56 protein-coding genes and 2 tRNA genes (1 of these 58 only partly in view) are annotated in these 56,484 nt (G+C 61.5%); 23 read left to right on the forward strand and 35 right to left on the reverse strand.

Going from position 1 to position 56,484, the window contains the following annotated elements; genetic code table 11:
* A partial coding sequence (locus BHQ40_RS04770; protein WP_216094851.1) for a GcrA family cell cycle regulator occupies nt 1-287 on the reverse strand: 287 nt, incomplete at its 3' end.
* 149 nt (nt 288-436) lie between these two features.
* On the opposite strand from BHQ40_RS04770, the gene BHQ40_RS04775 reads away from it, so the two are divergent.
* On the forward strand, nt 437-1,297 hold the full coding sequence (locus BHQ40_RS04775; protein WP_070153191.1) for an ABC transporter permease: 861 nt from the start codon (nt 437-439) through the stop codon (nt 1,295-1,297).
* A gap of 57 nt (nt 1,298-1,354) precedes the next feature.
* Here the strand turns inward: BHQ40_RS04775 and hspQ are convergent, their stop codons facing one another.
* Entirely contained in the window at nt 1,355-1,735 is a 381-nt protein-coding gene (gene hspQ, locus BHQ40_RS04780; RefSeq protein WP_070153573.1) for a heat shock protein HspQ, read from the reverse strand.
* Nucleotides 1,736-1,880: 145 nt separating this feature from the next.
* Here hspQ and BHQ40_RS04785 point away from each other — a divergent pair.
* A tRNA-Ser gene (locus BHQ40_RS04785) sits at nt 1,881-1,970 on the forward strand.
* A 134-nt stretch (nt 1,971-2,104) separates the two neighbouring features.
* Here BHQ40_RS04785 and BHQ40_RS04790 read toward each other — a convergent pair.
* Nucleotides 2,105-2,860, reverse strand: coding sequence for an SDR family oxidoreductase (locus BHQ40_RS04790; RefSeq protein WP_070153195.1), 756 nt, complete (start codon nt 2,858-2,860; stop codon nt 2,105-2,107).
* Between the two features lie 71 nt (nt 2,861-2,931).
* Here BHQ40_RS04790 and BHQ40_RS04795 point away from each other — a divergent pair, with 71 nt between their 5' ends.
* The gene (locus tag BHQ40_RS04795; protein ID WP_070153197.1) at nt 2,932-3,573 is read left to right on the forward strand and encodes a TetR/AcrR family transcriptional regulator; all 642 of its coding nucleotides are present in this window, start codon (nt 2,932-2,934) and stop codon (nt 3,571-3,573) included.
* 63 nt (nt 3,574-3,636) lie between these two features.
* On the opposite strand, the gene BHQ40_RS26080 is transcribed toward BHQ40_RS04795, so the two are convergent.
* Nucleotides 3,637-3,951, reverse strand: coding sequence for a hypothetical protein (locus BHQ40_RS26080; protein WP_171905765.1), 315 nt, complete (start codon nt 3,949-3,951; stop codon nt 3,637-3,639).
* On the opposite strand from BHQ40_RS26080, the gene BHQ40_RS04800 reads away from it, so the two are divergent.
* From BHQ40_RS04800 to BHQ40_RS04815, 4 genes are read left to right on the forward strand one after another with little or no spacing between them, the layout of a single operon-like run.
* Nucleotides 3,907-4,422 (forward strand): RNA polymerase sigma factor, encoded by a 516-nt coding sequence (locus BHQ40_RS04800; RefSeq protein WP_290438417.1) that lies wholly within the window; start codon nt 3,907-3,909, stop codon nt 4,420-4,422. The two genes, BHQ40_RS26080 and BHQ40_RS04800, sit on opposite strands and share 45 nt — an antisense overlap.
* The gene (locus BHQ40_RS04805) at nt 4,419-5,447 is read left to right on the forward strand and encodes a FecR family protein (protein ID WP_070153203.1); all 1,029 of its coding nucleotides are present in this window, start codon (nt 4,419-4,421) and stop codon (nt 5,445-5,447) included. Before BHQ40_RS04800 ends, BHQ40_RS04805 begins: the two co-directional genes overlap by 4 nt.
* Before the next feature lie 53 nt (nt 5,448-5,500).
* Complete coding sequence (locus tag BHQ40_RS04810; RefSeq protein WP_139139187.1) at nt 5,501-8,167, forward strand: TonB-dependent receptor; 2,667 nt, start codon at nt 5,501-5,503, stop codon at nt 8,165-8,167.
* 60 nt (nt 8,168-8,227) lie between these two features.
* Nucleotides 8,228-9,226 (forward strand): MBL fold metallo-hydrolase, encoded by a 999-nt coding sequence (locus tag BHQ40_RS04815; protein ID WP_070153206.1) that lies wholly within the window; start codon nt 8,228-8,230, stop codon nt 9,224-9,226.
* Nucleotides 9,227-9,327: 101 nt separating this feature from the next.
* Here BHQ40_RS04815 and BHQ40_RS04820 read toward each other — a convergent pair whose 3' ends face one another.
* A complete protein-coding gene (locus BHQ40_RS04820; RefSeq protein WP_253183266.1) occupies nt 9,328-10,221 on the reverse strand; it encodes an AraC family transcriptional regulator in 894 nt (297 codons plus the stop codon).
* A gap of 136 nt (nt 10,222-10,357) precedes the next feature.
* Between BHQ40_RS04820 and BHQ40_RS04825 the strand changes: the two genes are divergently transcribed.
* A complete protein-coding gene (locus tag BHQ40_RS04825) occupies nt 10,358-11,314 on the forward strand; it encodes an SDR family NAD(P)-dependent oxidoreductase (RefSeq protein WP_070153582.1) in 957 nt (318 codons plus the stop codon).
* 94 nt (nt 11,315-11,408) lie between these two features.
* Here the strand turns inward: BHQ40_RS04825 and BHQ40_RS04830 are convergent, their stop codons facing one another.
* Nucleotides 11,409-11,870 (reverse strand): Lrp/AsnC family transcriptional regulator, encoded by a 462-nt coding sequence (locus tag BHQ40_RS04830; RefSeq protein ID WP_070153209.1) that lies wholly within the window; start codon nt 11,868-11,870, stop codon nt 11,409-11,411.
* A 331-nt stretch (nt 11,871-12,201) separates the two neighbouring features.
* On the opposite strand from BHQ40_RS04830, the gene BHQ40_RS04835 reads away from it, so the two are divergent.
* A complete protein-coding gene (locus BHQ40_RS04835) occupies nt 12,202-14,859 on the forward strand; it encodes a TonB-dependent receptor plug domain-containing protein (RefSeq protein ID WP_070153212.1) in 2,658 nt (885 codons plus the stop codon).
* 88 nt (nt 14,860-14,947) lie between these two features.
* Here the strand turns inward: BHQ40_RS04835 and BHQ40_RS04840 are convergent, their stop codons facing one another.
* From BHQ40_RS04840 to BHQ40_RS04855, 4 genes are all read right to left on the reverse strand, one after another.
* Complete coding sequence (locus tag BHQ40_RS04840) at nt 14,948-15,202, reverse strand: hypothetical protein (RefSeq protein ID WP_070153215.1); 255 nt, start codon at nt 15,200-15,202, stop codon at nt 14,948-14,950.
* Between the two features lie 95 nt (nt 15,203-15,297).
* Nucleotides 15,298-16,212, reverse strand: a complete 915-nt coding sequence (locus BHQ40_RS04845; protein ID WP_070153218.1) for a 5'-methylthioadenosine/S-adenosylhomocysteine nucleosidase — start codon at nt 16,210-16,212, stop codon at nt 15,298-15,300.
* A 150-nt stretch (nt 16,213-16,362) separates the two neighbouring features.
* Nucleotides 16,363-16,566, reverse strand: coding sequence for a hypothetical protein (locus BHQ40_RS04850; protein ID WP_070153221.1), 204 nt, complete (start codon nt 16,564-16,566; stop codon nt 16,363-16,365).
* Nucleotides 16,567-16,714: 148 nt separating this feature from the next.
* On the reverse strand, nt 16,715-18,118 hold the full coding sequence (locus BHQ40_RS04855) for a M20/M25/M40 family metallo-hydrolase (protein WP_070153585.1): 1,404 nt from the start codon (nt 18,116-18,118) through the stop codon (nt 16,715-16,717).
* Nucleotides 18,119-18,220: 102 nt separating this feature from the next.
* Here BHQ40_RS04855 and ettA point away from each other — a divergent pair, with 102 nt between their 5' ends.
* A complete protein-coding gene (ettA, locus tag BHQ40_RS04860; protein WP_070153224.1) occupies nt 18,221-19,906 on the forward strand; it encodes an energy-dependent translational throttle protein EttA in 1,686 nt (561 codons plus the stop codon).
* Between the two features lie 546 nt (nt 19,907-20,452).
* Here the strand turns inward: ettA and BHQ40_RS04865 are convergent.
* Genes BHQ40_RS04865 through BHQ40_RS04875 form a run of 3 tightly spaced genes read right to left on the reverse strand, consistent with a single transcriptional unit; the run spans nt 20,453 to nt 22,147 of the window.
* The gene (locus BHQ40_RS04865) at nt 20,453-20,734 is read right to left on the reverse strand and encodes an acylphosphatase (protein ID WP_070153227.1); all 282 of its coding nucleotides are present in this window, start codon (nt 20,732-20,734) and stop codon (nt 20,453-20,455) included.
* On the reverse strand, nt 20,735-21,481 hold the full coding sequence (locus tag BHQ40_RS04870; protein WP_070153230.1) for an NYN domain-containing protein: 747 nt from the start codon (nt 21,479-21,481) through the stop codon (nt 20,735-20,737).
* Nucleotides 21,482-21,508: 27 nt separating this feature from the next.
* Nucleotides 21,509-22,147: a carbonic anhydrase gene (locus BHQ40_RS04875; protein ID WP_070153233.1), complete on the reverse strand. Its 639-nt coding sequence runs from the start codon at nt 22,145-22,147 to the stop codon at nt 21,509-21,511.
* Nucleotides 22,148-22,229: 82 nt separating this feature from the next.
* Here BHQ40_RS04875 and lipA point away from each other — a divergent pair, with 82 nt between their 5' ends.
* Both lipA and BHQ40_RS04885 read left to right on the forward strand, forming a co-directional pair.
* Nucleotides 22,230-23,168 (forward strand): lipoyl synthase, encoded by a 939-nt coding sequence (lipA, locus tag BHQ40_RS04880; RefSeq protein WP_070153236.1) that lies wholly within the window; start codon nt 22,230-22,232, stop codon nt 23,166-23,168.
* On the forward strand, nt 23,155-23,631 hold the full coding sequence (locus BHQ40_RS04885) for a type II toxin-antitoxin system RatA family toxin (RefSeq protein WP_070153239.1): 477 nt from the start codon (nt 23,155-23,157) through the stop codon (nt 23,629-23,631). Before lipA ends, BHQ40_RS04885 begins: the two co-directional genes overlap by 14 nt.
* Here the strand turns inward: BHQ40_RS04885 and BHQ40_RS04890 are convergent.
* On the reverse strand, nt 23,577-24,095 hold the full coding sequence (locus BHQ40_RS04890; RefSeq protein ID WP_070153242.1) for a CinA family protein: 519 nt from the start codon (nt 24,093-24,095) through the stop codon (nt 23,577-23,579). The two genes, BHQ40_RS04885 and BHQ40_RS04890, sit on opposite strands and share 55 nt — an antisense overlap.
* A 4-nt stretch (nt 24,096-24,099) precedes the next feature.
* A complete protein-coding gene (locus BHQ40_RS04895) occupies nt 24,100-25,290 on the reverse strand; it encodes a bifunctional 2-C-methyl-D-erythritol 4-phosphate cytidylyltransferase/2-C-methyl-D-erythritol 2,4-cyclodiphosphate synthase (protein ID WP_070153245.1) in 1,191 nt (396 codons plus the stop codon).
* 82 nt (nt 25,291-25,372) lie between these two features.
* Between BHQ40_RS04895 and dusB the strand changes: the two genes are divergently transcribed.
* The 7 genes from dusB (at nt 25,373) to hflX (ending at nt 34,665) form a co-directional block, all read left to right on the forward strand.
* Complete coding sequence (gene dusB, locus BHQ40_RS04900) at nt 25,373-26,371, forward strand: tRNA dihydrouridine synthase DusB (RefSeq protein WP_070153248.1); 999 nt, start codon at nt 25,373-25,375, stop codon at nt 26,369-26,371.
* The gene (locus tag BHQ40_RS04905) at nt 26,368-27,477 is read left to right on the forward strand and encodes a two-component system sensor histidine kinase NtrB (protein ID WP_070153251.1); all 1,110 of its coding nucleotides are present in this window, start codon (nt 26,368-26,370) and stop codon (nt 27,475-27,477) included. The genes dusB and BHQ40_RS04905 overlap by 4 nt, the downstream gene beginning before the upstream one ends.
* A complete protein-coding gene (gene ntrC, locus BHQ40_RS04910; RefSeq protein WP_070153254.1) occupies nt 27,477-28,931 on the forward strand; it encodes a nitrogen regulation protein NR(I) in 1,455 nt (484 codons plus the stop codon). Before BHQ40_RS04905 ends, ntrC begins: the two co-directional genes overlap by 1 nt.
* 181 nt (nt 28,932-29,112) lie before the next feature.
* Complete coding sequence (locus BHQ40_RS04915; RefSeq protein ID WP_253183269.1) at nt 29,113-31,308, forward strand: sensor histidine kinase; 2,196 nt, start codon at nt 29,113-29,115, stop codon at nt 31,306-31,308.
* Nucleotides 31,298-32,674, forward strand: coding sequence for a nitrogen assimilation response regulator NtrX (ntrX, locus tag BHQ40_RS04920; protein WP_070153260.1), 1,377 nt, complete (start codon nt 31,298-31,300; stop codon nt 32,672-32,674). The genes BHQ40_RS04915 and ntrX overlap by 11 nt, the downstream gene beginning before the upstream one ends.
* Nucleotides 32,675-32,790: 116 nt before the next feature.
* Entirely contained in the window at nt 32,791-33,333 is a 543-nt protein-coding gene (gene hfq, locus BHQ40_RS04925) for an RNA chaperone Hfq (protein WP_083276713.1), read from the forward strand.
* Between the two features lie 21 nt (nt 33,334-33,354).
* Nucleotides 33,355-34,665: a GTPase HflX gene (gene hflX / locus BHQ40_RS04930; protein WP_070153267.1), complete on the forward strand. Its 1,311-nt coding sequence runs from the start codon at nt 33,355-33,357 to the stop codon at nt 34,663-34,665.
* Between the two features lie 2 nt (nt 34,666-34,667).
* Here hflX and BHQ40_RS04935 read toward each other — a convergent pair whose 3' ends face one another.
* The 12 genes from BHQ40_RS04935 to BHQ40_RS04990 form a co-directional block, all read right to left on the reverse strand.
* The gene (locus BHQ40_RS04935; protein ID WP_070153270.1) at nt 34,668-35,159 is read right to left on the reverse strand and encodes a GNAT family N-acetyltransferase; all 492 of its coding nucleotides are present in this window, start codon (nt 35,157-35,159) and stop codon (nt 34,668-34,670) included.
* Nucleotides 35,156-35,902 carry a nucleoside triphosphate pyrophosphohydrolase gene (gene mazG, locus BHQ40_RS04940; protein WP_070153273.1) on the reverse strand — a complete coding sequence of 249 codons (747 nt, stop codon included), beginning with the start codon at nt 35,900-35,902 and terminating at the stop codon, nt 35,156-35,158. The genes BHQ40_RS04935 and mazG overlap by 4 nt, the downstream gene beginning before the upstream one ends.
* A 242-nt stretch (nt 35,903-36,144) precedes the next feature.
* Nucleotides 36,145-37,560 (reverse strand): ISNCY family transposase, encoded by a 1,416-nt coding sequence (locus BHQ40_RS04945; protein ID WP_070153275.1) that lies wholly within the window; start codon nt 37,558-37,560, stop codon nt 36,145-36,147.
* Between the two features lie 175 nt (nt 37,561-37,735).
* The gene (locus BHQ40_RS04950) at nt 37,736-38,335 is read right to left on the reverse strand and encodes a retropepsin-like aspartic protease family protein (RefSeq protein ID WP_070153279.1); all 600 of its coding nucleotides are present in this window, start codon (nt 38,333-38,335) and stop codon (nt 37,736-37,738) included.
* Nucleotides 38,332-39,105, reverse strand: coding sequence for an MBL fold metallo-hydrolase (locus BHQ40_RS04955; protein WP_070153282.1), 774 nt, complete (start codon nt 39,103-39,105; stop codon nt 38,332-38,334). Before BHQ40_RS04955 ends, BHQ40_RS04950 begins: the two co-directional genes overlap by 4 nt.
* Nucleotides 39,102-39,878, reverse strand: a complete 777-nt coding sequence (locus BHQ40_RS04960) for a TatD family hydrolase (protein WP_070153285.1) — start codon at nt 39,876-39,878, stop codon at nt 39,102-39,104. The genes BHQ40_RS04955 and BHQ40_RS04960 overlap by 4 nt, the downstream gene beginning before the upstream one ends.
* A 3-nt stretch (nt 39,879-39,881) precedes the next feature.
* Nucleotides 39,882-41,459 (reverse strand): methionine--tRNA ligase, encoded by a 1,578-nt coding sequence (metG, locus tag BHQ40_RS04965; RefSeq protein WP_070153288.1) that lies wholly within the window; start codon nt 41,457-41,459, stop codon nt 39,882-39,884.
* Between the two features lie 85 nt (nt 41,460-41,544).
* A complete protein-coding gene (locus tag BHQ40_RS04970; protein WP_070153291.1) occupies nt 41,545-42,528 on the reverse strand; it encodes a DNA polymerase III delta subunit-related protein in 984 nt (327 codons plus the stop codon).
* Nucleotides 42,525-43,151, reverse strand: coding sequence for a dTMP kinase (gene tmk / locus BHQ40_RS04975; RefSeq protein ID WP_070153294.1), 627 nt, complete (start codon nt 43,149-43,151; stop codon nt 42,525-42,527). The genes BHQ40_RS04970 and tmk overlap by 4 nt, the downstream gene beginning before the upstream one ends.
* A complete protein-coding gene (locus BHQ40_RS04980) occupies nt 43,148-44,311 on the reverse strand; it encodes a D-alanyl-D-alanine carboxypeptidase family protein (protein ID WP_070153296.1) in 1,164 nt (387 codons plus the stop codon). Before BHQ40_RS04980 ends, tmk begins: the two co-directional genes overlap by 4 nt.
* Nucleotides 44,312-44,344: 33 nt before the next feature.
* Nucleotides 44,345-44,980 (reverse strand): septal ring lytic transglycosylase RlpA family protein, encoded by a 636-nt coding sequence (locus BHQ40_RS04985; RefSeq protein ID WP_070153301.1) that lies wholly within the window; start codon nt 44,978-44,980, stop codon nt 44,345-44,347.
* Nucleotides 44,964-45,956 (reverse strand): lytic murein transglycosylase, encoded by a 993-nt coding sequence (locus BHQ40_RS04990; protein WP_070153588.1) that lies wholly within the window; start codon nt 45,954-45,956, stop codon nt 44,964-44,966. The genes BHQ40_RS04985 and BHQ40_RS04990 overlap by 17 nt, the downstream gene beginning before the upstream one ends.
* Before the next feature lie 372 nt (nt 45,957-46,328).
* On the opposite strand from BHQ40_RS04990, the gene BHQ40_RS04995 reads away from it, so the two are divergent.
* Nucleotides 46,329-46,418: transfer RNA gene (locus BHQ40_RS04995), tRNA-Ser, on the forward strand.
* A gap of 6 nt (nt 46,419-46,424) precedes the next feature.
* Here BHQ40_RS04995 and BHQ40_RS25580 read toward each other — a convergent pair.
* The gene (locus BHQ40_RS25580; protein ID WP_139139188.1) at nt 46,425-46,769 is read right to left on the reverse strand and encodes a hypothetical protein; all 345 of its coding nucleotides are present in this window, start codon (nt 46,767-46,769) and stop codon (nt 46,425-46,427) included.
* Between the two features lie 717 nt (nt 46,770-47,486).
* Between BHQ40_RS25580 and BHQ40_RS05000 the strand changes: the two genes are divergently transcribed.
* Nucleotides 47,487-47,996, forward strand: a complete 510-nt coding sequence (locus tag BHQ40_RS05000) for a nuclear transport factor 2 family protein (RefSeq protein ID WP_171905767.1) — start codon at nt 47,487-47,489, stop codon at nt 47,994-47,996.
* A gap of 147 nt (nt 47,997-48,143) precedes the next feature.
* Complete coding sequence (locus BHQ40_RS05005) at nt 48,144-48,449, forward strand: PilZ domain-containing protein (RefSeq protein WP_070153307.1); 306 nt, start codon at nt 48,144-48,146, stop codon at nt 48,447-48,449.
* A gap of 372 nt (nt 48,450-48,821) precedes the next feature.
* Here BHQ40_RS05005 and BHQ40_RS05010 read toward each other — a convergent pair whose 3' ends face one another.
* From BHQ40_RS05010 to BHQ40_RS05040, 7 genes are all read right to left on the reverse strand, one after another.
* On the reverse strand, nt 48,822-49,664 hold the full coding sequence (locus BHQ40_RS05010; RefSeq protein WP_070153310.1) for a TorF family putative porin: 843 nt from the start codon (nt 49,662-49,664) through the stop codon (nt 48,822-48,824).
* A 357-nt stretch (nt 49,665-50,021) separates the two neighbouring features.
* Nucleotides 50,022-51,524: a SulP family inorganic anion transporter gene (locus BHQ40_RS05015; RefSeq protein ID WP_070153313.1), complete on the reverse strand. Its 1,503-nt coding sequence runs from the start codon at nt 51,522-51,524 to the stop codon at nt 50,022-50,024.
* A 4-nt stretch (nt 51,525-51,528) separates the two neighbouring features.
* Nucleotides 51,529-52,230 carry a carbonic anhydrase gene (locus tag BHQ40_RS05020; protein WP_070153316.1) on the reverse strand — a complete coding sequence of 234 codons (702 nt, stop codon included), beginning with the start codon at nt 52,228-52,230 and terminating at the stop codon, nt 51,529-51,531.
* A gap of 101 nt (nt 52,231-52,331) precedes the next feature.
* The gene (locus BHQ40_RS05025; RefSeq protein WP_253183267.1) at nt 52,332-53,651 is read right to left on the reverse strand and encodes an ATP-binding protein; all 1,320 of its coding nucleotides are present in this window, start codon (nt 53,649-53,651) and stop codon (nt 52,332-52,334) included.
* A gap of 5 nt (nt 53,652-53,656) precedes the next feature.
* Nucleotides 53,657-54,367, reverse strand: a complete 711-nt coding sequence (locus tag BHQ40_RS05030; protein ID WP_070153321.1) for a response regulator transcription factor — start codon at nt 54,365-54,367, stop codon at nt 53,657-53,659.
* Nucleotides 54,368-54,517: 150 nt separating this feature from the next.
* Nucleotides 54,518-54,985, reverse strand: coding sequence for a hypothetical protein (locus BHQ40_RS05035; protein ID WP_070153324.1), 468 nt, complete (start codon nt 54,983-54,985; stop codon nt 54,518-54,520).
* A 293-nt stretch (nt 54,986-55,278) separates the two neighbouring features.
* Nucleotides 55,279-56,214 carry an ATP-grasp fold amidoligase family protein gene (locus BHQ40_RS05040; RefSeq protein WP_070153327.1) on the reverse strand — a complete coding sequence of 312 codons (936 nt, stop codon included), beginning with the start codon at nt 56,212-56,214 and terminating at the stop codon, nt 55,279-55,281.
* An 84-nt stretch (nt 56,215-56,298) separates the two neighbouring features.
* On the opposite strand from BHQ40_RS05040, the gene BHQ40_RS05045 reads away from it, so the two are divergent.
* A protein-coding gene (locus BHQ40_RS05045; protein WP_070153330.1) for a lipopolysaccharide biosynthesis protein crosses the window boundary here: on the forward strand, nt 56,299-56,484 show its 5' end (the start). 1,296 nt of this gene lie beyond the right edge of the window; the window shows 186 of its 1,482 coding nt (coding positions 1-186); its start codon is at nt 56,299-56,301; its stop codon lies off the right edge, out of view.

Genomic DNA, 56,484 nt, shown 5'->3' on the forward strand with positions numbered 1-56,484 from the left:
GCCGCAGCCGGGCGTTGCGGCGCGGGCGCGGCCGACTGGACGGCGGGGCGCGCTTCCGGTTCCTGCCTTGGCGGCGGCGCGGGCTTTTTCACCGGGGCGGCCGCCTTCTTGCGCGGCGTCTCGGTCGCCTTCACCGGCGAGGGGCGCGACTGCAGGCCCAGGCGATGCGCCTTTCCGATCACGGCGTTGCGGCTGACGCCACCCAGCTCGTCCGCGATCTGGCTGGCGGTCATGCCCTTTTCCCACATCGTTCTAAGCTGGTCGATCCGTTCGTCGGTCCAGGACAAGGCAGGCTCCTAAAATTCGGTGATTAACAGGGTGAAGGTCATATGGTGTGCCAACCACCATCCTTCAATTCGTCAAAAGATGCAGGATGCGGCGTGAACGGCCAATTCGCACTTGCCGCATCTGGCCGCACCCGATAGTCGATCCAGCAATGAACGACCATAGCAAAAATGCGGCCGGCGCGGCGGAAACGATGATCCGGCACGAACCGGGCGTTCCCGTCATCAAGAATATCAACTGGCCGGGCATGCGCGCGCTGTACCGCAAGGAAGTGCGCCGCTTCATGAAGGTGCAGTTGCAGACCGTCTGGGCGCCTGCGCTAACCACATTGCTGTTCCTCATCATCTTCCTGCTCGCGCTGGGCGGGGAAGGGCGGATGCTCAGCCTGAATGGGCAGCAGGTCCACTTTGCCGACTTCATCGCCCCTGGTCTGATCATCATGGGCATGATCAACGCCTGCTTCGCCAATTCCAGCTTTTCGCTGCTGGTGGGCAAGATCCAGGGGACATTGGTGGATTATCTGATGCCGCCGATTTCGGTGGGGGAAATGCTGTTCGCGCTTGTCGCCTCGTCGGTCACCCGCGCGGTCATGGTCGGCTTCGCCCTCTGGCTCGCTATGGCGCTCTGGCCAAGCGTGCATGTCACGCCAGTGCATTTCTGGGCGATTTTGTGGTTCGGCCTGCTCGGCTGCGCCTTTATCGCCTTCCTCGGCGTGCTGACCTCGATCTGGGCGGAGAAGTTCGACCATGCCGCCGCCGTGACCAATTTCGTCATCGGCCCCTTCGCCCTCCTGTCGGGCACCTTCTATTCGATCGACCGCCTGCCGCCGCTGTTTCAGGCGATCAGCCACGCCAACCCGTTCTTCTACATCATTTCGGGTTTCCGCTATGGCTTCGTGTCGGCGGCCGACACCAACGTCGCAGTGGGCAGCGCCGTCATCCTGACGCTGAACATCGTGGTGGGATGCATGACCTACGGCCTGCTGCGCCGGGGCTGGAAGCTCAAGGCCTGATCCTGCGGCCCAGTGAATCTGCAGTGAACCTGCGGCGGGACGGGCCGCCGCCAGCCATCAATGCCGGTGGAGCGGCCTCAGCCGATATTTGCCATCCGCATAGGCGCCGAAGATGCCGCCGATCGCCGGATGGTCCACAGGCTCATCGCTGTCGTCGCTGACCAGATTCTGCTGGCTGACATAGGCGACATAGCTCGCCTCGCCATTTTCGGCGAGCAGGTGGTAGAAGGGCTGGTCCCTGTCCGGCCGCATCTCCTCCGGGATCGCCTCATACCATTCCTCGGTATTGGCGAATACGGGATCGATATCGAAGATGACACCGCGAAAACCGAACATCCGGTGCTTCACCACATCGCCGATGCTGAAGCGCGCATGGGAGATGAAGGGAGCATTGCGCGCGATATTGGCGCCGAAGGCGGGAGGATTCGTGCTGGACATGACGTTAATGTAGGGATGCATTACGCAGGCGCAAGAAAAATGCCGAAAGCCCCGCTTGGCAAAGCCAATTTCATTCGCTAATGCCCGCCCCTCGACTTGGGTAGCCCCCAATCGGAAGGCATCTTCCGACGGACAGACCCCTCGCGGAGAGGTGGCAGAGTGGTCGAATGCACCGCACTCGAAATGCGGCGTGCCCGCGAGGGTACCCAGGGTTCGAATCCCTGCCTCTCCGCCACTTACCTGAACCAGGACGCAGCGGTTATCGGCCATGCATTGCGATGCATGCGCGGGCGAGAGGCGCGCGGGGATCCTGCTTTTCCGCCAGGAGCGGCATACTTGGCTGCCGATACCGCTCCCGATCGCTGTGTCCTATTCGCCCTTTGACCAGGCGATGGCGTCGGCCCCTGCCGGCAATACCGCCGGACAGTCCGGATCGGTTGCCGCCCGGAAAATCGCCTCTGCAACGTCCCGTGATGTGGTGACGACGCCATTGCCAGCGCTCTGCATCATGGCCAGCGTCCTCTGCGCAAAATCGGCATAAGGCTCCGGGAAACCTCCCGCCTCCATAATATGCCCCTGCGCCGTGGCGGCGAACGCGGTCGAAGGGGCCATGCCGGGCAGGACGACCCGCGCCTTGATGCCGAATTCCGCAAGTTCCAGCGCGGCGGATTCGGTCAGCGCCGTCATCGCCGCCTTGCTCGCGCGATATACGGAAAGCAGCGGCAAGGGCTTGTAGGTCGAGCTGGAACTGACATTAATGATCGTGCCGGAACGCCGCGCGCGCATGCCTGGCAGGACCGCCTGCATCATGGCCATTGCGCCGAACAGATTGGCTTCGAATATCTCGCGCGCCGTTTCCATCGGCGTGCCCTCGACAGCGTTGAGCCAGCCTATGCCGGCATTGTTGACAAGTATGTCGATTGCGCCAGCCTCCGCGACGGCGGCGGCTATGCTGTCGGGATCGGTGACGTCCAGCGGCAATAGCCTTAATCTGTCCGAGGCGGGGAGGGTGCTGGCGGCGGGGTTGCGCATCGTTGCTATGACGCTCCAGCCTTGTTCGAGGAAATAAAGGGCCGTTTTCCGGCCGAAACCGGTCGAACAGCCGGTGATGAGGACGCTATTCATCGCATGACTCCTTGCGGGGGAATGAGTGAACCGCCAAGATATGAACGATCCTTCAGTTTCGGAATTCGCATATGAATCGCCCCGCGCCTTCGCTCCTCAAGCCCCGGAAAGCGCCGCAACAGGCGCGCTCCGCCGCGACAATCGAGGCGATACATATCGCTACCATTCAGGTTTTGCTGGCGGATGGGGTGGGACGTCTCACAACGACGCGGGTGGCCGAGCGGGCGGGCGTGTCGGTTGGCACCATGTACCAATATTATCCGCACAAGCAGGCTCTGTTGTTCGCCCTGGTGGAACGTCAGTTCGACCTGATCGAGAGCGCGATGCAGGCCGCGGCAGAGCGCCTCATGGGATGCGACCTGCAGACGATCGCGGAAGGGCTGGCTACGGCATGGCTCGACGCCAAAATGGCGGACAGGGTCGCCTCACGCGCAATCTATGGCATCGCCGCCGAATTTGACCTGTCGGAACTGATGAGCAGGGCGTTGTCGTGCATGGCGGAAATGATCGAAGCCCTGCTCGCCAATGCGCCCGGCGCCCGCTTTGCCGACCGGGCCTCCGTGGCGTTCATGCTTGCGGCATTGCTCGGAGGCTCGGTGCGCGTGGTCATGGAGGCCGAAGCGTCCGAGGACAATTTCACGCGCCTGCGCCGCGAGTTGCCGCAAGCATGCCATGCCTATTTGGCCGCAGCCAATCAAAGGGCTGCGGCCTGACCTCAATAGGCGGCCGACAGGGTCAGGAACCACTGGCGCGGCGCAAGGGCAGGCGGCTGAGAACTACAGAATATCGGCGTTCGGCGAATGCTTCCCGCGACCCTGAACGCCGTCTGGAGGACCAAAAGGGTCCCAAAAGTGTTGCATAGGTACAACGACTTCGGGGTTTACAAGATATCCTGTGAGCATATGCTCAATTGCGATTTCGCGCCGCAGAGCTGAATAAATCGGCCGGCGCAAAGGGGAAGCGCATTGGCGCATGGAGAGAACAAGATATTGACCGGGCGCCGTCCATTGGAGATTGATGCCCGTGATGGAACGTCCGTTCTTGGCGTGGACCTGTTCCAGCCAAGCTGCTTTGATGACATCGATCACCATTTCCGGCGCCCTTTACGGGGTTATTTCTTGCGGCGATCCGTGTCTCCTACCGATGCGGACGATTTAACGCAGGATGTGTTTCTTCGCCTGCTCAGCAGGCGGAAGGACAATGCGATCGATAATTTCGAAGGCTATGTCTATCGGATCGCTACCAACGTCCTGAATGATTTCCGGCGCCGGTCAGCGATTTTCGATGACAAGCCGTTCGAGGATCATTGCCACGAAAATCACGAGTCGCTGATCGACAGGATCGATGCCGAGCGTATAGTCCTGGCGAGGGAGGCTTTGATGACCCTTCGCGCGGCGCTGGATGGACTGGACGAACGGACCCGCACAGTGATCCTCCTGTACCGGCTCGACCGCATGCGGCAGCGCGAGATTGCGAAAAAGATCGGCCTCTCGGTGAGCAGCGTGGAAAAGATCATCGTTAAGGCGATGGTGCATCTTGCGCGGGCGATGCGATCTTCATGAGCGACGCAGAAACCCGTCAGTTGGAAGCCGCTGCGCGCTGGTATTTCGAACTCGATCAGGCGGGACACGATCCGCAGCTTGAGCGCCGCTTTCATGCATGGCTGCAGCGCGATCCAGACCATGCCTCAGCTTTCAATGACATTGTTCGGTCGCTGGCGGCCATTGATGGCCAGGAGGACAGATCGGAGCTGTCGGCGGCGGCCCATGAGGCAACGATTGGCCTTCGCCGCAGGAACAGGCTTGTTACTGGATACAAGCTCGCGGGTCTCGGCGCCCTGTTATTGGCCGTAACGGGCAGTCTGGCTTTTCGTAGCGCGCCCGCGCCGGTTGAATATGCGAACTTCCAGGATGGCGTCAGAACCGTTCGACTGGCGGACAATTCGGAAATCGTCCTCGACCGGCGAACCGTTGTCCAGGTGAACTATGCCAGCGGGGTGCGCCATATCGATCTTCTGGCCGGGCAGGCGCGGTTCAAGGTGGCTCATGATCCGGAACGTCCGTTCGAAGTGTTAGCGAACCGCCGGGTGGTGGTCGCAAAGGGCACCGATTTCGTGGTCAGCAGACCGGATGAGACTCTTTCCGTCACATTGCTATCCGGCCGGGTCGATGTCGCCATAGACCCGCCATGCATCAATTCGCTGGTATCGCTTTGCCGTTTTCTGCGGCGGGATAATCTGGTCATGCGGCCCGGCGAACGTCTTTCCGGCCCACTTGACGACGGCGCGATGGTGCGCGACCGGGTGAACGCCACGAATGCGACAGCCTGGCAGGTGGGGCTGTTGATCGCCGATAATGAGCGGCTTGGCGCATTGGTTCAGCAACTCAACCGCTATGCCGGGAAAAATATAATCGAGCTGGCCGACCCCTCCCTGAAAGACCTGCGTGTCGACGGCGCGTTCCGTATAGGAAAGCCCGTTGCGGTAGCCGAAGCGCTCCAGCAGATCTTCGACATCGACGCACAGTTCCGCCCCTACGGACGAGTCATCCTGACGAAAAAAATGCATCCCCCCAAAAATAATCTTTGAGGGTTTTCACCGCGCTCCGGTCTTTCTCATGAAACCAAAGCGGGAGACGGATAATGCTAAGAGAGGGAAGCAGCGCGTTGGCGCTGGTCATCGGCCTTTGCGCCAGCGCGCCATCAGCATATGCGCAACAAGGCCGGATCACCATACCGGCGATGGAAATGGGGCAGGCGCTTCGTGAATTTGCCGTGCAGACAAACCGGCAGGTGGTTTTTCAGGCGTCCCAACTGCGCGGCCAGCGCAGCAACGCGATTTCGGGATATGAAGATCCAGCGACCGCTTTGCGGTATCTAATTGGTGATTCCGCTCTGGAAATCCGGCCGATGACTGACGGCGGATATGTGATCGCGCCCAGAGTCCAATCGCGCAGTCTGCTGCAGCCGACCCGATTTCAACCCAGCCCGGAACCGGCCGCGCCCTTAGCGCCGGCTTCCTTCAATCCAGCGCCGCCGGAGGAGCCGGTGGCCGATGACATCATCGTCACCGCGCAAGGGCGCGCCGAGCGGCTTCAGGATGTTCCCATCTCTGTCAGCGTGACCCAGGGATCGCTTCTGCAGGAAAAGAACATCAACAATCTGCAGGATCTTTCCGCGCGCCTGCCCAATGTGCGCATATCGTCCGCGCCGACGGCGGACTTCATCAATGTCCGGGGCGTCGGCTCATCGCTCAACTATGGCTTTGAACAATCGGTCGCCACCTTCGTCGATGGCGCTTATCGGTCACGATCGCGCGCCAGCCGCGCGGCCATGTTCGACATTGATCGCGTCGAAGTGCTGAAAGGGCCGCAGACCACCTATTTCGGCAACAACGCCATTGCCGGCGCGCTCAACATCACCACGCGCAAGCCCGGCGACAAGCTGGAGTTCAACGGAACGGCCTTCTACGCGCCGGCCTTCGGCGAATATGCGGTTGAAGCGGGCATTTCCGTGCCGCTCACGGAAACGCTCAGCGTTCGCATTTCCGGCCGCCAGTCGGGCATGGATGGCTATCTCAAGAATACCTATAGCGGCAATGACGGCCCGCACCTGAATGACAGGATCGGCCGCTTCTCCTTCGCCTGGAATCCCAGCGAAAGCCTGGAGAGCAATTTCCGCATCGACCATGTGCGTATGCGCGATGACGAAACCTGGGGAGCGGAAATCACCGACTGCCCTGCGCCCGCGCCTTTCACGACGGCAGGCGCATGCGCCCGCTATCTGGCAAATCAGGGGGCCGCCGCCGATACGAAGTTCGACCGCCGCTTCGCCAACAGCCCGTCCTTGCTCGACCTCAATCAGACGGAGGCGGTCTGGACCAACAAGCTCAGCTTCGGCGACCACAGCCTGCGGTCTATCACCAGCTATCTCGACATGGACTATCATCTCGTGAACGCGGTGATCCCCGTGCCGGGCAAGCAGGGCGGCAGCCCCATTGGCGCTGACTATGGCATCGTCAGCAGCTATTTTGAGAACTACAAGCAATTCTCGCAGGAACTGCGGTTCCAGTCGGAGCATGACGGCCCGATCACCTACATGGCCGGCCTCTATTATATGCACGGCGACCTCGATATCGACGGTTATGCGGGCCTGTATTCCGCGCCGTTCGGTAATTTCGGCGCGCCCGTCACCAATGCGGCGACGCCGATCGTGTCCTTGCTGCGGGCCAATGAAAAGACCGACAATATGTCGGCTTTCGGGTCGATCACCGTCCGCCCGGTCGAACGGCTGCGCATCAGCGGCGGCCTGCGCTACAGCGTCGTGGACAAGCATGATCATCGCTCCGTCACCTATGGAACGGGGACGACGGCGAATAATTACATCCCCACGGCGGACAGTTTCACCGTTCTGCCCATCGCTACGCAGATGCAGATCGGCGCGATCACCGGGGCCAATTTCCTTGATTACAGCCCCTCACACCGGTCGGACAGCAAGCTGATGCCGTCGGTCAACGTCCAGTATGAACTGACGTCCAGGGCGATGGCCTACGCCTCCTACGTCAAAGGCTTCAAGTCCGGCGGTTTTGCCATTGGCGAGAGCGAGCGGAGCCTGTTCGACCCTGAGACGGTGGACGCCTATGAGATCGGCCTGAAGTCGCAGCTTTTCAACAACCGGCTGACGCTGAACATCGCGGGCTTCTACAGCAAATATGACGATATGCAGGAAACCACGACCGTCGACCGGCCTTCGGGATCGCCCGGCCAGGTCACCGGCAATGTCGCGGCATCGATCTCCAAGGGGATCGAGGTCGGCTTCTCGCTGCGGGCGACGGACGAACTGAGCTTCAACGCCGATCTCGCCTATCTCGACTCCCGCTATGACAGATATCCCGGCGCGCCGTGCACGCCGCTCCAGACCCTGAATACGCCGGTGAACTGCAAGCAGGACCTTTCCGGCAAGCGGCGCGCCTTCGCGCCCAAGTTCAGCGGCAATATCGGCGTGACATACCGGCGCGACATCGGCAGCGACTATGAGCTGCTGTTCGACAACAGCCTGTTCTTCACGTCCCGCTATTTCCAGCAGACCACCGCCGATCCGACGCTGGTTCAACCGGGCTTCGCGAAGTGGGACGCGCGACTGGCGTTCGGCCGCCAGGACAAGCTGTGGCAACTCGCGATCGTCGGCCGGAACCTGACCGACAAGCTGACGGCGTCCTATCGCCAGTTCGTGCCCAGTTCTCCCGGATCGATCCAGGCGATGGCCGATCCGCCCCGGTCGTTCGGCCTGCAATTGAACGTCAAATACTGATCTCAGCTTCGGCCCTCCCACCTCCTCTCATGGAGGGCCGCTTTTTCTCTGGAGGCGCACATGCCGTTCTGGCGTAAATTTTCGATCCTTATGTTGCCGCTGACGCTTGGCGCTGGCGCATGGGCCGCCGCGCCCGCTACCGAAACCGGCGGAGCCGCGCCGCAGGCGACGACATTGACCCTTCTGGGCACCGCTGGCGGCCCGATCATCCGCACATACCGGTCGCAGCCATCGTCGATGTTGACGGTCAATGGACGGCATTTCCTGATCGATGCCGGGGAGGGGACGGTGCGCCGCCTTCAGGAAGCGGGCGTTCAGGCCAGCGAGATCGAAAAGGTTTTCCTGACCCACCTGCATTTCGACCATACGGCGGGCCTGGGTTCGCTATTCGCCTTCGCCTGGACGATGCCGACCGGCAAGCCGATCGAGGTGATCGGCCCCGCAGGCACCCAGGCGATCGTGGCGGACGCGCTGAACGCCAACCGGACGTCGAAAACGCTGTATGAGGCGATTACGCCGGGCGCGCCCGACTGGATGAAAATCGCCGTCGCCAAACCGTTCGAGGCGGACAAGCCGACTATCATCTACAAGGATGGCGATGTGACAGTGACGGCCGTCGCCAACAGCCATTTCGACGCCGTGCCCGTGCCCGATCAACCCTATGGCAAGGTGCGCGCCTATGCCTACAGGTTCGAAACGAAGGATCGCGTCATCGTGTTCACGGGGGACACCGGTCCTTCGCCTGCCGTAGTCAAGCTTGCGGACGGGGCGGACATTCTGGTCAGCGAGATCATCGATCTCGACCACGCCGTTGAGGTAGCCAAGGCGCAGGGCAGGACGGGCCGCGACCTGGAAGGGATCGTCGCGCACCACACCAGGGAACATCTCATCCCGGAGGAGGTCGGCAAACTGGCGGCGGCCGCGAAAGTCAAAATGGTCGTGCTCAACCATATGGCGTTCGCTCTGGATCGCGAAGGCGCAGCGGCGCCATTCCTCGCCGGCGTGCGCAAATATTATAACGGACCCGTGGTCGCCGGCCGGGATCTCGACCAGTTCTGATATCGCCATGTCATGCGATATTGCGCCTCACGGCCGGGTTGGGCGGCTTCTCTCCGGAATAGCCTTCGCCAACCCGGCTGAACGATCCCCCATTCCCGACCTCACGCCTCCGCGAGTCCGCCGCCATGCAACAGCCGCGCGGCGTCGCGCAGGGGAGGGAGGCCGAACAGGCGGGTATATTCCCGGCTGAACTGGGATGGGCTTTCATAGCCAACGGCGTAGGCCACCCGCGCCGCCTCCGCAGGGGCCATGATCAGGCGGCGGCGCGCTTCCTGCAGGCGGATGCTCTTTTGATAGGCGAGGGGACTCATCGCCGTTACCGCCTTGAAATGCCGGTGAAAGGACGAAGCGCTCATCCCGGCCAGACTGGCCAGATGATCGATCTTGAGGGATTCGGCGTAATTCTGCCCGATCCAGTCGATCGCGCGCCTTATGCGCGACAGACGGCTGTCCGATTGCGCGATCTGGCGCAATATCGGTCCCTGCGGGCCCTGCAGCACGCGGTAAAGTATCTCGCGCTCAAGCATCGGCGCCATGACCGGCACATCCTCCGGCGCATCCAGAAGGCGCGCGATGCGCAGCAGGGGATCGATCAGTCCGGGGGTAATCGGGCTGATGCTGATCCCGGCTTCGGCGGCGCTTTCTCCGCCGTTCGGCATATCGATCAGCAGCGCCGCTATGGATGCCGGATCGAGCGCCAGCGCCACGATCATCAGCGGCTTCTCCGGGCTGGCTTCTATCACCTGGCCGATCACCGGCAGATCGATGGAGGCGACGAGTAATTCTCCGGCGCGATACTCCAGCGTCCGGCCGCCAATGATCACCCGCTTGGCACCCTGAAGCACGAAATAGAGCATCGGCTTGTAGAGGCCATGGGTGAGCGGCGTCGGCTCGAACGCCTGCCCCACGCTCAGCGGCAGGCGCGGCGGCACGGGCTTCCCCGCATGACGCGCGACCAGCGCTCGCATCTCCTCCAGAATCATCTGCATGGGCATTTAGATCGGCGCGAGAGCACGCAAAGGCAAGCGTGCAGAAATAGCGATTGAGAGGATCAGGCAAGGATCGGGCAGCATCGGGCGCTCCGATCGCGCGCGGAAAGTCTATCTGGAGGAGAGTTTGAAGGAGGCGTTCATGACTGACATTTTCACAGGCTTTGGCCCGGACTCAACGACGGACGAGGTGCTGGAGGGCATTGATCTTTCCGGCAAGCGCGTGCTGGTAACCGGCGTTTCCGCCGGTCTTGGCGTGGAGACGGCGCGCACCCTCGTCGCCCATGGCGCCAATGTCGTGGGTAGCGTCCGCGATCTGGACAAGGCGCGCCGCGCCACTGCCGGGATCGAGGGCCCCGGAACACTGGAATTTGTGGAATGCGATCTGTCCTCGCTCGCCAGCGTGCGCGCCTGCGCCGACGCGCTGAATGCGAAGGGGGACCGCTTCGACGTCATCATCGCCAATGCCGGCGTCATGGCGATGCCGCAGAAGCAGGAGACGGCCGACGGGTTTGAAATGCAGTTCGGCGTCAACCATCTTGGCCACTTCGTTCTGGTGAACCGCATCGCCGGTCTCATCAAGGATGGCGGGCGTCTGGTGAATCTCTCCTCCGCCGGGCATTGCTATTCCGACGTCAATCTCGACGATCCGAATTTCGACAGCACGGAATATACGCCTTTCGGGGCCTATGGCCGTTCAAAGACCGCCAACATCCTGTTCGCGGTCGAGTTTGACAGGCGGCATCGCGGGCGTGGCGTGCGCGCTGCAGCGGTGCATCCCGGCGGCATCCAGACAGAGCTTGGCCGCTATATGAGCGAGGCGGACATGAACGCCCTGGTCGAAAGCCTGAAGGAAGCGGAGGCCAAGGGTTCGCCATTCAAGTTCAAGACCGTCCCCCAGGGCGCGGCCACGTCCGTCTGGGCCGGGTTCAAGGCCGACGCCGATGAGGTTGGCGGGCGCTATTGCGAGGATTGCCATGTCGCGGCGCTCAGCGTTTCGGTGGATATCCTCGAAGGCTATGAACCCTATGCGCTGGACCCGGACAATGCCAAGGCGCTCTGGGCCAAGAGCGAGGAATTGGTCGGCGAGCGCTTTTAGAGCGAACGCGATCCCGCCCGGCCATCGCGCGCTGCACCGCTGCGATGGCCGGAGTTGTTTGCTATGACCAATATGGGGCCGGCGGTCCCAGCCATCAAAAAGGCAGGGGCGCATTCTCCTTCACTTCTTTCATGACGAAGAAGGTGCGCGTCTGCCGAACGCCGGGAAGCGCGATCAGATGCTGCCCGTGCAGCTTGTTGAAATCCACCATATCGCGGACCCGGATCTTCAGCAGATAGTCAAAATCCCCTGCAACCAGATTGCAGTCGAGCACTTCATCCATCCGCACTATCGCGGCTTCGAACTCGGCAAAGCTGTCGGGAGTCGACCGGTCGAGCACAACGCCGACCATCACCAATGCGCCAAGCCCGACGGCGGAGGGCGAGATTTCCGCGTGGACTCCCGTGATATATCCCTCCTCGAAAAGCCGTTGCGACCGCCGGTGACAGGTGGCGGCGCTCACGCTGACGCGCTGCGCCAGCTCGGCATTTGTCAGGCGTCCGTCGGTCTGCAGCAGGCGCAGCATGCGGAAATCGATTCGGTCCAATTTGGTCATGAAAGAAGCTTCCGATTTTCTCTGAAATGATGCGCCCGGAATAGCGCACATGCCTGGATATTTGTCCAGACCCAACAAATCGGATGCAAAGTTAGAAAGCACCTTTCCCTACATATTGCTCATACTGTCCCCGTGAATCGCATCATGGAGACCCGGAAAATGTCGCTCCTGAGAGTGAATGTTCACCGGCAGATCATCGCCGGAATCCTGCTGGCCGCCACCCGGCCGGTCCAGGGTCGTCCGGCAAATCCCGAATAGAAAAATACAAAGGCCGTTCGCAGCGAAGAACAACGGACTGCTCACATGCGAGCATATTTAAGGGAGGGAATATATGATCAGACATATGACAAGGGGAACGGTGGCCGCCAGGCTGCTCGGCACCAGCATGCTGGCCGCCGCGGCGGTCTCGGGGATGCCGGCCCTCGCGCAATCGGCGCCTCCGGCAAGCGGCGCAGGGGCTGCGGACAGCGAACAGATCGTCGTTATCGGCACGCGGCGGACAGACCGCAGCGCCACCAATTCGGCCTCTCCGGTCGATGTGATCAGCGCTCAGGAAATCACGTCCCAGCCGGCCGCCAACATGCTGGACGCGGTGAAGAACATCATCCCGTCCTTCTTTGTCGGCCAGAACACCATTTCGGACGCCTCCACCTTCGTACGCGCGCCGTCTCTGCGCGGCCTGCCGGGCGACGAGGTGCTCGTGATGCTCAACGGCAAGCGGTACAACCGCTCGGCGCTGGTGCAGGTGTTTGTGGGCGGCGACACCGGTCTGTCCTTCGGTTCGCAGGGGTCGGACATTTCGGCCATCCCGGCGATCGCGATCAACAATCTCCAGGTGCTTCGCGACGGCGCAACCGCGCAATATGGGTCGGACGCAATCGCGGGCGTGCTCAACTATGGTCTGCGCGAAGACGCCGGATTGGAAATCCAGGCGCGCTACGGCCAATATTATGACAATGGCGGAGACGGAAAGAGCCGCCAGATCGCCGCGAACGCCGGTGTGAAGCTTGGCGAGATCGGCTTCATCAACCTCAGCGGCGAATATTTCGATGACAATGGCACGAGCCGCGGGGAGACCCGCCCGATCGCGCTGGTGTTCGCGCAGAATAATCCGTCACTGGCGACGCAGCTTCCCAATTATCCCGGCCCTGTCCAGATCTGGGGATCATCGCCCAGCAAGGGCTATAAGCTGCTCCTGAATTCCGGTTTGGACGTCACCGACAACAGCAACCTCTATCTGTTTGTGAACGTCGCGCATTCGAAAGGCGATCAGAGCTTCAACTACCGTTCCCCGATCAGCGCGACCGGATTGCAGATCGACAATGGCACGACGAACACGCTGACCGACCTGGGCGCCAATTCGGCATTCGCCCATCCCATCTATCTGACCAAATGCCCGGCCGGCAATGCGTCCTGCCCGGCAGGAGGTTTCGTGAAAGACGGAAACGTCTACAACTTCACGGCGCTGTATCCTGCGGGCTTCACGCCGCGCTTCATCGGCATCACCGATCAGGCATATGGAACACTGGGCTATAAGGGCAAGGCGGATTCAGGCTTCACCTGGGACATCGCCGCAAGCCTCGCGCGCAATTCGCTCGACCTCTCCATGTATAACTCGCTCAGTCCGTCCTTCGGGCCGCAAACCCAGACCGAATTTGAATTCGGCAAACTGATCCAGAAGGAATTCACCGCAACGCTCGACCTCACCTATCCCGTCGAGTTGGCTGGCCTGGCCAGCCCCGTGACGCTGGCCTTCGGCGCCGAATATCGAAAGGAAACCTACGAGCAGACGGAGGGCGATCTTCAATCCTACGCCGCCGGGCCGTATGCGGTGCAAAATCTCTACGTGCCGACCGGTCCTGGCACCTATGCCTTCGATTCCACCGTCACCATGCCTCCCGCGGCCAGCGGATATGGCGGCACCAGTCCGCAGGCGGCCGGTTCCTACTCCCAGAAAAGCTATGGCTTCTATGGCGCGGCGGAAACCGACATCACCGATCGCCTGACCGTTGGCGTTGCCGGACGCTACGAACATTATGACAGCTTCGGCAGCGCCACAGTCGGCAAGGCGAATGCGATCTATAAATTCTCCGACGGGTTTTCACTTCGCGGCACGGTCGGCACCGGCTTTCATGCGCCTTCGCCGGGGCAGAACAGCGTGCAGATCCTGACCACAAACTTCCGCGCCGGTAATCAGGTTCAGACCGGCACGTATCCCGTCACCAGCCAGATCGCGCAGTTCTATGGCGGTCAACCGCTCAAACCGGCCAAGGCGACCAATTTCGGCCTTGGCGTCGTCCTGAACCCCGCACCGGCCTTCACGCTCACCGTGGACGGCTACATCATCAAGGTGCGGGACCGCATCGGCATTTCGCAGACGTTCAGCGTTACGGGCGCGGACATCGCCGCGCTGCCGGCTCTTGCCGCTGTGGGTGTGGGCGGAGACGTCAATTATTTCACCAACGCTTTCGACACGATCACGCGCGGCGTCGATGTCGTCGGCACCTACCGGACGGATCTGGCGGGCGGAAAGCTGAACCTCACACTGGCCTATAACTATAATAAGAGCAAAGTGAGCAATTATGATCCGGCCGTCATCGGCGCGGACCAGATCGTCAATGTCGCGCATCTGGCGCCCAACCACAGGGCCAATCTCGCCGCGAACTGGACCATCGGCGATTTCACGATCAACGCGCGTGAGAATTATCATAGCTGGTGGCAGGTGGAGACCGACTATCCGGGCCAACGCTTCAGTTCGAAGTTCACTACCGATCTGGACGTCAGCTACACCTTCCAGGATCGCTACACGCTGACGGTCGGCGCAAATAATCTGTTCAACACCTATCCTGAACGGATCGCGGCATCGGCGACCAATCCGATTTTCCTGTCCACCAACAGTCTTGCCGACGGGCAAGTCTATCCACGCAACGGCGGTCCTTTCGGGATCAATGGTGGCTTTTGGTATGCACGTTTGCGCGTGAAATACTGATCCCGGCTCCTCCGGGTGGGTAGACTGTGGCAGGAAATCCCTTGGTTTCCTGCCACTTTTTTTGTTGGGGAGGGGTGTTTCCCTCCGGTCAGTATCTCCAGCGTTCCGCCACCTCGACATGATCGAACAAGTGCAGGCCCAGCATCATCAGCGCAGCGCCGATGCTCGCTGAGAGGAACAAGGCCATGGCTATCGCCAGTTCCGGCGGAGACACTGTTTCGGGACGGCTGGCGGTGACAATCGGGGAGAATGACCGCCCTGCGAACCAGACCGTGGCAAGCATGAACGCGCCGCAGAAGCGAAGGGCGATATCGACTCCGATCCGGTTGCGCGAATGTGGCAAGGCACCCTCCAATATCAGGAAGCCTCCAGATACGCCCCTCGACATAGCTATTCGAGATTGAAGGACCGCTCAGGCCATAGTGATTCCATATGAGTTTAGTCGGGCAGGGCGGCCACAAAAGCCGTCACCACCGCCGCGGAATTGGCGGACGCCAGGGCCATGAAAGCGTGCATCTGGTTCGCCTCCGCATCCCCTCCGGCCAGATCGGACAAGCTGCGAAACCCAAGGAAGGGGACGCCATTGGCGAAGGCGACCTGCGCGACGGCGGCGCTCTCCATATCCAGCACGCGGGCATCATATGTGTCGAACAAATAGCTTCTGTAGGCGGCGTTATCGACAAAGGCTGGACCGCTTATGCCTTGCCCGCCAACCACAATCGCGGGTTTCCGGTCGAGGCATTGCTCCACCGCCGCCGCCGCACAACGGTTCAGCCGAATCTCTCCGGCTACCTTGCTTGCCAAAGCGAGAAGGGTGGGGTCGACGGAAAAGGCTGCGCGCGTCACAGGCCCTGTGGCCGTGCTGCTGGTGGTGACCAGCCGGGGGTGCATCATGCCGTAATTGGGCCTGCTTCCGTCAGTGAGCGCCGCAACGGGGGCAAAGCCGTCCGCTGTTTCGCGCGCCATCAACACTTCCAGATATTGTCCCCAACTGTCCGGGATGACGACATCGCCAATATGCAGGGACGGGTCGACTCCGCCGGCAATGCCGGAAAACAGGATGCGGGACACGGCAAAACGGTCGATCAGCAACTGCGCGTTCATGGCGGCGTTGACCATGCTGACGCCGCTTTCCATCAGGATCACCGGTTTGCCCGCGAGCGTGCCCGTGACGATAATCTTGCCGTTGACGGTTTCGTCCCTGCGATCGGCTATCGCGCCTTCCAGCGCGGCGCGCTCCGGCGGGAAGGCGATCATGATGGCGGTGCGTTTCGTTCCGTCGCGCTCTCCCGCAAAGGCTGGAGGAGCAATCGCCGCCAACAAAAGCCACAGCGCAATCACGGCAATTCTCATTACGTCCCTTTCCGAAGCGCGGAATCGCGTCGCGGGACACAATGTTCTTCAGCATATGCCCGGTTGCAAGAAGGCCCTTGCCCGGAAATGAAAAAGGGGCGGACCATATGAGCGGTCCACCCCTTTTCCGAAAACTGTGCTGACGCGAAATTACATCGCGTTGGCAGCGTTCTCCGCAACATTTGCAGCGTTCGCAGCCACGTCAGCAGCGTTGTCTGCAACAGCAGCGGCGTTGTCCACAACATTCTCGATGGCTTCGTTAGAAGCGTTCGCGGTCTCGTTGGCGGGCGTCCCACCGCAAGCGGCGAGCGCCATCAGGCCGGCCGAAGCGAAAACAATGGCGATCTTCTTCATCTTGTATGGCTCCCATAGCATTTGCCGCGCGGACGTTTCAGGCCCGACGCGAGTGACCGGCATTACCGTGTGCGGTGCACAAATCAATGTTTTTTTGGGTCGATGAAACGAAGGTTAGCGGCGATGACATGTTGTCTATCTGCAAACTTCACTTTGCGGACAGGCTTTCCGGGGCATTGGCGGCCACCGCCAGCATAGCGGTCCAGGCCGCCACATTCTGCCGCACCTGTTGCGGATCGACCTTGTCGAACGTGTCATCTGCGGTGTGATGCAGATCGAAATAACGGGTGCCGTCCTGTTGCAGATCGACCGTCGCGACTCCGGCCTTCACGAACAGCGCATTGTCTGCGCCGCCGGACGCCGGATGCTCTCCCTTGCCGATACCAAGGGGGATGAGCGCCGTTGCGATTCGGTCCGCAACCGCCTTGGCGGATTCGGGAAAGGCGAAGTCGACGCGCCAGATGCGATCCGCGCCGAAATCCGATTCCGATGTCAGCATATGCAGTTCGTTCTTGTGCGCTTCGAAATAGGCGTTGCCGCCATACGACCCGACTTCCTCTGCGCCGGCAAGCAGGATGCGGATGGTCCGCCGCGGGGTCCCGGCGTCCATGATGCGCTTCGCCGCCGCGCTGACGATGGCGACGCCCGCCGCATCGTCGATGGCGCCCGTGCCCAGGTCCCAACTGTCGAGATGGCCGGTGATCATGATGATGCCCGCCGACGGATCGCTGCCCGGCACCTCGGCAATGACATTGCCTGATTCCTGCTTGCCATTTAATTGCGGCGTCAACAGCAGCTTCATCGTGATCGGCTTGCCGCGCTTCACCATGCGTTCGATCTGATCGGCGTCGGGGCCGGACAGGGCGGCCGCGGGAATCGGCTGCACGCCCTCCTCGAACCGGGTGACGCCGGTATGCGGCATGCGATGATTGTCCGTGCCGATCGATTTGATGACGATCGCCGCCGCGCCCTTCTTGGCCGCCATGTTCGGCCCCACGAAGCGCGCCATGCCATAGGCGCCATAGCTGGACCCGTCCTGTGTCGGCATCATCTGGTTGCTGACGAAGGCGATCTTGCCTTTCAGGCTCCCGTCCGGCGCGGCCTGAAGATCGGCGATCGTCGGGAAATAGACGATTTCGGCTTCAAGCCCCTTCTTGCCGGTCGACCCGCTATTGCCCAGCGCCGCGACGATCAGCTTTTGCGGGAAGGGGGCGACGATGCTCGCCTCCTCCTCGCCACGCACCCAGGCGGGCATCATATAGGTTTCGATCCGCACATTGCTGAAACCCAGCGCCTTCAGCTTCGCGGCGGCCCAGGTCCTTGCCTCCGCTTCCTTCGCCGTTGCGGCCGGGCGGGGTCCGACTTCGGTCGTCAGCCCCTCGATAATGTCCATGGCCACATCGTCACGCAACGCCGCGTCGCGCATCGCCGCCACATTGGAGAAGGTGGCGGGGACCATATCCGGCCCCTTGTCGAGAGCAGGCGGAGCGGCATGGGCGAGGCTGGCGATGAGGAGGGACAGGGCGGCGGCGGGGAGGGCGATTTTCTGCATGGCGGCCATGCTAACCGGCATTTCGCCATTTGCCAACGCGCCCCGCCTTCGCTAACTCGGCCCGGATTCCCCCTATCCGCACATTCCGGAGCAGCCGAACCCATGTCCGCCTCCTCGCAATACGCCTATGTCATGAAGAGCATGACCAAGAGCTTCCCCGGCGCCGCGAAGCCGGTGCTGAGCAACATCAACCTGCAATTCTATCGCGGGTCCAAGATCGGCATTGTCGGCCCCAACGGCGCGGGCAAGTCGACCCTGATCAAGATCATGGCCGGCATCGACAAGGATTTCAGCGGTGAGGCATGGCCCGGCGAGAACATCACCGTCGGCTATCTGCCGCAGGAGCCGCAGCTCGACCCGAACAAGACGGTGCTGGAAAACGTCAAGGACGGCGCGCGCGACATCGCGGACAAGATGGACCGGTTCAACGAGATCAGCATGATCATGGCCGATCCGCCGGAGGACGTCGATTTCGACGCCCTGATGGAGGAGATGGGCACGCTGCAGGAGCAGATCGACGCCGTTGACGGCTGGACGCTCGACAACCAGTTGGAAATCGCGATGGAGGCCCTGCGCTGCCCGCCGTCGGACTGGAGCGTCGAGAGCCTGTCGGGCGGTGAAAAGCGCCGCATCGCGCTCACCCGCCTGCTGATCCAGAAGCCGGACATCCTGCTGCTCGACGAACCGACCAACCATCTCGACGCCGAAAGCGTCACCTGGCTGGAAAATCATCTGAAGGAATATGCGGGTTCGGTGCTGATGATCACCCACGACCGCTATTTCCTCGACAATGTAGTCGGCTGGATCCTGGAACTCGATCGGGGGAAATATTTCCCGTACGAGGGCAATTACTCCACCTATCTGGAGAAGAAGGCCAAGCGTCTGGAGCAGGAGGACCGCGAAGCCACCGGCCGCCAGAAGGCGATCAATGACGAGCTGGAGTGGATTCGCGCCGGCGTGAAGGGGCGTCAGACCAAATCGAAGGCCCGTATTCGGAAGTTCGAGGAACTGGTCGCTGGCCAGGAAAACCGCTCGCCCGGCAAGGCCCAGATCGTCATCCAGGTGCCGGAACGGCTTGGCGGCAAGGTGATCGAGGCCAAGAACATCTCCAAAGCCTATGGCGACAAGCTGCTTTTCGAAAACCTCTCCTTCCTGCTGCCGCCGGGCGGCATTGTGGGCGTGATCGGCCCGAACGGCGCGGGTAAATCGACGCTGTTTAAGCTCCTCACCGGTCAGGAGCAGCCCGATTCCGGTGAGATCGACATCGGTTCGACCGTGCGCCTCGGCTATGTCGACCAGAGCCGCGACCATCTCGACGGGTCAAAGAATGTCTGGGAGGAGATTTCGGACGGCCTCGACTATGTGAAGGTCAACGGCCACGACATGTCGACCCGCGCCTATGTCGGCGCGTTCAACTTCAAGGGGCAGGATCAGCAGAAGAATGTCGGCAAGCTGTCCGGCGGTGAGCGCAACCGCGTCCACATCGCCAAGATGCTGAAAAAGGGCGGCAACGTCCTGCTGCTCGACGAACCGACCAACGACCTTGACGTGGAAACGCTGGGCGCGCTGGAGGAAGCGATCGAGAATTTCGCCGGTTGCGCCGTGGTCATCAGCCACGACCGCTTCTTCCTTGACCGCTTGGCGACACACATCCTGGCCTTTGAGGGCGACAGCCATGTCGAATGGTTCGAAGGCAATTTCGAAGCCTATGAGGAAGACAAGCGCCGCCGCCTAGGCGACGCGGCGGATCGCCCAACCCGGTTGGCGTACAAGAAACTGACGCGATAGGGGCGGGATAGAGGGCCGGCGGACATCGTTCGGTCCAATAGACCGCCGTCATCCCGGATTTGATCGGGGATCCACGGTCGCAAACGCTTGTGCGGTCACGCCGTCGTGGAGCCAATAGATCCCGCATCAGGTGCGGGATGACGAAGGAGGTGGGAGTGCGGCCTGAGTGCGACCAACATGAGACACAAGTGCGACTCAGATGCGGCTTGCATGAGACCAACATGCGACGCGAGTGCGACGCACATGAGACTCACCTGCGACGTGGATGAGACTCAAGTGCGACCCGGATGCGACTCATGTGAGACGCAACTGGGACGTGAGTGCGACGCACATGCGACCTACATGAGACGCACACGCGACGTATGTGACACCAACATGCGACTTTTCTGCTACTTTGCCGCTCGAAACGCGTCACAACCCGCAACTTCCGCAACTTCGCTCGATCATCCTCTTTTCAACCGAGGGACAGGAGGCGGCCGGGCTACCCGAAGGCGCGGGAAAGTGAAGGCTGTTGTATCCTTGCCAATCCGGCCGGAAGCCGGGCTGTCACACCGTGGCGCGCTTCTCAAATCCCGTCAGTTCGGTCATGGCGGCATCGCTTACTGCAATCCCGGCGACCCGCGCCGCCGATGGCCCGTCATGCGCCAGCGCGACAAACCGCTCGACCACGTCGGCTTCGCCCTGCACCACTGCCTCGACGGACCCGTCCATCCGGTTCCGCACCCATCCGGTCAGGCCCAGTCCCTTGGCGATGTCCACCGTCCAGTTGCGATAGAATACGTCTTGCACCCTGCCGCTTATCAACAGATGCCGGGCGATTACGGCCACTTACCGCACCCGCTTTACATAGACTTGCCCGCCCTCGCGCTTTTCCGTGACGAAATTGGGCACGGCTTCCATGAGGTCGGACAGCCGCTTGAAGCCATAATTGCGCGAATCAAAGCTGGACCGGTTCCCCGCGAGCTGACCCACCGTGCCGAGCAGCGCAAAGCCCCGTTCGTCCCGCTTGGCGCTGTCATAAGCATCGACCAGCAGCTTGATGAGTTCGTCATCAAGCTTGAGCGGGGCAGGGGCCTCCGCCGCGCCCGCCGTCGATTCCTTTGAGGCTTCGGCAAGGGCCGTCTCCCGCCCGCCCAGCGCGGCAACGTCGATAAACCGCGTGCACGCCCGCCGGAATCCCTCCGGCGTATTGGCGGTGCCAAAGCCATAGACGGGAATGCCATCCTGCCTGATCCGCGTGACCAGTGGCGTAAAGTCGCTGTCACTCGACATCAGGCCGAAACCCTGAACCCGGCCGCTGAATAGCAGGTCCATGGCGTCGATCGTCATCTTCATATCGGTGGCGTTCTTGCCTTTGGTGAGGTCGAACTGCTGTTGCGGCTCGATCGCTTGGGTAATGGACAGGTTCGCCCATGTCTTGAGCGCGGGCTTGCTCCAATTGCCATAGGCGCGGCGGATATTCACCGTGCCCAGCTCTGCCAGTACGGTCAGCACCGGGTCGAAATGCGCCGCCGACGCATTGTCCGCATCGATCAGCAGGGCGACATTGCCGCTGGGCGCTCCGTTGGACGACATGGCTTATCCTCTCCTGCCGGAACCGGCTCAGGCGGGCGAGAACGCGCCGCTCTGTTCGTCCAGCACATGCAATTGCCCGTCCGCGATCGCGAAGAACGCGCCGACCAGCTTCAGGCTACCATTGCGTTCCTTGGACCGGACGCAGGGGAAGGTGCGCAGATTGTCGAGCGACACCTTCACGCCTTCCTGCTCCATCGCCCGGTGTGCATCGCGGCCCCGGTCATCCCCATATTCGGCGACCACCTTCTCCCGTGCGCCGTCCAGCAGGTCGATCCAGTTGGCGATGAAGCCGCCTTCGCCGGGAGGGGCATCCTTCAGCTCCTGGCTCAGCGCGGCCTTGCATCCGCCGCATTTTCCGTGGCCCATCACCACGATCTCGCCGACCTTCAGCACCTGCACCGCAAACTCCAGCGCGGCAGACACGCCATGGTGGCCAGGATTGGTTTCAAAAGGAGGAACCAGCGCAGCCACATTCCGCACGACGAAAATCTCGCCTGGACTGGTGTCGAATATCTGCGTCGGATCAACCCGGCTGTCGGAGCAGGCGATCACCATCACCTTGGGGTTTTGCCCCTCGCTCAGTTCGTCCCAGCGCTCACGCTGCTGCGCCCAGCCTGTTTCGCGAAAACGCCGGTAACCGGCCAGCATGCCATTGAAATCGGTCATCGTAGATGCTCCTAACTGGCACAGGCGTTAGGATGCGCGCGCGGCACTGGCAAGACTCGATGGGGATCGCTATGTGAACGGCATGAACGAAATCTCCCGCATCGACACGCCGCAGCCCCGCCAGCGCAAGCCCGACTGGATTCGCGTGAAAGCGCCGACCAGCCCCGGCTATGTCGAAACCAAGAAATTGATGCGCGAAAAGGGCCTTGCGACCGTCTGCGAGGAGGCCGCATGCCCCAATATCGGCGAATGCTGGAGCAAAAAGCACGCCACGGTGATGATCCTGGGCGACACCTGCACCCGCGCCTGCGCCTTCTGCAACGTCAAGACAGGCATGCCCCGCCGGGTCGATCCCCTGGAGCCGATGCATCTGGCGGAGGCTGCTGCGGAAATGGGTCTGGAGCATATCGTCATCACCTCGGTCGACCGGGACGATCTGCCGGACGGCGGCGCATCGCAATTCGTCAAGGTTATCAATGAACTGCGCCGCACGACGCCGAACACGACGATCGAAATCCTGACGCCTGACTTCCGCAACAAGCATGAGGCCGCCGTCGCCGCCATCGTGGAGGCGCGGCCGGACGTCTATAACCATAATCTGGAAACCGTCCCCCGCCTGTATCCGACCATCCGGCCCGGCGCACGCTACTATGCCTCGCTCCGTCTGCTGGAGATGGTGAAGCGGCTTGATCCGTCCATCTTCACCAAGTCCGGCATCATGGTCGGATTGGGCGAGGAGCGGCTGGAGGTGCATCAGGTGATGGACGATATGCGCTCGGCCGATATCGATTTCCTGACCATGGGCCAGTATCTGCAGCCCACGCCCAAGCACGCCAAGGTCATGGATTTCGTGACCCCGCAGACCTTCAACGCCTATGCCGCCATCGCGCGTGCGAAGGGCTTTCTGCAGGTCGCCGCCAGTCCGCTCACCCGGTCCAGCTATCATGCGGGCAAGGATTTCGCGGAAATGCGCGCCGCGCGCGAGGCGCAACTGGCAAAGGCCGCCAATGCCCACGCATAAGGAAACGCGGCGTCTTCCCTATACTCCTGAACAGATGTTCGACCTTGTTGCGGACGTCCAGCGCTACGAGGATTTCCTTCCCTGGGTGAGCGCGATCAGGATACGGTCGGACAGCGACACGGAAATGGTCGCGGACATGATCGTGGGCTTCAAGGGCTTGCGGGAGACGGTGACGTCAAAGGTCAACAAGCGCCGCCCGGAGGAGATCCATGTCGATTATGTCGATGGTCCTCTCAAGCATCTGCACAACCATTGGCGCTTCCGGCCGGATGACGGGGACGGCGTGCTGGTGGATTTCGAGGTCGCGTTTGAATTCAAGAACAAGCTGTTCGAGATGATCGCCGGCCAGATGTTCGACAGCGCCCTGCGCAAGATGATCGGCGCATTTGAGGCGCGGGCTGTGGCGCTCTACGGAACGGGCGAGTCGGGCAGCAGCAAATCGAGCGCGACCAACGCGGCCTGAAGGCGGACGCCGCCGCGCCCATTATCTTCGAAATGCCGCATATCCGCGACAACATTGTCCGGGCTCGATCCTCTTTCCGCACGGGCGAATACGACCGTGCCCACCGGCTTGTTGTCCGACCCGCCGCCAGGACCGGCAACTCCGGTGATCGCAACAGCCACATGCGCGTGCGATTTCTCCAGCGCCCCCTGCGCCATCGCCCAGGCCGTCGCGATGGAAACAGCGCCGAAAGTATCAAGCACGTCGTGCGATACCTTCAGGACTTCATTCTTCATGCCGTTGGAATAGGTAATAAAACCAGCGTCGAACACCTCCGACGATCCCGGAATTTCCGTGATCGCGGCCGACACCAGCCCCCCTGTGCAGCTTTCCGCGACCGCAATGGTGCGTCCCGCCCGGCGGTTGGCGGCAACGACATCCTGAGCCTTGCGGACAAGTTCTGGGGGAAGGATCGTATCGGGCATCCGGCTACTCTATGTCGGGAAGGGAGAGGGTGGCAATCGCCTGCGCGGCAATGCCTTCGCCACGGCCGGTAAAACCCAGCCGCTCGGTCGTGGTGGCCTTTACGCTGACCCGGCCTATCGAAACACCTAGCAGTTCCGCAACCCGTGCGCGCATTGCGTCCCGATGCGGACCAACCTTCGGCCGCTCGCAGATGATCGTCAGGTCGACATGAGAGATGATGCCGCCCCGCGCCTCTACCCGCTGCCGGGCGAATTCCAGGAAACGCCATGACGCCGCGCCCCGCCATTGCGGGTCAGATGGCGGAAAGTGGCTGCCAATATCGCCTTCGGCCAGTGCGCCCAGCAACGCATCGACCAGCGCATGCAACGCCACATCGGCGTCGCTATGACCGGACAATCCTTTGTCATGCGGAACTTGTATTCCGCACAGCCACAATTCTTCCTTCTCGACCAGTCGGTGAACGTCATATCCCAAACCGGTGCGCGCACTCCGGCTTCCGGCAAAAACCTTCTCCGCCGCGGAGAAATCCTCCGGCAATGTCAGTTTCTCAAGCATTCGATCACCCATAACAAGCGCGACGTCATGACCCGCCGCACGCAATATCTGCGCATCGTCGGTGGCATCCGTTTCAGCGCTCCACAGCCGATGCGCGGCCAGAATTTCCGCGAAGGCAAATGCCTGAGGAGTTTGCACCCGGTTGATCACTGACCGGTCGACAACTTCGCCCAGGACGGTGTCGCCCAGCGCAATCGTATCCACGACCGGAAGAACCGGAATGGCTCCCTGTGCATCACCCAATGCGCTGAGCAGCCGGTCGATAACGGCGGAGGAAAGAAAGGGCCGCGCCGCATCATGGATCAACACCGTGGAAGGCGAACCCGCCGACGCCAGATGTTCCAGCGCGGCCCGCACCGATTTCTGCCGGGTGGCGCCGCCAAGGACGACTGCGATCGGGCTGCGCCCACCCATCGCCGCCATGACGGCCTGTTCCTGTCCCTCGCCGGTCACAAGCAGAACCCCATCGATTCCGTCATGCTCGGCCAGCCGGTCAAAGGCATGGGCCAGCACCGCCCTGCCGCCAATCCTGCGGAATTGCTTCGGGGTATCGCCACCGGCGCGCTCGCCTCGGCCCGCTGCGACGATAATGGCGATGGTTGCGCCGTCGATGGACCCCAATGTCATGACGCGCCGCATAGCCCAGCAGGATGGGTCCCGCCAGTATCTTGCTGATTTGCCCTATACAGGCTAAGGCGCTGCCTGATTTTTAGGCAGAGCAATGCAGCAGTTGAAGTCCATTTCCATTGGCGGCGTCATTATCGACGCCCCCGTTATCCTCGCGCCGATGACTGGCGTGACCGATATGCCGTTCCGTACCCTCGTGCGGCGCTACGGCTGCGGCCTCAATGTGACCGAGATGATCGCTTCCGCGGCCATGATTCGCGAAACCCGCCAGTCATTGCAGAAGGCCGCCTGGCACCCGGTGGAGGAACCGGTGTCCATGCAGCTTGCCGGATGCTCGCCCGTGGAAATGGCGGAGGCTGCAAAGCTCAATGCAGATCGCGGCGCGGCGATCATCGATATCAATATGGGCTGCCCGGTGAAGAAGGTCGTCAACGGCGACGCCGGCAGTGCCCTGATGCGGGACCTGCCGCTTGCGGCTGCGCTGATCGAAGCTACCGTCAAGGCTGTCGATGTGCCCGTCACGGTCAAGATGCGGATGGGCTGGGACCATGCCAGCCTGAACGCCCCGGAACTCGCCCGTATTGCGCAGGATCTCGGTGCAAAGATGATCACCGTACATGGCCGGACCCGGAACCAGATGTATAAGGGTTCTGCCGACTGGGCCTTCGTACGGAAGGTCAAGGATGCCGTTTCGCTTCCGGTCATCGTCAATGGCGACATCTGTTCGATCGAGGATGCCGAGACTGCGCTGGCCCAGAGCGGCGCAGATGGCGTCATGATCGGGCGGGGCGCTTATGGCCGCCCCTGGCTCATCGGGCAGGTGATGCACTGGTTCGCCACCGGCCAGCACCGCCCGGACCCATCGATCGATGAACAATATGCGGTGATCTCCGGCCACTATCGCGCGATGCTCGACCATTATGGACGCGAAACCGGCGTAAACATGGCGCGCAAGCATATCGGCTGGTATACAAAGGGGCTGCCCGGTTCGGCGGAATTCCGCAATGCCGTCAATCAGGAACCGGATGCGGACAAGGCGTTGGCCATGCTCGCCCGTTTCTACGATCCCTTTCTGGCGCGTGCGGCTGCTTGACCGTGGCCGTCGGGCCGGCCCCCCCAAGCAGACAGGGCCGCGAGCAGCCATCGCTCGCTGATATCGTAACCGCCTATCCGGTGGCGACCCTGGTGGTCGACCCGGACAACCGGATCGCCAACGCCAATGTACGGGCAGAAACCCTGCTGAATATGGCGCGATCAGCCATTGTTGGCAGCGATATTACGCGCACCATCCGCATGGCGGATGTCCAGGGCCGTTTCGATATCTGGCACACTGACAAGCCGCTTTCCGCCTATGACGTGCAGGTTCATGCCGGGCGGACCGCGGCGATGGAGGTTGACCTTATGGTCGCGCCAATTCCCGATCATGAGGGCTGGCGCGTCGTGTCCATTCATGTGCAGAGCGAGGCGCAGAAAATCGCTCAGCGCCGCACAGCCGGCGGCACGCGATCGGCCATGGGCGCCGCGGCGATACTGGCGCACGAGATCAAGAATCCGCTCTCCGGCATCAGGGGCGCCGCTCAGTTGCTGGAAAGCGAGAATGACGCTGGCGCATCGACCCTCACCCAACTCATCTGCAATGAAGTCGATCGGATTGCGGCGCTGATCGACCGCATGCAGGATTTCACGACCGACCGTCCCCTGACATGCGGGCCGGAGAATATCTATCCTTTGATCGACAGGGCTGCGCGGCTGGCATCGGCCGGTTTTGGGCAGAATATCAAGATCACCAAGAGATATGATCCCTCTCTGCCTTTCGCGATCATCAATGATGATGCATTGGTGCAGGTGATGATCAACCTCCTCAAAAATGCGGCGGAGGCTCTGGAGGGCGTGGAAAAACCGCAGGTCCGCATTGTCACCGCTTTCCGTCATGGTGTCTCGGTCATGATGGGCAGCGGCAAGGGTAATGCTGTCCTGCCGATAGAGATATTGGTGATCGACAATGGTCCCGGCGTGCCGGAGAATATCCGGGATCATCTTTTCAATCCCTTCATCACGGGCAAACGCGACGGGCAGGGGCTTGGGCTGGCGCTCGTAGATAAGCTTGTGCGCGACATGAACGGATTTGTGCAGCATATGCGGGACGACGATGCAGGCGAGACGACCTTTCGCATCCTGCTTCCGATGGGGATGGGATGATGGGGCAAGCCACCGGCAAGATTCTGGTCGTCGATGACGATCCCGCCATTTGCATCGTGGTGGGCGAGGCGCTCCGACGTCAAGGACACAAGGTCAAAACCGCTGCATCCATAAGAGAGCGCACAGCCCTGATGTGCGATTTTGCGCCGGACGTCCTTATCACCGACGTCATGCTGCCGGACGGGGATGGGTTGGAAGGGGTTGCGGACCTGATCGCCCAGGACCCGGCCATGAACGTGATCATCCTGTCTGCGCAAAATACCCTCAACACTGCCGTTCGCGCCACGGAGAAGGGGGCCTTTGAATATCTCCCCAAGCCCTTCGATCTGAATGAACTGACCCGCGCAGTCGCCGATGCGATCACCATCCGTCAGCAATCGGATGGCGACGAGGAAAGAGACTCGCTCGGCGCCAGCAGTGACGGTATGCCACTGGTTGGCCGCTCTCCGGCGATGCAAGAAGTTTACAGGACAATCGCCAGGGTCATCTCCAACGATCTGAGCATCCTGGTGCTCGGCGAATCCGGCACCGGCAAGGAACTGGTGGCGCAGGCCATTCACGGTCTTGGCCGGCGGCGGGCAAAGCCCTTCGTCGCCATCAACATGGCCGCGATTCCCCGCGAACTTATTGAGGCTGAACTGTTCGGCTATGAGCGGGGTGCCTTTACCGGCGCGCATACCCGGACCGCTGGCAAATTCGAACAGGCCGAGGGCGGCACGCTGTTCCTGGACGAAATTGGCGACATGCCCATGGAGGCACAGACGCGGCTGCTGCGCGTACTTCAATCGGGTGAGGTCACTACGGTTGGCGGCTCGACGCCGGTCAAGGTCAATGTCCGCATCATCGCTGCGACCAATCAGCAATTGCCTGCACTGATCGCCGAGAGCCGTTTTCGCGAAGATCTCTATTATCGCCTGAACGTCGTCCCGATCTCTCTGCCTGCCTTGCGCGAGCGCGGCGAGGATGTTGCTCTCCTTGCCCGCCATTTCCTGGATATCGCCGCCAATGAAGGGCTGCCGCGCAAGACCCTAGCCGACGATGCCGCAGGATTGCTCGGTGGCTATCATTGGCCGGGCAATGTGCGTGAATTGCAGAATCTGATGCAGCGTATGGCCGTGCTGAGCCGGGAAAATGTCATTACAGGCGAGATCGTCCGGCAGAATCTCTCGCTGGATTCCATTGCGGGCGCGCACGCCAGCGCCAGCGCGGATAATCTGGCCGCGTCCATGCGGGAATGGCTTCGTAGCCAGTTGGGTGTCGGCCAGACGCCGCGGGAAACACTGCATGACGATATGCTGGCGATCGTTGAACCAGTGCTGCTACGGGAAACCTTGCGCAGTGTGGATGGCAATCAGATACGCGCGGCCAGCCTCCTGGGGATCAACCGGAACACTCTGCGCAAAAAGCTGACAGACTATGGTCTCGATCCGGCGAATATCCGGCAAGGCGAATAACCCCGACCATGGTCCATTTCGACCAACCGGCCAAGACTGTCGCCCAACGGGAGATTGACAGCAAATTGCTGTGTTTGATTGGGCACGCTATTGTTGTATTGATGCAACGATGACGGACGAAGCGATTGATCCTGCTGGCGATGGCGAGGCCAAGGACTGGCGTCGATTCCTGCCGGCGAGCATGCGGTCGCGCGATTTTGCCGTCCTGCTTGAAATCGGCACGTTATTGCTGTTTCTGTGCACGGCCGGCCTTACCTACATGCTGGTTTCCAGCCAGGGCCAATCATATACACTGTTGACCCCGCCAATCGTTGCGCTCCTGCTGGTCGCCAATCTGGTGCCTGCAATCGCTTTGCTCGTGCTGCTCGGACGGCGCGTTGCGAAGCGGAGGGCGGCGCGTTCGGCCGTCGGCAGCGACGGGCAGCTTCATGTCCGACTTGTCGCCATCTTCTCCACAATCGCCAGCGTACCGATGCTTCTGGTCGTGATCTTCGCCTCGCTGCTGTTCCAATATGGCGTACAGTTCTGGTTCTCGGACAGCGCGCGAGGGATGCTGCAGAACGCCAGCGACTTTGCGCGCGGATATTATGAACAGAATGTCCGTGAGGTCGGTGACGAGACTCTGACGATGGCAAGCGACCTGCGCGACTATCTCGCGCAGCAAAGCGTCTCCAGCCCGAAGTTCGCCGAAGGTTATATCTATCAGGTCGTAACCCGGAAGTTGAATCGCTCTGCGATCATAGAGATTGGCAAGGACGGCGTCGCGCGTACCGCCGCCACGGTCGATCCAGACAGCCGGCCGGCAGAACAGATTCTGTCCAAGGCCGTTATCGACAAGCTTTCTGGTGGGGAAAATGTCGTCGTCAATACGCGGCCGGACCAAATCGAAGCCTTCACGCTGCTCGACCCGGACGCGAAAATCTATCTCTACGCCACCCGCGACGCCGACGCGCCTGCGTTCAGCCAAGTGGAGCGAGCGCAAGCTGTGCTCACCGACTATGACGCCTTTGCCGCGCGTTCCCGCCAGTTGCAGCTTCGCTTCAACATCGCCCTGTTTTTCGGATCGCTGCTCCTGGTGGGCATAGCGGTCTGGATCGCGCTGAAAGTCGCCGACTGGCTTGTCCGTCCAGTGAATGAGTTGGTGGATGCCGCCCGCCGTATCACGGCAGGAGATCTCTCGACCCGCGTCTCCGGCCCACATGCCCGCGACGAGATCGGTACCCTCGCCAGCGCCTTCAATCGCATGACGCAGCGGCTGGAGGCGCAGACCGGCGCGCTGGTCGCCGCCAACGGCCAGCTCGACAATCGCCGCGCCTTTATCGAAGCAATCCTGTCCGGCGTAACGGCGGGCGTGCTGTCGGTTGACCAGACAGGCATGGTCCGACTGATGAACAGTTCCGCCCTCGCCATATTGGTGGAGGAGGGGGATGATCCCCTAGGCAAGCCGCTGTCGGCGCTATCTGTCGAACTGGCGGAGTTGGTTGATGGCGGAGAGAATGCCGCGATCGTCCAGGTACGGGCGCATAGCGACCTGCGCACCCTTGCCGTCAAAGTGTCGAAAGATGCATCGGGCCACGTCCTCACCTTTGACGACATCACCCAACAACTCTCCGACCAGCGCCGCGCCGCATGGTCTGATGTCGCACGCCGCATCGCTCATGAGATCAAGAACCCGCTGACGCCCATCCAGCTCGCCGCCGAACGGCTGCAGCGGCGCTATGCGGGCGAGATTACCAATGATCCCAGCACCTTTACTCGACTTACCGGCACTATAGTCCGTCAGGTGAGCGATTTGCGCCGTATCGTCGACGAATTCTCATCTTTTGCACGTATGCCCAAGCCGCTTTTCCGGCGGGAGGCTATCGCGGATATCGCTCGCCATTCGCTGTTCCTTCACGAGGTCGCGCATCCCAATATCGCTTTCGAGTTTCATTCGGACGTTGGTGGCATGGAAATCGTCTGCGACCGGCGGCAGATCGCCCAGGCTCTGACCAACATCGTCAAGAACGCAGTCGAGGCGATCGAACCCAAACCCTCGCGAGAGGATGGCGGCTTGGCGGGCCATGTGCGCATGGACCTGTCGCTCGAAGATGATGGGAAACTGCTCATCATGGTGACTGATGACGGCATCGGCCTACCACCCGAACGTGACCGCATTTTGGAACCCTATATGACAACGCGGGCGAAGGGGACGGGACTTGGCCTCGCCATCGTCCAGAAGATCATCGAGGAACATGCCGGAGAATTGTCATTCACGGATGCGATTGGCGGCGGCGCGTGCGTGTCGATCTCGCTCGACCTGACGGCGCTGGAAAAAATGGAAGAAGGCCGGGATACGGCACCTGTGAAAGGAATAGTGACGGCTCATGACGCTTGATGTTCTGATTGTCGACGATGAGGAGGATATCCGGGATCTCGTCGCGGGCGTGCTGGAGGATGAGGGGTACGAGACTCGCACCGCCGCCCACAGTGACGCCGCCATCGAAGCGCTCAGCATGCGCCGGCCCTCGCTGGTCTTGCTTGATGTCTGGCTGCAAGGCTCCCGGCTGGATGGCCTTGAACTGCTGGAGGAGATCAAGAAGCGCGATCCGTCCATTCCCGTGCTCATGATTTCCGGTCATGGCAATATCGATACCGCCGTGGCGGCGATCCGCCGGGGCGCCGCCGATTTCATCGAAAAGCCGTTCGAGGCGGATCGTCTGCTCCATCTTGTCGCCCGCGCGACCGAGACAGAAAGGCTGCGCCGCGAAAATCAGGTTCTGCGCGCCCGTGTTGGCCAGGATGACGAACTCACCGGCAATTCCAGCGCCATCAACACTGTGCGCGCCACCATCAAAAAAGTTGCAGGCACCGGCAGCAGGGTGCTCATCTCCGGTCCGGCGGGCGTTGGCAAAGAAGTCGCCGCCCGTATGCTTCACGCCTGGAGCGGCCGCGCCGACGCGCCCTTCATCATCGTCTCCGCCGCCCGCATGGACCCGGAAAGGGTGGAGGAGGAGTTGTTCGGCATAGAGGATCAGGGCGGCATGGTGCGCCCCGGCTTCCTTGAACAGGCGCATGGCGGCACCCTCTATCTGGACGAGATAGCGGACATGCCGATCACCACCCAGGGCAAGATTCTGCGCGTTCTTACTGAGCAGAGCTTTACCCGCGTCGGCGGCCAGCGGGTGGTCAAAGTGGATGTGCGGGTCATCTCCTCCACCGCTCTCGACCTTGCGGCGGAAATTGAGGAAAAGCGTTTCCGCGAGGATCTGTTTTACCGCCTTAACGTCGTTCCACTCACCATACCGCCTCTGTCGGAACGGCGGGACGATATTCCGCCATTGGTCGAGCATTATTTCGCCCGTTTCGCTGCAGAACGGCGAGTCCCAGCGCCGGATGTGGCGACGGACGCCATGGCTGCGCTACAGGCTGGCGAATGGCCAGGCAATGTGCGGCAACTGCGCAATGTCATCGAACGGACCATGATCCTGGCGCCCGGCGACCGCATCGGACGGATCGAGCTGGACATGCTGCCCGCGGAAACCACTGGCGGCGGATCGGCCGAGAGCATGGGGCAGGGGGCCATTATGGGCGCCCCGCTAAGGGAAGCGCGGGAAAGCTTCGAGCGGGAGTATCTGCGGGTTCAGATACGCCGCTTTTCCGGCAATATCTCGCGCACCGCGACCTTCATCGGCATGGAAAGATCCGCTCTGCACCGGAAACTCAAGCTGCTGGGAATCACCGACGGTAAGGATGGCGGCTGACAGAGAAGGGGACCTATCCATATTGGCCGGACGTGCTGGTCGCATGCCCAATGGACGTCCCTTCGCAATTGCGATATGACCTGATCCGCTCCCCCCGATGCGCGGGGGACGGCACGATGCCCTGCAAGGGCGCGAGAGCGGGCAACGTCCCGCCAATAAGGAAAGGCTCGATCATGGCCGATAAACTCAACAATCTTCAGGATATTTTCCTGAACAGCCTCCGCAAGAGCAAGACCCCCGTCACCATGTTTTTGGTCAAGGGCGTAAAGCTTCAGGGCATCATCACCTGGTTCGACAACTTCTCCGTTCTGCTGCGGCGCGATGGACAATCGCAGCTCGTCTACAAGCACGCCATTTCCACGGTTATGCCCGCGCAACCGATGGATATGACCGAAGTGCGCAAGAGCGCCGAAGCCAATGACCGCAAGCCCAAGCTGCTCCAGGAAATCTTCCTGAACGCTGTGCGCAAGTCCGGCGACTCCGTCACCATGTTCCTCGTGAACGGCGTGATGCTTCAGGGTGAGATTGCCGCTTACGACCTGTTCTGCATGCTGCTCGGACGCGACGGCATGGTGCAACTGGTCTATAAGCACGCCATATCGACCGTTCAGCCCGCCCATGCGCTCGACCTCACGGCCGAGGGTGAAGGCGAGGACTGATCCCTTCACGGCAGTATCGGCATGAGTGTGTTCGAGCGCGACAGCGATGACGAGGTCACGCGCGGCGCACGCGCCATCGTGGTGCATGGCGACATGCGTGCGGACCGGCGCGATGTCGATGCCCGGCTGGAGGAGGCGAGGGGACTCGCGCTCGCCATCGGCATCGACGTCCGCGCTTCGCAAAGTTTTCGCGTGCGGGAGAAGCGCCCGGCCACGCTGTTTGGCAGCGGGCAGGTGGACAGCATCGCCGCGCTGGCGATGGACCATGAGGCAGAGTTGGTCATCGTCGACAATGCCCTGACCCCAGTCCAGCAAAGCAATCTGGAAAAGGGCACGAAGGCTAAGGTCATCGACCGCACCGGCCTAATCCTGGAAATCTTCGGTGAACGGGCCGCGACCAATGAGGGGCGGTTGCAGGTGGAGCTTGCCCATCTCGACTATCAGGCCGGACGCCTCGTCAGAAGCTGGACTCACCTTGAAAGGCAGAGGGGTGGTTTCGGCTTTCTCGGCGGTCCCGGTGAAACCCAGATAGAGGCTGACCGGCGGATGATCCGCGACCGGATGGCGAAGATCCGCCGCGAACTGGATCAGGTGACCCGCACCCGCGGCCTTCACCGCGCCCGGCGGCAAAAGGCGCCATGGCCGGTGATCGCCTTGGTCGGCTACACCAACGCCGGAAAATCAACGCTTTTCAACCGCTTGACGGGTTCTGACGTCATGGCGGAAGACCTGTTGTTCGCAACGCTCGACCCCACCATGCGGCAGATCGCACTACCCGGTCTCGACAAAGCGATCCTGTCTGACACGGTGGGTTTCGTCTCGGACCTGCCGACCCAATTGATCGCAGCTTTCCGCGCAACGCTGGAGGAGGTGATGTCCGCCGACTTGATCGTGCACGTCCGCGATGTCGCTCATCCCGATACAGAGGCGCAGCGCGCCGATGTTCTAGAGGTTCTGGCGGAACTTGGCGTTATCGGCGAGGCGGCCGACACGCGCCAACCGCCAATCATAGAGGCATGGAACAAGCTCGACCTGCTCGATTCCGAAGCAGCCGCTCATGCCCGTGAAGTCGCTGCCCGTCAGGATAATGTCGCGCTCGTATCGGCCATGACTGGGGAAGGGGTGGCCAGCCTCCAGCGGCGCATGAGTGATAGCCTGACCGCTGGCAGTACCGTCTATCATCTGACGCTTGATCCCTCCGACGGCGCCTCGCTCGCCTGGCTGCATGAGCATGGCGAAGTCCTGGCGACGAAGGGCGAGGGGGATATTTTACAAGTCGACGCCCGCCTGAGCGACGCTGCGGCGGCGCGATTTGGCGCGCGCAAGGCGTAAAACTAAAGCGCGCGCCACATCACCAGCGCGTCAACGGGGCCAAGGGCAGGGTGATCAAATGCGCCAGGAAGCCGCCCTACCTCTGCAAAGCCGAGACTCCGCCACAGGGCGGCCGCGCGAACATTGCTGCTCACCACAAAATTAAACTGCATGGCCCGGAAGCCGCGCCCGCGAGCCTCGTCCAGTGAATGGAGACACATGGCCCGCGCCACGCCTCTGCCGGTAGCAGCCTGGGCCGTCGCATAACCCGCGTTCGCGACGTGAGCGCCGCCACCCATCTGATTAGGCCGGATATAATAACTGCCTATGATTTCGTCATTTTCTTCGGCAACGAACGGTATGTGGTCTCCACCAAGCCAATAGGCCGTGGCGTCATCCCGAAGCATGTTGCGTGGAAGGGCGAAAACTTCTCCGGCACGAATAACAGGCTCGATAACCGCCCAGATCGCTTCGGCGTCATCAGACGCCGCAGGGCGAATGGAGAGGGTGGTCATACCTGCTTGGCGGCCTGCCAGAGCCTTTCTTTATCGTCCAAAGACAGGGCAGCAAAGCCAGCGCCGGCCTGATCCTCCATCGCCCTGAACCGCTTTTCAAACTTCACGTTCGCACCACGCAGCGCCGTTTCCGGGTCGATCCTGTGATGCCGGGCAAGGTTGACGACCGCAAACAGCAGGTCGCCGATCTCCTCCTCTCGATGCGCTGGGGAGGTGGCAGTCTCCACCTCGACGATTTCTTCCTGAATCTTGGCGATAACCCCTCCGGTATCAGGCCAATCAAATCCCGTCCGCGCAGCCCGCTTCTGCAACTTCTCCGCACGCAACAATGCGGGAAGCGCGACGGCAACGCCAGCCAGGGCGCTGGGATCACTCTCCTTCTCCGCGCGCTCCGCCGCCTTGATCGCTTCCCAGTTCATTTGCGCCGCTACACCATCCTGCGCATGCACATCGCCAAACACATGCGGATGACGCCGGACCATCTTGGCGCAAATATTCTCGATGACGTCCTGCAGCGCGAAATACCCGGCCTGCTCCGCCATACGCGCGTGGAACACCGTTTGCAGGAGCAAATCGCCCAGCTCATCTTTGAGCGCGGCCATATCGTCACGCTGTATGGCGTCAGCGACCTCATAGGCTTCCTCTATCGTATAGGGCGCGATCGTGGAGAAGTTCTGTTCGATATCCCAGGGGCATCCCGTCACAGGATCACGCAAGCGCGCCATGACACGCGCCAGCGGCATAATGTCCGCGACGCTGGCTTCTCTACCGTCCGAAAGCGGGAGGGGAGTGCTGGAACTGCCCTGAGAATCACGCATATCTGTTCCCGCCGCTTAGAAAAGGCACTATCTGTCCCGGATAGAAATGACACCATCAATGAGAGCAGGGGCTGCGTGGAGCCATCGGTTTAGCGCAGCGCAGACCCTGCTGATGGCGTACAGTGGTGGGGAAGCGCACGGACCCGCTGCGCATGCAGCGGGCTCGGTCAGCGCGCCTTCACAAACTCCAGCGTTCCCCGTGCCTGCAACTCAGTTTGGCTGAGCCGGGGGCCGCGCTTGAGCTTGGGGCGGCCTAACCGGCGCCGATCGATTTTCGCTGATGCCTCTGGCTCGGGGAACAAATGTGTGGGCTGGTCGCGACGGGCAGGGGCATTATTGTTCCGCTGGCGGTGATGCGGGGCGATCGCCTGGATTTCCTTTGCCAGCGCCAGCGCCGCGTCGAGATGCTTGTTGTCGACGATGGCAGGTTGATTGATCCGGGGCATCTTGTCGAACAGGCTATAGGGGAGGGAGCGCCCCTCGTGCCGGATTTCCACCGTGCCATCTGGATATTCACAAACATCCACGCGCTTGCGCGCCAGTTCCTTGCTGATCGGGCTCGGCTCCAGAAGGAACAGCACCTTGTTATAGTGCAGCGTCAGCGCGGCCGTGACCGTTCGCTGTTCGCGCCAGACCATGACGGAGTGCAGATCATCTCGCGGCGCCAGAGGGCGGTGCAGATCACGACTGTTCGCTGCCGGGCGAGCGAAGCGCGCATTATGTGTCGTCTGGTAGCCGCTCAAAAAGGCATTTGCTTCTCCGATTGAGGAGATGCCCTCCAGTCGCATCGCCTTGACGAGCCGATCCTGCAAAGTGCCGTTCGCCCGTTCGACCCGGCCCTTGGCCTGGGGCGAGTTGGCGCAGATGATCTCGATGTTCAGCGCGTCCAGTGCGCGCCCGAAGTGCGTCATGCCATCACCCTTCGCCGTCGCCTTGGGGTTGCGGAAGACCGTGTGCTTGTCGGAATAGAAGGCCACCGGCTTGCCGTGCCGCTCGATATATTCGCGCGTCGCTTCCATGTAGGAAAAGGTGCTTTCGCTCTCGACCATCTTGAGATGCATCAACTCGCTGGTCGCGTCGTCAATGTAGACGAGCAGCGTGCAGCGCGGACCGCGATCCTCGAACCATTCATGATCAGAACCGTCGATCTGAATCAACTCGCCACGGCACTCCCGACGATGGCGAGGCTGATAGGGACGAGAACGACGAGCGGCGCGATCCTGCCAGATACCCGCCCCGATCATCATCTGTCGCAGCGTCTCACAGCCCACCGAAATGCCGTGGCGCTCCGCCAGATATTCCCGCGCCAGGGTCGGTCCGAAATCGCCATAATGCTCGCGGACCAGCGATAGAATCTGCTCGCGAAAGGCATCGCCGTGACGCCGGTTGCCCGGCCGACCACGCTTGCGCGACACCAAGCCTGAAGCGCCTTCGGCGCGCAGACGCTCGAGCAACCGGAAAATCTGCCGACGCTTCAATCCCAGCAGCGTTGCCGCATCCTCAACCCGAAGTTCGCCGCGATCCACACGCGACAATGTATCAAACCGCGAAAGCTCGCCATGGCTCATCGCCACCACCGTCATAAGCGCGTCCTCCCGAACTGCCAGGAGGACCATGCCACCGGACTCTGCTAAGGACGCCTGAGGGTGTCATTTCTATCTAGCAGAGGGGTGTCATTTCTATCCGGCGCTTACAATATCTAAATCCGATAATATATATTATGTTAAATAACCCGACTGGCGTCAGGCGAGCGAACCGTCATTTCGGCTCCAGGATCATCTCGCTATCCTCAACACGCCAGCTTTTCAGTTGCGACAGGAAATTCATGCCGAGCACATTGACCTCGCCAAAAGCCGGCGACACGACGACCGTCAAATTGCTTGCCTTGATAGCGCCGACCGCCAATGTAGGCACGACCGAATATTTGGCCTCCACCGGACCATTGGCTGTCTGCATCATCGCGACGCGCTGCTGATCGACAATGAGCCCCGCCAGCCGCGTGGTAGCCTCCGACAGCGCCGTAATACTCGCGCCGCTATCGACCAGGAAGCGCGCGGGCACGCCATTCACATTGCCCTCGACCCAATAATGGCCGTCAGCCGCCAGCGCGATACGAATGGCATTGCCTTCCATTTGCTGGCGCGGCGCGCCGGTAACCTCGGTCTGAACGCGAGTAGCGACCAGCCCCAGCTCCTGACGGTAGCTGAATGCGATTAGCGCCAGAAGGAATATGCCAACCCATATCAACGCCATGCCAAGCGCGCCCTTCAGGCTGACCCGGCGCGAAAGCAATGCGGACCCGACGAGCGTCAGCGCCAGGACATACCAGATCACCTGCGCCGTCTGGTCGCCGCTCATGAAAGATCTACCACCATGCCGTCATATCCAGGTTCAACATTGGGCGGAAGCGTAGCGCGCAGCGTCGCATAGTCCATGCTCTGATCCATATGGATCAGCACCGCACGGCCAGGCTTCGCCTCCGCAATGGCATCCAATGTCAACGCCAGATGCGGATGGCTTGGGTGTGGCTCCCGGCGCAGGCCGTCGACAACCCACAGGTCGATATTCGCGAACAGCGACGCCATAGCGGTCGTAACTTCATGGAAGTCCGTTGCATATCCCACTGATTTTCCGTCATATTCGAACCGGAATCCGGTAGAAAATATCTCGCCATGAGGCTGATCCACGCTATGGATCATAATATCTCCGATCATGATCTCCATGGGTAGATCATGGCCAGTGATGATTGGAGGATAGCCGCCATGTCCTTCGAAAGCATAAACAAACCGGCGCTGTAATAGTCTCAGCGTCTCTACGCGGGCATAGCCTGGCATGGGACTGCGCCGGTGGTGCGCAAGTTGCCGCACATCGTCCAGGCCATGGCTGTGGTCGGCATGATCGTGCGTCCATAAAACGGCGTCGATATCGATCACGCCAGCAGCGAGGAGCTGTTCGCGCAAGTCCGGCGAGGTATCAACCAGCAGGCGGGTGCTTTCCGTCTCCACCAGAATGGAAGGCCGAGTCCTGCGATTTTTTGGCTCTGCGGGATCGCATGCGCCCCAGTCATTGCCTATGCGCGGCACGCCGGATGAGGTGCCACTGCCCAGGATCGTGACCTTCAGACTCATTGCACCGTCTTGGCGAATAGCCTGCGGAAGTTTTCCGCGCTGTAGGCGGCAAGGTCATCGACATCTTCCCCACGCAAACCGGCGAGGAAGCGGGCAGTGTCAGCTACAAAAGCCGGCTCACACGGCCTCCCCCGATGCGGAACAGGTGCTAGGAATGGAGAGTCCGTTTCAATTAGCAGCCGATCCTTCGGCAACCTCGCCGCAGTTTCCTGAAGATCCTTGGCATTTCTGAATGTCACGATGCCAGAAATGCTGATGTAAAAGCCGATTTCCATCGCCATGTCGGCAAAGGCGCCGCTTGCGGTGAAACAGTGGATGACGCCGGTATAGGCCCCCTTCCCCATCTCCTCGCGCAATATCGCGATCGTATCCTCCTCCGCCTCCCGCGTATGGACGACAAGCGGCAGGCCGGTCTCGCGCGAGGCAGTGATATGGGCGCGGAAGGATGCCTTCTGCCGATCGCGATCGCTGTGGTCGTAATAATAATCTAGGCCCGTCTCGCCGATACCGACGACGCGCGGATGGGCGGCGCGCTGCACCAGCTTGGCCGTATCAATATGGGGGTGTTCGTCAGCCTCATGCGGATGAATGCCAACCGTGGCCCATACATCCGCCTCACGTTCGGCCGTCGCGAGCACGGCGTCCCATTCGCTTTCTCGGGTGGCGATGTTGAGCATAACGCCAACCCCCGCCCCACGCGCCCGGTCCAGCACGCCCTGCTGATCCTCGACCAGCCCCTTATAATTCAGGTGGCAATGGCTATCGACCAGCATGGATCACCCCTCGGAATCCGCAAGCTCAAGGCGTGGAAACAAAGGCTTGGGAGCAGATAATATGAAACCGCTTGAGGATAGCGCATCATACCATGCGCCATCGATGGCGGCATGGCTACGCGCATCGGCGGGCAAGCCCATCTGGTCAAGCAGCGCCGTGGCGCTTGCCGGGATCACTGGCTGAATGATGATCGCAAGGTTGCCAATAGCCTGATAGAGTGTCGCCAACACTGCTGTCATCCGGTCCGGGTCGGTCTTACGCAGCGCCCAGGGCGCCTGCGCGTCTATATAGGCATTGCAGGCGAATACGGCCTTCATCCATGCCTCGATCGCCTGTGAAGGTGCCAGGTCGCCCATGGCGTCGGCAAAGTCGGATCCTGCGTCGCTTACAAAATCGCGCAATTCCGCGTCGGCGGGATCGGATGTGCCCCCCGCCGGCAGCACACCATCCAGATTCTTGGCGATAAAGCTCAGGGTCCGTTGCGCCAGATTGCCGAAACTGTTGGCGAGATCGCTATTGGCACGGCCAACAATCGCCTCCGCGCTGTAACTGCCGTCATTGCCGAAAGTAACTTCGGACAGCAGGAAATAGCGGAGTTGATCGACGCCGAACCGCTCCGCCAGTTCCAACGGGTCGGCGACATTGCCGACGGACTTTGACATTTTCTCGCCCCGATTGAGCAGAAAACCGTGGCCAAACACCTGTTTCGGCAGCGGCAATTTTGCGCTCATCAGAAAGGCCGGCCAGTAAACCGTATGAAAACGCACAATATCCTTGCCAATGATATGGATAATATCGCCGCCCTCCGCCCAATAGCGGGCCATGCGTTCCGGGTCGTCGGGATAACCGCAGCCTGTGATATAGTTGGTCAGCGCATCGACCCAGACATACATGACATGGGATGTGCCGGTCTCGTCGCTGCCAGGCACCTTCACGCCCCAGTCAAAACTGGTGCGTGAAACGCTGAGGTCGCTTAAGCCCCCCTCGACAAAACGCATAATCTCATTCCGGCGGCTGTCCGGGCGGATTAAGTCGGGCTGCGCAGCATAGAGGTCCAGCAAGGGCTGCTGATATTTGGACAAACGGAAGAACCAGCTCTCCTCGACAGTCCATTCGACAGGCGTGCCCTGGGGCGAGAGTCTTGTGCCCCCCTCCCCGTCGATCAGTTCCTTCTCGTCGTAAAAGGCTTCGTCACGAACGGAGTACCAGCCCTCATATCGGCCGAGATACAGATCGCCATTGGCCTCCATTGCCTGCCAGATCGCCTGGCTGGCCCGATGGTGCGCGGGTTCGCTGGTACGGATAAAACGATCATAGCTGACATTCAGAGCGTCATCCATTTCTTTGAAATAGGATGACATTTCGTCTGCCAGAGCGCGAGGTTCGATTCCCCTCGCCCTCGCCGTCTGATCCATTTTTAGGCCATGCTCGTCCGTACCGGTCTGAAAAAAAACGTCGCGGCCCATCATGCGTTGGAAGCGGGCGATGGCGTCGCTTGCTATCGCTTCATAGGCATGGCCGATATGCGGGCGGCCATTGGGATAGCTGATCGCGGTCGTAAGGGTGAAGGGCTTTGACATGGCGTCGTGCTCTACGGTCGAAAATCGCGCAGGACAAGGCGGCTATGCGCGGACAACCGCGTGATTTGCGCGGGCCGGGGCGGCGTCAGGCGGCCTCTCGCACATCAGCCATCCCGGCGATGAGGCTGCACAGCTCGAATACCACAGAAGACGGGTCCAGTGACAATATGACGGCGCCCGCCGCAAGGCTGCGCGCCTGCTCCCATGCATCGACGGCAGTGGCGAGCGGCCTCCCCTCTCTCGCGCGCGCTGCCGCGGCGATGAAGGCGGGCCCACGTTCCAGCAGCGCCTCATACCGTGGCCGGGCGGCCTTGGGCGACAGCATCTTCGCGAGCATCAACCGGCGGCTATTATCGAGGTCTCCAGTCGTCAGGATTTCGCGCATCAGCGATTCCACCTGCGCCAGACCGAGACCGGCAAATTCCAGGGCGCGGCCGGGCGACCCCTGCCCCATCGCGATCAGCGCCTCCATCTCGCCATCATCTGCAAGGTCAGGCAGATTCTGCCTCAACACTTGCCGCATCTGATCATCGGGGAGCGGCGAGAAGCGCAATAGCCGGCAGCGCGAACGGATGGTGGGGAGAAGGCGCGCAGGCGCATGCGACACCAGCAGGAAAATCGTCCCGGCCGGCGGTTCCTCCAGATTCTTGAGCAGAGCGTTGGCGGCTCCACGCTCCAGATCGTCGGCGCTGTCTATGACGATGACGCGGCGATCGGAAAAGGACGGCACATTGGAGAATAGCCGTTGCAGTCCGCGCACCTGGTCCACGCTGATATTGCGGGCATAGTCGCCATTGTCCTTTTCCAGCCGCTCCAGCTCGGCATAGTCAGGGTGTGCGCCCGAAGCGAAAAGGCGGGCGATCCGGTGATCCTCCGGCACATCCAGCCCGGAGGACTGAAAAGACGGCCCCGCTGCGTCCGCCAGCAACCGCAGCGCCGCGGCGCGCGCAAAGGCGGCCTTTCCAATGCCCTTCGGTCCAGCGAGTATCCAGCCATGATGCATTCGCCCGCCAGCGGCCGCATCCAATAGGGTGCGGGCCTGCTCATCCTGCCCGAAATATGACGTCATGGCATCAGGTCCGACAAGGCGTCCCAGAGGCGAGTGGTAACCTCCTCCGCTTGCCCCGATGCATCAATCAGGCGGATACGGCCCGGCTCCTGACTGGCATAGGCGCGAAAAGCATCCGCCACCCGGCGATGAAAGGCCGTATCGCGCGCGCCGATCCGGTCGGTCGCGCCACGATCCCGCTTTGCGGCGCGGGCGGCGGCTTCCGCCTCATCCAGCGTGAGGACCAATGTCCTGTCGGGCAGCAATCCTTCGCTGCCAATGCGGTGCAGCGCCAGTATATCGGCATCGGCAAGGCCGCTCGCTCCGCTTTGATAGGCGCGGCTGCTGTCGAGGAACCGGTCCGACAACACCCAGGCCCCGCGGCGGAGCGCAGGCAGGATCGTCTTTTCGAGATGATCGGCGCGGGCGGCGGCAAAGAGCAAAGCTTCGGCGCGCGCATTCCAGCGATCCTCCGCACCGGTGAGCAACAGGCTGCGGATCGCTTCCGCCCCCGCGCTTCCGCCCGGCTCGCGGGTTTCGACGACCTCAAGGCCGGTGCCGCGCAATCTCTGCGCCAGCGCCTTCAACTGGGTCGACTTTCCCGCGCCCTCACCGCCCTCAAGGGTGATGAAGCGGCCCGTCACCCGAACAGCGACTTCAGGCCGTTCCACAGGCGGCCGAACATGCCCGCCTCCGCCACGTCATCGGCGGCGACCAGCGGCATGATCTGCGCGGGCGTGTCCGGCGTGGAAACCACGAGTTGCGCGATTTCCTGGCCCTTTTTGATCGGCGCCTTGATCGGCCCGGTATAGATCACCTTCACGCCGATATTGGACGAAGCCGTACGGGGCAGCGTCACGGCAAGGTCACGCGGGGCGACAAGGCCAACCTCGGTCGCTCCGCCAAGCTGCACTTCGGCCGTTTCGACCAGAGCGCCTTTCTTGAACAAGGGCTGCGCCTTCCACGCGCGGAAACCCCAGTCCATGAACCGCACCGACTCCTCGATCCGGCCATTGAAGCTGGTGAGGCCCGCAACGACCATGACCAGCCGCCGCCCATCCTGAACCGCCGATCCGGTGAAGCCATAGCCCGCTTCTTCAGTGTGCCCGGTTTTCAGGCCGTCCGCGCCGGTGATGCGCCCCAGGATCGGGTTGCGGTTCGCCTGGGCGATGTCCGCGCCGCCCATCGTCTTGCCCCAGGTGAACGACCGGGTGGCGTAGAAACGCTTGTAGAGGTCGGGCGTCTCCTGGATCGTGCCTTCCGCCAGCTTGGCGAGGTCGCGCGCGGTGACATAGGTCACACCCTCGTCGGGCCAGCCATTGCTCGTGCCGAAATGGCTGTCGGTCAGGCCCATGCGCTCGGCCTCCTGGTTCATCTGCGCGACGAAGGCCTCCTCCGTTCCCGCAATGCCCTCCGCCAGCACGACGCAGGCGTCATTGCCGGACAGGGTGACGATGCCATGCAACAGGTCGTTCACCGACACCTGCTCGCCGGGAGAAAGAAACATGGTCGATCCCGCCTGCGGGCCGTGCCATTTCTGCCAGGTTTCAGGCCGCACGGTGAATTTCGTGTCCAGCTTCAACTCGCCCCGCTGGATCAGGCGGAATGCGACATGCGCCGTCATCATCTTCGCCATGGATGCGGGCGGCATCCGCTTCTCGCCACCCTTGTCATACAGCACGGCGCCGGACGACAGATCCTTCATATAGGCGATCGGCGCTTCGCTGGTATAGGGCGGCGCTTCGGCCGCGAGCGGCTGCGCCGCAAGAGTGAATAGGAGAGCGGCGGAGGAAATTCTTTTCATTGTCAGTCCCGGATCATGCCCCGGCGGGAGCCGTTAAGGCCGTTCATTAGCCACAATGCGCGAGTCCGCAAACCCCTTCGATGCGGAGACGGCGCTCTCCTGCGCCAGACGGGTGCGCAGGGCGACGAGTTCCGCCGCCGGGACGGGAGGACGCGGCACCGCCGGCTTTCCCGCGCGCAATTTCGCCTTGTCGCTTTCCGGCGGATCGACGAGCCGGACATGCACAGCCGCCACCCCCTTCCTGACCACGCCAAGCTGCTCCGCCGCGCCTTGCGACAGGTCGATAATCCGGGTTCCCACGAAAGGGCCGCGATCATTCACGCGGACCAATATGGTCCTGCCAGTGTCCAGCGCCGTAACCTCCAGATAGCTGGGCAAGGGCAAAGTCTTGTGCGCGGCGGACACGCCCGACGGCCTGAACCGCTCTCCATTGGCCGTTGGATTGCCCGACTGCTCCTTCCCATACCAGGAGGCATAGCCGGTGGCGTCATATTGGGCGACAGCCTGCGGCGCATAGGTGACGCCCTTGACCGTGTAAGGCTTTCCGATCTTCACCGGCGTATCCGAAACGGCGCGAAAGCCGCCCCTGCCCCCGCTCACCGTGCCGCAAGAGGCCAATGCAAGCGACGCAAAGGCGATGAGGAACGCGACGCTATTGGGCAACCGCATCAGCCAGCAAACCCACTGAAAGCGCATAGAAATTCGAGCAATTATAGTCGAGGATGACGCGATAGTTATTCGTCAATAGATAAGCCGTCTTTCCCGGCCCATCCGGCTCCAGCAGAGTCGCCAGCACAGCATCCCCCGGCCAAGCCCGTCCTTGCATCACCACGCCCCGCCTGCGCCATTCGGCCATGGTCAGCCAGCGGCTGTGCCGCTCCATCACGCGGGGGCAGCGGGCGGCGTTGGTGCGGTTCGCCACGCCGGCCCGGTCGAACGAGGCAGGCAGGGTGACGGCGACGCCCCATGGCTGCCCCCTTCGCCACCCGGCGCGCACGAAGTAATTGGCGATGGAGGCGAGAGCGTCGGCCTCGCTGGTCCAGATATCCGCCTTTCCATCGCCGTCGCCATCGCGGGCGACGCGCAGATAGACGGACGGCAGGAATTGCGGATAGCCTGTGGCCCCCGCCCAGCTTCCTACCAGACGGGAGCGCGGCACGCCGCTGTCCAGCATCTTCAGCGTCGCCAGAAATTCGGGCTCGAACAGGGCGCGCCTGCGCCCCTCATAGGCCAGGGTGCCGAGAGAGCGGAGCAGATCGAAATCGCCGGTGTAGGAGCCGTAATTGGTCTCATGACCGAAGATCGCGACCATGATCGCTTCGGGAACGCCCGTCTGCGCCTCTATCTGCGATAATTTGGGCCGGTTTGACTGCCACGCCACCCGCCCGCGCGCGATACGCGCGGCATCGACATGCTGCAGCCGGTAAGGCTCAAAATTGGGAATCGGGGAATCGAAGCTGCCTCCGGGCTGCGACTGGTCCAGGGCTATGACGCGCGGATTGGGCGTGAGACCAGGAAAGACCGTGTTCATCGTGGCGTCGGAAATACCCATCGCCCGCGCCTTTGGCCGCAGCCCGGCGAGATAGGATTGAAAGCCCGCATCCGGCAAAGGCGATGCGGATTGCGCGGGAATGGGCTGCACCATCTGCGCGCCCGATGGCGCGGATTGCGGCACGGCGCTGCCGGGAATGAGTGCGGCGGCCAGGAACCCGGCCAGCATGATCGGTCGCATGATAGTCTCCCTGACCGCCTTGTTGCACAGGCGGGCGATAAGGTGAATCCCCTAAAGCCTTCAAAGCGCGATGAAGATTTGCCTTGGCAATGGCTGCAGGGGCGATAAGAAGCGCGACACGCGGAAGGGCGGCGATGCGGTCGATTGCAGCGACCTTGAAAGCTACCGGAGCTTGCGACCTGAGCGCGGAATTAGGAGTGTGGTTACAAGGGGTTAGTGTAGGTCAGGTTCGCCGGGTATAATCACCCATAAGCCTGTCGTAAGCTGCTAGCCCCGAAACGGTATGGAAGAGTGTCCGAGTGGTTTAAGGAACTGGTCTTGAAAACCAGCGACGGGGCAACCCGTCCGTGGGTTCGAATCCCACCTCTTCCGCCATTGCCGTTAGTCATCCACTCCAGAAATGACGCGATACATGGCCAACAGCGGTTTATGAATCAGGGTGAGCACATAGAAGCCAGCCAATAGGCCCGGCCACACCAGCAGCTTGCCCCATTCGCCAAACCATTGCTCGCCTACCAGCATGGTCGCCACTCCGGGCGCCCACATCACGAAATTTCCGGTTCCTAGTATGAACAAGCCTCCGGCAACTAGCCGTAGAGCGCTCGGGCTTTTCTTTATCACGGCCAACGGAGAAATTCCGTCACCCCATGAATAGACCAGCACGAGCGTCGTGAGTGAACATGCCAACAGCGCCAGTGAACCAAGATGCTCGTTAATCCAGTGCATGGCTTTCTCTATGCCAAAAGACGTTTCTGGCCATAAGGCAGCGCATAATTGCGAGGATGAATGACGAGGTCAACTTACCATCCCGCCCACTCCTGTTAACAGAGCAGCACCCCACGCCCGAAGGCGCAGGGTGCTGGCAGCGTCAAGGCGGAAGGAGTGTAGCCTACCCCCGCTGCTGCGGATGTTCGATTTACGAGGGACCGTCCGCTGATCCTCGGCGCAGCCAGCCGAATAATGCCACGCGCAACCCTATGCTGGCACCGGCAGGCACCGTCAGCGAGCATGTGCGCCGCTCCATGTCCCGTCCTGCTCCCAGCCGCGCAGAGCAGTGACTACCGCCCGATGTCCTCAGCAGCCAGCGCCCGCTCTCCAATCCCGGCAGCACGTCGCGCTGAACCCATGCGTCAAATGATCCGAACCAGTGCGCCCACGGCGATGTTGCCGGTATAGCGCGCGCCGCCTGCCGCTCACGTCTGAGGCGGAAGCGTGAAGCCAATAACAAGGTCGCGGTGGAAGGATCAGTTGATTTTCCAACATCACCTCTCCGCAGCTTGCAAATATTGCATGCAAAACTAATCCTGCTTTTGGAGGCGTTGTGCCGTGCAGCCTCGATGGGAGAGATTAATGGCGTTTTTTCAGACGAGCACTTTGGGGTTGGCGCTATGCGCGGCGATAATCGGAACGGCGCAGACTTCCGTGCATGCAAAGGGAAATGATATGAAGGTTGCGACATCCTACAGCTTGCAGACGCTTTCCGACCGCGCCGAGATTCAGGAGCGGCTCGCGCGTTGGCCGGATATTGTCGACAGCATGAAGCTGGACCTGCTGCCCGAAGTGTTTCAGCCCGATGTCGTCTGGGACTTTGGCGGCGGAACCGTGGAATATAGCCTGGCGGCGGTGCGCAAGAAGATTGAAGGCCATCTGGGCGACAACGCCCCAACCTTTTGCGGTCATACCCGGCATGACCTGTCGAACATGATGATCGATGTCGATGGGGACAAGGCGCGCAGCAAGGTGAACGTCTTTGCGTCGCACGAAGGGGTCGGGCCATATGCCGGGAAAATCCTGTATATCTGGCTGACCTATACGGACGATTGGGTCAGGACCGCCAATGGCTGGCGCATTGGCCATCGGGAATATCGCATCCAGTTCATGAATGGCCCCAAGGAGATTGTGTATGGCGACGACTCTCCGCCAATCGACCCCTCCCAGATATTAAAGAAATAGAACGGCGGAGGCTGCGGGCGCACTTCCATCGATGGCCGCAAGTAAAGATGTGACCGCCAGCGCAATCGCGAGCAAGGGCGGCCCAATATAGCAAGGAAACATTAGCATATTCGCGTTAAGTCCGGATCGGACGAAAGGCAAAATGCTATGAAGACAGCATTGCTGACATGGGCGGAACAGGAGATAGACGCCCGTCGCGACCACCGGCTGGAGATATTCCTGCCGGTCAAGCTGCTGTGGGCGGGAACCCGCCGGAGCGCCCAGATCGTCAACATCTCCCAGAGCGGAGCCAAGCTCTATTGCGCCATCACGCCTTCGCATGGCGACCTGCTGGGCATTGAATGGCAGGGCAAACTCATCCTCGGCCGGTGCGTCTGGTCGCGATCCCACCTCGCCGGGATCGCCTTTGAGGAGCGGCTGACCGATGACGAGATGCAGGCGATGATCGCCTGACATCATCGTCATATTTCCGCTTTGTTACGACAAAATCCCTTTAATTCACGATAGATAGTGGAACAGAAGGCTGCGTCACAGCGTCTGTTAACCATGTTTGCAAGATGATTGCGGCCATGAGAGGCCGACCCTCGCGCCGCCAAGGCCGGGGATAATCCCACCATCAGCCGGAGATTTGCATGATCATTCGCACACGCTCAGCCATGGAGTCGGCAAGGCGCAGAAAGCCCGAAGATGTCGCTGCATGCGTCCGCAGAATCATAGGGGCAGGAGACGACCGGTTGACCCACCGCCCCCTGCCCTTGCCCCGCCGTCAGGCGGCGGGCTGAACAGCATGGCGGGACCGGCTGACCAGCCCCGCCACGCCTTGCATCAGAATGCCGCCGAGATCGAGAATACGACCTGACCCGAAGCGATCGACGAGCCATTCTTGGTCGACGAGAAATTCGGCTGCAGGTAGAGCGATTCCGAGCTGCTGATGTTGGTGTCGACATAGGCGACGCCAAGGGTCAGCGGGCCGAGTGCGACGTCACCGCCAACCATCCAGTCCAGATACTTGCCGGTCGGCGCGACGCTGGTGCCGTTCGGGCCAAGGCCGGAGTTGCCGTTCGAATAGCCAAGGTGCGCCTTGACGGTCAGCGGCGTGGACGGGATGCCGGAGCTGATGTCGCCCCAGATGTAGAGATTGTCTTCCTTGTCGCCCGGCGCGTCAGGAATGCCGGTGCCGTAGGAAGCGCCGCTCAGATACCAGCGGCCAAGAGCCTCCTGCTTGGGCGCATAGGCGACGCCCGCGAGCAGTTTTGCCGGGCCGACGGTGCCGCTGACCTTCACATAGGGTTCGGCGAAGTCGGTCTTGTCCGAACCGCCCGGATACATGTACCAGGTCAGGCCGACGTCGATGGTCGCGCCGCCAACGGGAATGGCGTAACCGGCGAACAGGTCAAGCTCCATGCTGGAGCCGCCGAAGGTGCCCCAACCCGCGAGGTTCGATCCCCAGGTGCCGACATAGGCGCCGCTTTCGTGGGAGACGGTGATGCCGCCCTGGATCGCCATTTCCTCATCGGTCTGCGAAACGCCGCGGAAGCGGTAGTCGGAAACCAGGCCAACCGAGCCGGTGACGGAAATGGGGCTGGAGGGCTCTTCCTGAGCCAGGGCCGGAGTTGCCGCCGAGAGAAGAGCGATGGCCGCGCAAGCCAGATGATAGCGCATGAACATTTCCCCTTTATTTGAAAGAAATGTTCCGTCCTGCGTCCGAGCCGTGCCCCAATCTCATCAGTGATGGTGAAGCATCGGATCGAATGAGGCGAGGATAATATTGCGGCGCAGCATCCTGAAATCAATTCGGCCCGATGAAGGGCGTATCCCGCCCGCTAGTGACCTATCGGCAACGGTTTATTTCTATATTATTTCTTGTTTGATTCATCTGGTTAACTGATCGCGGCGGAATATTTCCACTCGCCTGTTCAGCCTTTTTGGGAGGCGTTTATCGCTCCGAATCACCAAAAGGAAATTGCCCGCCGCATGGGTCATGCGGCGGGCAATTTCGGCTGGATCGGGGCAAGCCCGGTCCGTTCATGCCGCGTCGGCGAACGTCTTTAACCGGCCCGTGGCGCCCAGCAGCTCGACGCGCTCGCCCGACTGGCGGCGGCGCTGCAGCCACTCCTTCACCATCTCGGCGCAGGTATGGTCGATATGCGACAGGCGCTCGATGTTGAGCTTCAACGCCCCGGTTGCGGGGATGGCGTCCAGCTTGGCGGACAGTTTCGGCAATGTAAGGAAAGTCGCCGATCCATCCAGCGTGATCTCCCGCGCTTCCCCGTCCTGACGCTCGCCAACCTTCAGGCCAAGCTTACGCAGATGAGGCAGCAGTTCGACCATCGACAGGCCCAGGCCGACCAGCACGCCGGTCAACAGGTCCGTCGCCACCACCATGATCAGCGTCGCCGCCCATACGACGGCGGGCAGAGGTCCATAGCTGTGGAACAGGTGCCGGACATGCTGGATGCTGACCAGGCGAACGCCTGTCACCACCAATATGCCCGCCAGCGCCGCCATCGGGATCTCCTGAAGCAGCCACGGCAGCAGCGCAACAAAGCCCAGGATCCAGATGCCATGCAGGATAGCCGACAAGCGCGTCATGGCGCCCGCCTGGACGTTGGCGGAACTGCGCACGATAACGCCCGTCATCGGGAGCGCGCCGGCCACGCCGCAAAGCAGGTTGCCAACGCCCTGCGCGCGCAGCTCCTTATTATAGTCGGTGCGCACGCCATTATGCATCCGGTCCACCGCCGCCGCAGACAGCAGCGTTTCCGCGCTGGCGATAAAGGCGATGGCCAGCGCCGTCGCAATGATCGTCGGGTTCAGGAACTGGCTCCAAATCCCTTCATCGGGCAGTGCGATCGCGCTGACGATCGACTCCGGCACCGTGACCCGCGCCACTTCCAGGCCCATGAAGAAGGCGACGAGCGTCGCGGCCACGACGCCGACAAGCGCGCCCGGCACCAGCTTCATCGAGGCCGGGCGGAGCTTTTCCCAACCCAGCATGCTGACGATAGTGACCAGGCCGACCGCAAAGGCGATGAACGCCGGTTCATTATCCAGACCCAGCAGCTTGCTTGGCATCGCCATCAGATTGGCGAGGCCGCTGGGCAAGGGCCGGTCGTCGAACAGCACATGGAACTGACCCACGACGATGAGGACGCCAATACCCGCAAGCATGCCATGCACGACCGCGGGAGAAATGGCGCGGAACCAGCCGCCCACGCGCAATATGCCCGCGACGAACTGAATGATGCCGGCCAGAATCAGGATAGGACCAAGAGCCGAAAGCCCCTGATCCCGCACGATTTCGAACACGATCACCGCAAGGCCCGCAGCAGGACCGCTGACCTGCAGCGGCGATCCCGCCAGCAGGCCGACGATCACGCCGCCGATAATGCCAGTGATCAGGCCCCTTTCAGGCGGCACGCCCGACGCGATCGCAATGCCCATACAAAGGGGCATCGCGACCAGGAACACGACGATGGATGCAGTGAAGTCGCGGCTGAAGGTGCCGCCGGAAAGGGCCTTCATCATTGGCTTATTCCGCCGCCTGGAGGGTGGGAGCGATATCGCCGGCAAGGCGGCGCGCCTGCGGCAGGGCAACCGGCAGCGGCTCGCCCTCACGCAGCGGCACGAAGCGGCCGCTTTCGCCGTCCATGCCCAGCACCTGGCCCGCATGAATGTCTACATACCAGCCATGCAGGGCGATCTCGCCGCGGGCGATGCCGGACGCGACCGACGGATGGGTGCGCAGGTGCGAGAGCTGCACCACGACATTTTCCAGCGCCATATTGCGCAGCTTTTCCGCCGGGCTGAGGTCAGCCGGATAATTTTCGCGGCAAACTTTCTGCGCAGCGTGCGAGTGGCGCAACCATGCAGCAACATTCGGCATCGATCCCAGGTCGGCGTCGGTCGCCAGCGCTTTCATCGCGCCGCAATCGCTATGGCCGCAAACGATGATGTCGCGCACGCCCAGCACCATGACGGCATATTCGACCGTCGCGGTGACGCCGCCCAACTGGCTGGCATGTGGCGGAACAATGTTGCCGGCGTTACGGCATACGAACAGATCGCCAGGGTCCGCCTGCATGATATGTTCTGGGACGATGCGAGAGTCCGCGCAGGAGATCATCAACGCCTTGGGGCTTTGACCATCGCTGGCCAGGCGGCCGTAAAGCTCGCTCTGGGTGGGGAAAACGTGGCTCTCGAAGCTGAAAACTCGACCGATGAGCTCGTTCATGGCTCTATTCCTCAGATAAAATGGCCCAGACGGGGGGTGTCCGGGCAGTCATCAAAGGATAGGGATCGACTTTTGCTGCGCCGCAGCAGTTTTGTTAAAAATTATGTCTGATTTCCGATATATGGCAGGAATACCTGCGCCAGCAGGCCGCCTTCCGGTCTGTTGGAGAGACGAAGCGTGCCGCCTTCCCGCTCGATCGCGCGCAAGGCTATGGCAAGCCCCAGTCCCAGCCCTTTCGTGTTCCTGCCCCGCGCAGCGTCCAGACGAACGAACGGCCGGAGCGCATCAACCAGCCGGTCCGGCGGAATGCCCGGACCGTCATCAGCGATCGACAGAATGATGGAGTCGGCGTCCCGTTCCAGCGAGACATGCACCGTTTCGCCATATTTTGACGCATTTTCAATGAGATTGCGGATCGCCCTCTTAAACCCGACCGGCCGGACCGACAGGTCGAGATTGTCTGGGCCAGCATATTCGGCCCGCCCGCCGCTATCCGTAATCTCGTCCACCAGCGTCGCGGCCATGATGGCGATATCCATTGTCTGCGGCTTTTCCGGGTCATCCTCTCCGCCCAGATAGGCGAGCAGCGACGAGACCATCGCCGACATTTCCGTCACATCATTGCCGATTTCCTGCCGCAGCGCCTCATCGCCTATGCCCTCCGCGCGCAATTGCAGCCGGGCCAGGGGCGTGCGCAGATCATGGCCGACCGCCGCCAGCGCCTCCACCCGGTCATTGATCAGCGAATGGATGCGCGCCTGCATCTCATTGAAGGCCCGGACCAGGCCGCGCACCTCAACGCCGCCGGTCTCCTCGATCGGCTCCACCTGCTCCCCATGGCCGATGCGGGCCGCGGCCTCCGACAATTTGCGCACCGGGCGCAGGGTCGAACGCACCATCAGTCCCGCGATCAGGCTGAGGCCAAGCGCGACGACCACCATCATGACGATCCAGGTGAAGCGAAATTTCTTTTCGTCCACCAGTTGAGGCGCCTTGAACGTCACCCAACTGCCGTCCGCGAGTTGCAGGGACCCCATCACGATCCCTCCCCGCCCCGGCTCCTTGAGATACAGCCGCAGGTCATGGCGGGCCAGCACAGGCTCCCATCGCGTAATCTGGTCCCGCATCTCGGTGAGGTCGGCCGACATGGGCGGCGCGGGCGGCAAGGTTGGAACCCAGCGTATGGTGAAATTCTTGCTGGAAAGCCGCCCGGCGATAGCGGGCCGTTCAGCGGGCGGCCTCTGGATCATCACGCGGCTTGCGCCAGCGAGATGTTCGGCCACGCGATGCACCTCATCTTCCCTGACGCGCAGTTTGCTGGCGCGGTCGTAAAGGATCGTGCTGGCGCAAAATTCAATGAGGATCGTCAGCAGGACGATCCCCAGAATACGGCCGAGCAGGCCGACGGAAGGGTGCAGCAATGCCCTCAAACGCGCTCGACTTCAGCGCTGAACATATATCCGATGCCACGCACCGTGACGATCGGCGCCTTGCCGCCCTTGTGCGACAATTTCCGCCGCAGCCGGCTGATGAGAACATCGACGCTGCGATCGGAGCTGTCGCCCAGGCGGGTGCGGGACAGTTCAATCAGCCGCTCACGCGCGATCACCCGCTGCGGATTGTCGATGAAGCTCGCCAGCAGATCAAACTCCGCCCCGGTCAGATCGACGACCGCATTGGTCGGCGAGGTCACTTCCCGGCGCGGGAAATTGATCGTCCAGCCGTCGAAATGCGCTTCCCGGCGGCCGCCGCCCTCATGCTGACGATCCATCCGGCCCCGGCGCAATATCGCGCGGATGCGCGCGATCAGTTCGCGGGTGTCGAACGGCTTGGTCAGATAATCGTCCGCGCCCAGCTCAAGCCCGACGACGCGATCGACCTCCGCCGCCTTGGCGCTGACGAAGATGATGGGCACGTCGCTCTTTTGGCGGATCTGGCGGCACAGGTCGAGACCATTGGTGCCCGGCAGCATGATGTCCAGCACCACCACATCAACCGGCAGTTCCGTCATGATATTCCACATTTCCGGCGCGGAACCGGCAGGACGGACATTAAAACCGTTTTGCTGCAGCGATCGCATGACCAGAGTGCGCAGTGCCGGATCATCCTCGACGATCAGAACATTGGGGGCGGTCATGTTATGGAAATTCCAGACAGTTTCTGGTCCCCCATGTAAGGCACGGAGAGACCTGGATCAATGATGGCCGATCCGGATGCCCATGCGCCCATGTTGGGGGGAAGCGCAATTAGACATCCGGATAGGTTGACGAAGAACGGGCGGGCGGCCTCAGCCGCCCTTGGCCCGGTTCAGCGCGGCAACGCCGTCCAGCTCGGCGACCAGCGCGCTCTGATCGCGCTGGGCAACGGCTGTAGCCTGCGAGGCGAGCTTGTCGGACTGACGCGCGACGGCGGCGGCAATGCGCTTCTCGGCGGCCTGGCAAGTGCCGATCTCATAGCCGGACAGGGGCGCAAACTGATGAATGGGCTTGGCCAGCGCCGCGACAGCCGTGCTGTCGGCGGTATGGACGGCGCGGTTCACCACGACATTGGCTTTCCAGCGGCAGGCGGACTGACCCGCGCGGCTCGCGGGGATGGCCGCGATTTCGCGGGTGCTGGTCTGCGAATCCAGGCTGTAGGACGCATTTACCGGCAGCACATTATGCTGGACGGCAGCCTGATGGACCGGCTGAGCATAGGCAGCGGGAGCCGCGACCGCAGCCAGCATCGCAATCCCCGAAAGGATAGTGAGTTTCATAAAAGTCTCCTGCTAGATCCCGGCGACTGGTTCGCGCCGGTAACTGATCATTGAGGTAATCAAGCAGGATGTCCGGCCCATTTTCCGGTTGTAACAAAGTGTTGCCCCGAAATGGCTGATTTACAATTCTTGCAAATTCAGAAGCTTAGAAACAATCGCATCGGGCGATCGAGACCATCCCCGGATGGTGAGAGCGTAAAAGCCCGCTCCTCCCAACACAATATTCGCAGCCTTCCCGGTTTTACCACAGCGGCCGGTCGCTTTTTGAAAGGGCGAAGCGGCAGCCTATTCGCCTATTTCGGAACGGAAAATCCAAGGCGCCATTTTGCTCCGAGCAGCAGATCATATTCCTTCGGCTCAAAGGCGTCGAAGCCGCCGCCGGGATATAGGGTCAGTTCCCCTACCCTGACCCATTCGTCGCAGGCGTAGAGATCGACCCGCAGGAAATCGAACCCCTTGCCCAGCCGTTCGGCGAGACGGATCATTTCCTCCAGCCGCGCCGGTTTTTCGACCTCGCCGAGAAAGAAACCGTCATAATCGGGATCGTGAAACGGCAGCTTTCGCCATTCGGGGTCATAATTGCAGTAGGATGTCTGGCCCTCGCTCTCAAAATCCACCTCGATATGGGAAACAACGCCATCGAAGGTGAACAGGCGATAGTCTGGCGGAATCGCCCCGCGCGAAAGCAGCATCGGTTCGATGATGATGCGCGGCTCCAACTGGCTATAGGCCCATTCGCGATTATAGGAGGCATGGTCGATGGCCAGCCACGCATCGGAAGGATCGTCCGCCATCAGCGCGTCGACATCATCCCAATCGTGCAAAAGACGTCCGACGCCGCTGGCATGCGTGGGCTTCACCACTGCAGGCAGGGCGATCTTCCGCCAGTCGACGCTGGACAACGCGGTGCCCACCCATTGCGTCGGCACGACATAGCGGGGACCGGCCACTTCGGTAATCAGCGCCTTCACATCCGCCTTGTCGACGATGGTGGGGAAAAGCGGGTTACGGTCATAAAGCTTGCGCGCCTGAACCTTGTCGGTAAAGGTCCGCGGGTTGCGAAGGTCGGGGAACCGGCCCCGGAACGTGAAATATTTCAGCGCGCAGAAGGTCGCGTCAGGAAGCGGCGCGATGATCCTGCAGATCGCGCTGCGCGCCACGTCCTTCCAGCTTTTCTGGGTATGTCCGGTATTGAGGAAAACATCCCTGTCCGTAACCGCCGCCGTCACTTGCGCCCTTTCCTCGCTCTGCTGCAGCGATTGTAACAGCGGCCGTTTAACAGGCGGTTATGGACTCGCGATAAAGACGCGCTGATGGCAAATATCCTGCGTTCCTCCCTGATCAGCATAGCGGCGACCGGCGCATCGCTGGCGGCCGGCTTCGTCAGCAACATCATTGCCAGCCGGATGCTGGGGCCGTCCGGCGCGGGCCTTATCGCCTTTTCGCTGTGGGCCGCGACATCCGCCTCAGCCGTCGCCGATCTCGGCCTTCCCCAGACG

This window comes from Sphingobium phenoxybenzoativorans (assembly GCF_001757355.1).
Lineage (GTDB): Bacteria > Pseudomonadota > Alphaproteobacteria > Sphingomonadales > Sphingomonadaceae > Sphingobium > Sphingobium phenoxybenzoativorans.

Coding starts and splice junctions, on each gene's coding strand:
- hflX (WP_070153267.1), top strand. CDS start 33,355: ATGAGTGTGTTCGAGCGCGACAGCGATGACGAGGTCACGCGCGGCGCA.
- BHQ40_RS05035 (WP_070153324.1), bottom strand. CDS start 54,985: ATGAAACTCACTATCCTTTCGGGGATTGCGATGCTGGCTGCGGTCGCG.
- ettA (WP_070153224.1), top strand. CDS start 18,221: ATGTCCGCCTCCTCGCAATACGCCTATGTCATGAAGAGCATGACCAAG.
- BHQ40_RS04795 (WP_070153197.1), top strand. CDS start 2,932: ATGAATCGCCCCGCGCCTTCGCTCCTCAAGCCCCGGAAAGCGCCGCAA.
- BHQ40_RS04890 (WP_070153242.1), bottom strand. CDS start 24,095: ATGCCCGATACGATCCTTCCCCCAGAACTTGTCCGCAAGGCTCAGGAT.
- BHQ40_RS04830 (WP_070153209.1), bottom strand. CDS start 11,870: ATGACCAAATTGGACCGAATCGATTTCCGCATGCTGCGCCTGCTGCAG.
- ntrC (WP_070153254.1), top strand. CDS start 27,477: ATGGGGCAAGCCACCGGCAAGATTCTGGTCGTCGATGACGATCCCGCC.
- BHQ40_RS05010 (WP_070153310.1), bottom strand. CDS start 49,664: ATGTTCATGCGCTATCATCTGGCTTGCGCGGCCATCGCTCTTCTCTCG.
- ntrX (WP_070153260.1), top strand. CDS start 31,298: ATGACGCTTGATGTTCTGATTGTCGACGATGAGGAGGATATCCGGGAT.
- BHQ40_RS04955 (WP_070153282.1), bottom strand. CDS start 39,105: ATGAGTCTGAAGGTCACGATCCTGGGCAGTGGCACCTCATCCGGCGTG.
- BHQ40_RS04895 (WP_070153245.1), bottom strand. CDS start 25,290: ATGCGGCGCGTCATGACATTGGGGTCCATCGACGGCGCAACCATCGCC.
- BHQ40_RS04875 (WP_070153233.1), bottom strand. CDS start 22,147: ATGACCGATTTCAATGGCATGCTGGCCGGTTACCGGCGTTTTCGCGAA.
- BHQ40_RS04980 (WP_070153296.1), bottom strand. CDS start 44,311: ATGAAAAGAATTTCCTCCGCCGCTCTCCTATTCACTCTTGCGGCGCAG.
- BHQ40_RS04950 (WP_070153279.1), bottom strand. CDS start 38,335: ATGAGCGGCGACCAGACGGCGCAGGTGATCTGGTATGTCCTGGCGCTG.
- BHQ40_RS04915 (WP_253183269.1), top strand. CDS start 29,113: ATGCGGTCGCGCGATTTTGCCGTCCTGCTTGAAATCGGCACGTTATTG.
- BHQ40_RS05000 (WP_171905767.1), top strand. CDS start 47,487: ATGAAGGTTGCGACATCCTACAGCTTGCAGACGCTTTCCGACCGCGCC.
- BHQ40_RS04985 (WP_070153301.1), bottom strand. CDS start 44,980: ATGCGGTTGCCCAATAGCGTCGCGTTCCTCATCGCCTTTGCGTCGCTT.
- BHQ40_RS05030 (WP_070153321.1), bottom strand. CDS start 54,367: ATGACCGCCCCCAATGTTCTGATCGTCGAGGATGATCCGGCACTGCGC.
- BHQ40_RS04825 (WP_070153582.1), top strand. CDS start 10,358: ATGACTGACATTTTCACAGGCTTTGGCCCGGACTCAACGACGGACGAG.
- BHQ40_RS04815 (WP_070153206.1), top strand. CDS start 8,228: ATGCCGTTCTGGCGTAAATTTTCGATCCTTATGTTGCCGCTGACGCTT.
- metG (WP_070153288.1), bottom strand. CDS start 41,459: ATGTCAAAGCCCTTCACCCTTACGACCGCGATCAGCTATCCCAATGGC.
- BHQ40_RS04870 (WP_070153230.1), bottom strand. CDS start 21,481: ATGTCGTCCAACGGAGCGCCCAGCGGCAATGTCGCCCTGCTGATCGAT.
- BHQ40_RS04970 (WP_070153291.1), bottom strand. CDS start 42,528: ATGACGTCATATTTCGGGCAGGATGAGCAGGCCCGCACCCTATTGGAT.
- BHQ40_RS05005 (WP_070153307.1), top strand. CDS start 48,144: ATGAAGACAGCATTGCTGACATGGGCGGAACAGGAGATAGACGCCCGT.
- BHQ40_RS04820 (WP_253183266.1), bottom strand. CDS start 10,221: ATGCCCATGCAGATGATTCTGGAGGAGATGCGAGCGCTGGTCGCGCGT.
- BHQ40_RS26080 (WP_171905765.1), bottom strand. CDS start 3,951: ATGGTGATCGATGTCATCAAAGCAGCTTGGCTGGAACAGGTCCACGCC.
- BHQ40_RS04885 (WP_070153239.1), top strand. CDS start 23,155: ATGCCCACGCATAAGGAAACGCGGCGTCTTCCCTATACTCCTGAACAG.
- lipA (WP_070153236.1), top strand. CDS start 22,230: ATGAACGAAATCTCCCGCATCGACACGCCGCAGCCCCGCCAGCGCAAG.
- BHQ40_RS05015 (WP_070153313.1), bottom strand. CDS start 51,524: ATGATGAAGGCCCTTTCCGGCGGCACCTTCAGCCGCGACTTCACTGCA.
- BHQ40_RS04850 (WP_070153221.1), bottom strand. CDS start 16,566: ATGAAGAAGATCGCCATTGTTTTCGCTTCGGCCGGCCTGATGGCGCTC.
- BHQ40_RS04790 (WP_070153195.1), bottom strand. CDS start 2,860: ATGAATAGCGTCCTCATCACCGGCTGTTCGACCGGTTTCGGCCGGAAA.
- BHQ40_RS04775 (WP_070153191.1), top strand. CDS start 437: ATGAACGACCATAGCAAAAATGCGGCCGGCGCGGCGGAAACGATGATC.
- BHQ40_RS04945 (WP_070153275.1), bottom strand. CDS start 37,560: ATGACGGTGGTGGCGATGAGCCATGGCGAGCTTTCGCGGTTTGATACA.
- BHQ40_RS04845 (WP_070153218.1), bottom strand. CDS start 16,212: ATGAGAATTGCCGTGATTGCGCTGTGGCTTTTGTTGGCGGCGATTGCT.
- BHQ40_RS04855 (WP_070153585.1), bottom strand. CDS start 18,118: ATGCAGAAAATCGCCCTCCCCGCCGCCGCCCTGTCCCTCCTCATCGCC.
- hfq (WP_083276713.1), top strand. CDS start 32,791: ATGCCCTGCAAGGGCGCGAGAGCGGGCAACGTCCCGCCAATAAGGAAA.
- dusB (WP_070153248.1), top strand. CDS start 25,373: ATGCAGCAGTTGAAGTCCATTTCCATTGGCGGCGTCATTATCGACGCC.
- BHQ40_RS04990 (WP_070153588.1), bottom strand. CDS start 45,956: ATGGTGCAGCCCATTCCCGCGCAATCCGCATCGCCTTTGCCGGATGCG.
- BHQ40_RS04810 (WP_139139187.1), top strand. CDS start 5,501: ATGCTAAGAGAGGGAAGCAGCGCGTTGGCGCTGGTCATCGGCCTTTGC.
- BHQ40_RS25580 (WP_139139188.1), bottom strand. CDS start 46,769: ATGCACTGGATTAACGAGCATCTTGGTTCACTGGCGCTGTTGGCATGT.
- BHQ40_RS04935 (WP_070153270.1), bottom strand. CDS start 35,159: ATGACCACCCTCTCCATTCGCCCTGCGGCGTCTGATGACGCCGAAGCG.
- hspQ (WP_070153573.1), bottom strand. CDS start 1,735: ATGTCCAGCACGAATCCTCCCGCCTTCGGCGCCAATATCGCGCGCAAT.
- BHQ40_RS05020 (WP_070153316.1), bottom strand. CDS start 52,230: ATGAACGAGCTCATCGGTCGAGTTTTCAGCTTCGAGAGCCACGTTTTC.
- BHQ40_RS04805 (WP_070153203.1), top strand. CDS start 4,419: ATGAGCGACGCAGAAACCCGTCAGTTGGAAGCCGCTGCGCGCTGGTAT.
- mazG (WP_070153273.1), bottom strand. CDS start 35,902: ATGCCGCTGGCGCGTGTCATGGCGCGCTTGCGTGATCCTGTGACGGGA.
- BHQ40_RS04960 (WP_070153285.1), bottom strand. CDS start 39,878: ATGCTGGTCGATAGCCATTGCCACCTGAATTATAAGGGGCTGGTCGAG.
- BHQ40_RS04835 (WP_070153212.1), top strand. CDS start 12,202: ATGATCAGACATATGACAAGGGGAACGGTGGCCGCCAGGCTGCTCGGC.